The sequence below is a fragment of the Thermosporothrix sp. COM3 genome (assembly GCF_059696735.1).
Genome location: NZ_AP019376.1, coordinates 5,818,837 through 5,873,906, shown reverse-complemented (window position 1 = coordinate 5,873,906; position 55,070 = coordinate 5,818,837). Strand labels below are relative to the sequence as shown.

Genomic DNA, 55,070 nt, shown 5'->3' with positions numbered 1-55,070 from the left:
CAAATACTGCGCAATTTGAGCAGGCTCATCTTTGCGCAGCGCCTGCGCTTTGATGTCCGCCAACACCAGGCTCCATTGATCCTTTTCCGCTAAAAAGCGGTTATCTCGTGCCAGCAATTCGGCGAAGATGTGTTTTTCCAGCGCATGCCACAGAGAGCGATCGCGCCCATCAAACTCGCCCTCATCCGGCTCATAGTCCTGATCATTCGCCCGGTTATCAATGCGCACATGGAGCGGTCGAAATGCGTTCCGGATCATTTCTTCCATATGTGTCTGATCCAGTGCGCTCCGATCAAAGGCCAGGATCCCACTCAGGTGAAGCAATACCACAGGCGCAAGCGCCGCCTCCTGATACTCAGGACCATGCTGCCGACAGAACTCATCCAGTCGAGCATAAAGCGCCTGCGGGGACTCAAGCCCATCAACCCGTAGATCATAACGTAAGAATGGACGACGCGGGTTCTGCAAATGCTCAGCATGATGAAAGCGAGCCCGCGCTTCCGGCTCAAGCATGGGCTCCGCGGTATCGACCTGAACATAAAAATAGCCGCGATCGGTCCACTGTGTTTCCTCGGCGCTACATGTTTCGGGCGAACCCGGATTATAAATCCAGCCGCCAAAGGTATAGGGCTTGTGTACATGGCCAAGTGCCAGATAATCAACCTTGCCCTCAAGCACCTGAAACTGTCCAAGCGAGGGCAGGCCCTGAATACGTGGCACCAGACCATCAATACCAGTATGCATCAGCAAAACACGATACTCGACGCCTGCCGCCTCTTCCTCTGCCCGATGCTGGTCCAGCGCCTGCGCCATCCCTTTGATCGCGCTTTCAGTCGAGGCACCGAGCCACGAAAGCCCATAGACACGCAACCGTCCCCCCTGTAGATCAACATAGGAACCAAGCATTGTCCTGCTGTCCCACGGCTCGATGATCGGCACGGCGTTCTCATAGCGGGGAGTGAGAAGGATGATATATTGCTGATAACACAGGAATTGCAGCCATGAAAGGCCATCCCGATAATAGGTCCGATCGTGGTTGCCCTCAATCGCAATCACCGGAATACCTGCCGTCTTCAGCTTGCTCAGGCCATCGATGGCATGAAGCAGAGTACGCGCATCAATCGCTCGCTTATGAAACAGATCACCGGCAATCAACACAAAGTCAACCCTGCGTTCCAGCGCATCCTGAACGATCGCCTGGAACGCACGCGTGAAGTCATTGAAGCGCTCACGCACGCCATATTGTTCATAGCCAAGATGTGTATCAGCACAATGAATAAAAGAGGCTCGCATGCCTACCTGTTCATCCCTCTCTTTCCCGCTTCATCAGGCGACAGGACCCGTCATGAAGGCGCGAATCGCCGCCGCCAGCATAATCAACGCGACAATACAGTAGATCAGCACGTCACGCCGCGCATTCTTGCCACCAGAGGCATAGGTCAGAGCGACAGGGATCGCGAAAATGGTGATCGCACCATAGACGTAATGCAGATAGTAGAGTCCCTGTCCGCCTCCCGGCTTCAGGCCCATAAGCAGCATCACAACGCCAAGCAGGCCCTGCAAAGCACTTGCGCCAAAAGCGACCCAGAGCAGCGACATCCAGGGTTTAGCGGGCCCTTTCTTCATAAAGAAGAGAACTAGGCCCCAGATCAGACCAATGCCGCTCAAGGCAAAGATAACATAGGGTATATATTGATGAAGGAGCAAAATAATACTCAAAGTCCAACTCTCCCCCCATAACGCCTCGGCGCTATGGGCCAACGTACTACTCTTCTTTTTCGCGTGAAAAAGAGCGGTAATCTTCTTGCAATACTATAGCGCGAGAGGCAACAAGAAGACAAGCCTTGTTTTCAGGCTGTGTTTACCATGCAGAAAGCGTTTCACCAGCGGGAAGCAGCAGCTCTCAGACAAAAAGAAAGCGCCTCACCCCTCGGGGAAGAGGCGCAGCAGGATGCTACAAGCGTTCACATCGCTCCTTCATCTACCCTCGTGTTCAGCAAGTGCCTGCCGCATATACTCACGCAACGCCGGTGCGATATCGGGGCGTTTCAACGCGTAGGCGATAGACGTGGTCAACAGGCCCAGCGGTGTCCCTGTATCATAGCGGATGCCCTGAAAATTCAAGGCATAGCAGCGGCCAGCCTCCGCCTGAACTTGAATCGCATCGGTCAACTGAATTTCGCCGCCTTTGCCGGGAGGCGTCTTTTCCAGAATCGCGAAAATATCGGGAGTAAAGACATACCGGCCCGCAACCGCCAGATTAGAGGGAGCCTCTTCAATGGAGGGTTTCTCAACCAGATGTTTCACCTTAAAGGTATCCGCCGCACCCGCAACGTGTTCTACCGAAGCAATGCCGAGCGACGGAATATTTTCCTCTGGCACCTCAAAGAGACAGATAACTGAGCTCTGATAGTGCTCATATAGCTCGATCATGCGTTTAAGACAAGGGGTATCAGGGTCAACCAGATCATCGCCGAGTAAGACAATAAACGGTTCATCTCCGACCAGATGCCGCGCACACCAGACCGCATGCCCCAGACCAAGCGGAGCAGGCTGACGAACCGAGGCATAAGCTGCCAGATTCTGGATGCTCCGAACCGCTTCTAGCTCCTTCTGCTTGCCTTTTTTTTCCAGAGTACGTTCAAGTTCTGGAAATGAGTCGAAATGGTCCTCAATGCTGTGCTTGCTGGCACTGGTCACAAAAATAATCTCTTCAATGCCAGCCTCAACGGCCTCCTCAACGATGTACTGCAATGTTGGTTTATCTACAAGAGGAAGCATCTCTTTGGGGGTCACCTTACTTGCCGGAAGAACCCGGGTTCCTAAGCCAGCAACAGGCAAAACAGCTTTACGAATGCGCATCTGTCCTCCTAAAAAACATAGCGTATTTGTTTATCATAACAGATTTGCGCTCCCAATGGCGTATTTTATTGTATGCGATAGACAACGAAGCGGTCAAACCTATGTTGTATTCGCACCATCACGGCACTCATGATAAATATATTCTGCAAGGATACTGCTTGACACAGGAGTATCCACATATTAGGATACAGAATACATTTCCCATGATCATGAGCAGCAACATTATCGCCAGGCAGTAGGAGCTATGTATCATGCCAAATCGAACTATTTATGTTGCAGAAGCTGATCTCCCTCTGTTGGAAAAGGCCCAGACTCTGGCCGGAGGGAACCTTTCCGCCGCAATTGTTCAAGCCCTCAAGCACTTTGTCAAGCTGCGTGATGTCCAGAAAGAGAACTTTGAAGAAATCACCGTTGTGACAGGAAAAATCACAAAGGTGCAGAAACGCTTCTACGGGCGTCTTCTGGTTGAAGGACGTTTCACCACAACCGACAAAACGTGCTCCGTGCTGTACAAAATCTACCTCACACCCAAGCAAAACTTCGCCGTATATACTCAAAGCGCTCCTTACTATTCCTGTCACTCCGATCATCTCTCCTCATCACAGCGACCCTCTGATGCAATGCCGCACTGGTCGAACCTTGATCAGGAGGGAAAACTTGATGTCTTTGCCAGCCTGGAAGCTCTGGCTCCTCAGCTTCCCCGAGAATTGTATGAGGCGGTTGCCTCTCTTTTACACAGTACAGACAACCACATTGAAACCCTTGATATTTAAGTCAGCAGGACAGCCTGTGTAGCGAACGTCGCTGTTCGTACCTGATAACTCAGGACTCTCACCTCCTGAGCCATTTTTCTCAGTGTAGAGGAGTGAATCGTTATTCTTATACCCTTTCAGGCGTTTCAACAAACATGAAGCATCATGCGACGTAAGCGTGTACCCCTCTTACGTCTGCATGATGCCCGTCTTTTCTGCAACTCTGCGAGACGGGCAGTTCTCTCCCCCAAACTCAATACGGCTGTCCTTCATTTTTCGCTTCACCACACGTGGGCCTGCTGTGATACACATCGCTGTCACATCATTCAGTAGAATAGCGTGTAAGCTACTGAATTGGTTTTACAACAGAAGCATTCTACATGTATACCTCTGTATACATTACATGTAGAGCAAGAATATGCACGCAATTTAGAAAGGGGGGAATAGAGTATGTCGATCACGCGCTATGACCCATTCCGTGAAGCAATGAGCCTGCGCAATGCCATCGATCAGCTTTTCTCGCAGAGCTTTGTCAATCCTTCCTGGACCACCCAAACTCCGAACGCACCAATGGACGTCTACGAAGACGAACACGGCTATAAAGTATCAATCAGCCTGCCAGGTGTCAGACCGGAAGACATCGACGTGACGGTTCACCAGAATACCCTCAACATCAAAGGCGAGTACAAGCATGAGATAGAGCCCGAACAGCAACAGGCTCAAGAGAAACCGCGCGGGAACTGGCTGGTACGTGAGATCAGCAGTGGTTCATATCAGCGCTCCATCACCTTTGATCGCCCCATCGATCTGGAGCATATCGAAACAAACTACGAGCATGGTATGCTTACGATTAACCTGCCAGTAACAGAAAGCAGTCGTCCGAAACGCATCGAGGTCCGGAGCGGCGCGAAGTCACAACAGGTGCCTGTCGAAGCAGGAAAGCGCCAGAAATAAAAGAGAAGCAGTGGGGAAAAACTCCACTGCTTCTTTCTTTTTTGCGCTATCAGGCACGCGGTCTTATGACTCGCTTGCCTCGTCCAGCCGTTCAGGATTCGAAACTTGATTTAGCCGGTTCCAGAGGACGTAATCCGTGTCCTTTTTGGCTACATAGATATGCCCCGGCTCCGCGATCATATTGGCAGTTGCCACAAACTCGCCCCGCTCCAGATGCTTGAGGTCAATATACTTTGCCCCTTGCTCCAAGCGGCTCCCTTCTCCCACAGGAATGAGGCTTTTCAGTTCATCATCGGAGAGATCAGCCAGGATGGTATGCAGCTCCTTGATATCCATCGCTGTGCGTCCGTAGTCCAGAATGCTCGGGTCACGCATCCCATGATGCTCGCCAGCAAGATTATTGGCAAGCAGATCTTCCGAGTAATCGACCGAAACGCCCTTTCCTCTCGGCTCCTTGATCCCCTTATGTTCCCGGTGCACGCGCTCATCCTTGCGCGGAGTCGTCGCATTCGATTCGCTTCCACTGCGCGTCTCCCGATCCTCCATACGCTCCTGCGAATCGGCTTTGTGGGTAAGTCCCGGATGGGCCACACGTTCAGGATGCGGCTTCTCATGCTGGGCGATCACACCGGGGTCTTTATGCTCACGCGCTTCGCGCTCATATGTTTCCTGTTTCTTCGGGGTTCCGGTCGTAATTTCTGTGGTTTTCTTCGGGTTGTTATGGCCTACAAGTTTTTTTGCCGGTGCTTGCTGATGTCGTTTAGGCATATAGGCCTCCTTCTCAGCACTGCTCTATTTCTCTACTTCCTTGCTCAAGGCACGTTCTGTCAGGCGAAAATGTAACAGTAACCAGCAAGAGAGAAACGGTATGGGAGAGCAGTTCTCTTTTGAGGAGGAAACGTCTTTGATGTAGGTCAGCCAAAAACAGGAGAAAAAAAGAAAAGCCCGCTTTGAAAGCGGGTTTACAAAGAGCCGGTGAAGGGATTCGAACCCCCGGCCGGCGGTTTACAAAACCTGTTCCATTATAAAATGGCTTGTAGTGCGGTTTTACGGGCTAGTTTTTTGCAAAAGGTAACGGTTCATCCCTATTCTCCCTTGCAAGGGGGTGCGCATGCCTAAAATCAAAAAGCGTGAGGAGTCATCTCTACAAATTCCCGTTCAGGAAGCAGTATATGATTTCTTTGCTTCTCCTGAATTTAAAAGATTGCGGCCCTCCACCAAGCAAGAATACTCCCAGGAGCTTCCTGAGTTTGCAGCATGGTGTGCATCTCATACCATATTGCAGGATAAAAACAAGAAATCCTGGTATGCTCTGCCAGTAGGGAAAAAATATGAACCGATCATGTTGAATCAGATAAACCACCATGTAATTCAGTGCTTTGTGGAATACTTACAACAAACACACAAGCCATCAAGATCTGCTGCAAGTGAGATATCCACTTACACCCTGGCCAGCTATGTAAGAGTGGCTAAACGCTTCCTCAGTTGGTGTCTGGAGGATGAGCAGTATAGCGATATACTTGATGCTAAAAGCATAAACAAAATTAAGCTCCCAACAGTGGTAAAAACCATTATCGAGGTCTTCTCGCCTGAACAGCTAGAAGCTCTTTTTGATGCGTGCAGATATGAGGAGTCTGAACATCTGCAAATACGAGATCAGGCCATCCTTGCACTGCTTGTAGATACAGGTATCCGAGCTTCCGAACTCGTTTCTCTCACTATAGGGAATGTAAGCCTAGACACAAAAGATTCTTACGTTCGGGTACTTGGGAAAGGGGGAAAATGGGGTGAAGTTGGCATGGGAGAGAAAACACGCCGGCTCTTACAAAAATACATACGTATGTTCCGAGTGCCAACAATAGAGTTTGCAATTGAAAGCCAGCTTAAAAAACTGCCTACTCGTAGCGCACAACAATTTAAGGCACAGGCGATACAAAAAGCGAATCTCTTTATGAGCCGGTCAGGAGGAGGGTTAACAGTTAGAGGCTTAGAGAGGTTGATTGAAAGATTAGGTGAATGGGCAGAAATAGAGGGAGTAAGATGTACTCCCCATACTTTCAGGCACACCTTTGCAGCAATGTTTATACGCAACGGAGGGGACATATATACGCTTTCCAAACTGCTCCGCCATTCCTCTGTGAAAGTCACAGAAGAATACCTAAAGAGTTTGAAACAGTCAGAAGCACGGAGAGGGGCAAAGTCGGTACTCGATACCCTCTAGCTCTTTCCCTTGCAAGGGGAACTACAGAACATTTCCTCTGTAGCTTCTGATTGAACAGCCGGGCTGGTGTCGAAGGCACCTTCCCGGCCAGCAGTCCTGTTACTAGGTTCAGGACTAAGCGACATTATATCCTGAAAGGACGGAAAAATGAATTACTTTCGCACTCTTGGGGGAATTCTCATTCTCTTATCCGTCATCGCGCTTGAGGCTTTATTTGCCGCAGGCATCTGGTTCATGATTGGAGTCGGTTTGCAACCTGCTCTCGGCCTCTCCTGGTCGTATGTGCTGGCAACAATTGTGAGCCCAGTGGTCGCAATTATGGCAATCGTTTTGTTTACATACGGCCATCAGTTGAAGTCATACATTCTCGATTATGAAGCGGTTCACGGGACAAAGTACAGTAGCGAGTATAAAGTCCGTTTCAACAGCCCTTCATATACACTCATTGTGGATTGTATGAAATGGTTCGTGTTTCTCATGGACTCTGCTGGTATTATTTATAGGCTCATGCTGGAGCCGATCCCCTTGCCCGGCAAGTTCCTGCTTGGCATCGTATTAGAACTACTGGCCCTTTCTCCCTGGCTTATTGGCACGATTGTCTATATTTTGGCGAATCGTCCTGCCGAGGCAATTCGCCGTGATATAGACTATATAACAGAAGTAGAAAAAGCGTACGAAGATTTGCGATCATTAAACGAGAAAAAGCGGAAGGCCCCACCTACCGCCCGTCACCAGCTTGCACCTACACAGACTGCTTCTTTACCACCAGCTCAAGCGGCCTCACTGCCGCCAGCTCAGGCTACAGTACAACCAGCACCAAAAATTATTAAGCCAATCTCCGGAAATTTTATCTCCCCTCTGCTGAACAACCAGGCCAATCAGCAGGGGAATTAGCCCCCTCTCCCGAACCTACCGAGTCTGAAAATTCAGGAAAAAATTCGGTAGGTTCACCTGCTCACTCCGCTTCGCCAGCGGCTTTAGTCTGGCATAAAAAACGAGGCAGGCAGAGAAGCAATGAGCAGGTACGCGAACTGATTCTCTATAGAATCGTTCGGGGTCATTGGCCTGGTGGATTATCAGATGACATGAGAATCTATTACAACCAGCATTATCTTAGAAGGAGTGGCAAATTTCATGCCAAAACAGTCCAGTGGCGCGCTGAAGCCGAAGAACAATTCGGTAAAAAATTCAGACTCACCGAAAAAACAGCCGAAAAAATACACGCTCCTCGATCTGGCAGACCTGTGGTTCACCTTGCCCGATACCGACAAGCGAACCAACGTTGAATCTTGCTCTGATGCTGAATTCTATCAATTCATCTCGCAGTATGTTCGCGTGGAAGGAGATGCGCCGGAACGCTGGTCTCTGGAAGATCGGCGCGATGTCCTCAATTTTGCGCTAGAAAATTCGGTACAACTGAATTTTTTAGAGGCTTCAGACGGCTCTACAAGCCATGTAGGCAAGAAAGAAGATACAAACAATGAAGGCCCGCCAGCAGGCACATAGGGAGCTACCAGAATAGCTTTTGCCGGGATGACAGAAAGAGTGTCCCGGCTTTTTCACGCTCTGAAGAGAGTTTTGTCAGAATGTATTTACAAGTCCTGATACACGGGGTATAATAACTGTAGGTTATGAATTTTGGTGTTGTGATAACTATTCGTTATCATGATCACAACGCCGCCATCACCATTCTTGCACTCGGACAAACGTTCAAGCACGTACTTGAGAAGCCCACGGCTTGAGTCGTAGGGCGTCGTTATTCTCCTTCCAGTATGGTGGTTGTAAACCCATCAGGTTCCTCTCTTGGAGCCGGTAGAGAGTAGAGGGTAGAGGTAGAGAGTAGGGGGAAGCTCTACCTACCGGCTCTTTTTTCAATAGGTGATGTTGCATGAATGATAAGCCAAAGAAAGAAACAGCGAGAGCCTATCGGGCCTTTCTGGCTTATCGCGACATGCCACAGCCTCGGAGTCTACGCAGACTTGCGGAAGAAATGGTTCGGGAACGCCACAAACCTTCAACAGTTCATCAACAAACCTTCAAGAGCGAGGCTTACGCAGCTTCATTATTTCGTCAACTCGCTACATGGTCATCTACATTCAATTGGCAGGAACGATGTAAGCAGTATGATGAAGAGCAGGCCGCACTGAGACGAGTTCAATATAGCGAGCTTGCCATAACCGCCCTCTTGAGACATCTTCAAGCAGATGTCTCCCCTTCCGCTCATTCCCAGATCAAAGCGGCGCAGCTCGTCCTGGAGCATCTGGTTGTCTCTGAGGAGATCGCCACCCTCAAAGCACAACAGGAGAAGCTCAGTGAAGCACTTAAGAAACTGGGGGTAGCACTCGAATGAGACTGCTTCCACTTTTGAACAAGAACAAAGCTGCTCTATCGGCTCTCGAATCCATGTTGTTGGAAGATCAGCCACAGGATATACCTCGCTTCTATGATTTTGTCCGAGACGCCTGGCACATTTTGGAGCCGTCAACGCCGTTTGTGGATGGCTGGCATATCCATGCCATCAGCGAGCATCTTGAAGCAGTGAGTTCAGGACAGATACAGAGGCTCCTCGTCAACATGCCTCCTCGCCATGCAAAGAGCACCCTGATCAGTGTGATGTGGCCTGTCTGGTCATGGTTGCTTGATCCATCTTTGCGCTGGCTGTGCGCCTCTTATGCGCTCTCTTTATCAATCAGGGATAACCGACGCTCGCGGATACTTATCCAGTCACCCTGGTTCCAGTCCCGTTATGGGCATATTTTCAGGCTCGCAGGCGATCAAAACATGAAGAGTCGCTTTGAGAATGACAAGCGAGGATATCGACTGGCTACCAGTGTCGGAGCTGCTACGACAGGAGAGGGTGGAGATCGACTTCTCATAGATGATCCGCATCCAGCCAGTGACGCGACCAGCGATGTGCAGAGACTGAACGCGCTTCAGTGGTTCAACGAGACGTGGGTGAGCCGTCTCAATGACCAGAAAACAGGTGCGATGGTCGTGGTTGGTCAGCGTATCCACCAGCAGGATGTGAGTGGACACATTTTAGAGTTAGGGGGTTGGGAACACCTGAATCTGCCAACGGAATTCGAGGAAGCGACGCGCTGTCGTACCTCACTTGGTTGGACAGATCCGCGCAAGGAAGAGGGTGAGTTGCTCTGGCCTGAACGGTTCGATCACGAATCCCTTGCACGGCTCAAGAAACAGCTTGGCTCTCAGGCTTATGCAGCTCAGTATCAGCAGACGCCTGTCCCAAGTGGTGGCGGTCAATTCAGGCGGGAATGGTTCCGGTATTTTCGAGAGACAGCAGATGCTTATCTACTGGAGGGGCGTGCTGTCATCAAAGCGCACTGTGAGCGTGTCTTTATTACCGTAGACCTGGCGATCAGCAGTAAGCAGCATGCGGACTACACGGTCTTTGGAGTGTGGGCAATGACACCAGAGCATGACCTTCTGCTTTTGGATGTGATTCGTGGCCGCTTCAGTAACCCTGAACAGTTCAAGTTGATACAGCGTCTGCATCACCACTATCCTCACGCGTATTTCAAGATCGAGAAGGTGGGCTATCAGCTCGCCCTTGTGCAACAGGCCTTGTCTCAAGGTATCCCTTGCAAGGAGTACCAACCCGTCCGAGATAAGGTCACACGCGCCTCCACAGCCTCTATCTGGTTCGAGAATGGCAAGATCTACTTTCGACAGGGGGGCCCCTGGTTGCATGATCTGGAGACAGAGCTACTGTTATTCCCGAAGGGCGCACATGATGACCAGGTTGACGTGATCAGCATGGCGGCAGAAGAGGCCACGAACGGCCAGCGAGACATTGAACCGCTGGACATTGATACAGCACAAGCCCTCAGTGGCTTTCTAGGATATTGAGTATGGCACTATGGGGAAAGCTTATGGAAGCTGGAAAGGCGGCTATCGTTGCCGCTAAGCGTGTGTTTGAGGAACAGCCGGAGTACACGGAATACAAAAACCGGGCTGCTGAATATGCATTGTTATGGAGCTATTACAATAATAGCATGTTTGACCGTGTGTCGAACGCCTGGTCAGCGTACAAGGCTAAGTATAACCTCTACCGCAACATTCGAATGATCTACAATCCGACAAAGAGGCTTGTAGACTTTTATGCTGGTGTCGTCTATCCCGGCGCGCTCTCAGAAGACGGGCGAGCTCTTCCTGATGGCGCGCCTGTCGCCATCCCCTTCAGTTCCGATACCCCAACCGAACTGGTACAGGCCATTGCTCAATTTTGGGCATGGAACAACTGGCAGTCACGCAAAAGCGTGATTGTCAGGTATGGGGCCGCACTGGGAAGTGTCCTCATTGAGCTGATCGACGACATTGAGCGAGGGAAGATCACGTCAGAAATCGTCTGGCCGGGGTACGTCAAATCTTTGGAGCTGGATGCTGCAGGCAATATCAAAGGATACGTGATTGAGTACACGGCCAAAGACGAAGCCGGGTCATACCAATATAGAAAAGAAGTAGACAAGGGATCATTCCGGTATTTCAGAGATGACCGCCCCTATGATTATGGCTTTGGCGCTGAGATAGAGAACCCGTATGGCTTTGTGCCTGCCGTCTGGATTCGACACTGTGATACTGGTTCCGACCACGGCAGTCCTGCAATTGCCGGGAGCCTGGGCAAAATTGACGAATTGAACAATCTGGTAAGCCATATCCATGACCAAGTACATAAGGTCATCGGTGCGCCTCTGGTTTTGTGGACAGACGGCAATGTCAACAACTTGTTCGGGGCGAAAAAGCGAGGCTCTACGAACGATTTTGACGAGCCTGCCAGTGAGCAGGAAAGCTTGCTCATGCTGAAAGGGCCAAAGGATGGGAAGGTAGATAGTCTGGCCGGGAATTTGGATCTGTCAGCAGCAAATATCTACATAGACAAACTACTAGCCGAAATTGAGCAGGATCACCCGGAGCTGATCTTTTACCGCGAGCTTCGGTCAATGTCGCAGGTGACGGGGCCTGCTGCATCACGCCTGGTTGGAGATGTCGCAAGCCGGGTTCAGGAAGCGCAAGCCAACTATGACCAGGCTTGCATCTCCCTGTTTCGTATGGCCTGTGCTATGGGTGGTTTCAGAGCCAATAGTGGCGCGTGGGGGCGCTCTCTCACACGCCAACAACAGAAGTTCTTACCGTTCTCACTTGAGAGCTACCAGCGCGGAGAATTGGACATGTCGATTATGCCCAGGCCTCTGCTCACTCCAACGCGACTGGAGCAGGCGCAAGAGAAACAAGCGATTTGGCAGGGGGTCAATCTGGCCGTGCAAGCCGGTGCGCCTCTGGAATTCGTTTTGCGAGGTGAGGGCTGGACTGATGAGGAGCTTGCGCAATTGGGTCAGGATCGGGTAGAACAGATTAAACGTGATCAGCTCTTGGCACAAGAAGATATTGTGCCAGGGGTGGAGCAATGATTATCAAACATATGTTTCTTCTTCCCGCGTTAATCCAGGCCAGGCGTCATAATACATCTGTCCCATATATGCGGGATGTACTGTATATGCAATACAAGTGCAAGCAGGAGCAATGGAATGAAGAGCAGTATCAAACAGCATTGCTTACTCTTGCCTTCCAGTATCCAGCCGATGTGTACAAACATGTTTATAAAGGAGATCTGCATGCAGAGGAAGTCACCGAAGAAAAAGCCGGTTCCGCTAGGTGAGCCTATCGAATGGACAGATGACGATCTGGATGCTCTCGCTCTTGTCAGCGAGACCAACATTAAAGAGGCAGAAGCGCTTTGGCAAAACACTGCGCCTCCCCCTTGCAAGGGATTGATCGACGCAGAGATTGTTGAGCCAGAGCCCGATAAAAAATGAGTCAGTTCGCCTACAATTACAATCCACGTGCCAGACGCTATGTGGATCTGAAAACGGGCCGCTTTGTGCCAGAACGCATCGTCAGGCAGGCAGTTGATGCTGTGATCGACAAAGAGACTCAGCGCATTCGCGATCTGTCTCAGCAGCTCGCGGATCGCGCGATCTCGCTTGCTCAATGGCAAGTCGGGATGCTTTCTATCCTGAAGCCACTCCATGTGGCGATGGCGATGATCGGCAATGGTGGCGCAAAAAACATGTCGCCAGCCGACTATGGCTTTGTTGGGAACTTGCTCAAGGAACAGTATCTATTTCTCAGGGGCTTTGTGAAGGACATCAAGACCGGCAAGCAAGCATTAGATGGCACCCTCCTTGCAAGGAGTGCGCTCTACACGCAAGCGGCCAGAGGGAGCCATGAAGCGATGAGAGAGCGCGTCGCCCGTATCGGTGGCGCACGCTTGCAACGCTCTATTCTAGGTATCGCGGATCATTGTACGGGCTGTTTGCAAGAAGCCCGCAAAGGCTGGCAACCGATAGGTTCGCTGATTCCAATTGGTCAGCGACAATGCAAGAGCCACTGTCGCTGCACCATGCAATACAAATAACAGACAGGTACTGACAAACTCTATTCGAGTTGTCTTTACAAATTGAAAGGAATCTGGTACAGTATGAAGAACAACAATACCACGAATACTACTGATGGCGTCCAGGCGGCGACCAGTAGTCCCCAGGCCCAGGCGGCCAACTTGGAACCCCAGGCGGGTGAAAAGTCCTCAGAAAATCAACCATCTCTTGAAGCGTTACAGCGCGAGATTGCCGATTTGCGCAAAGAGAACGCATCCTATCGCAAACGTGCCAAAGAGCAAGAAGAAGCGGCTCGCCTTGCAGAAGATCAACGCCTGAAAGAGCAAGGCCAATATAAGCAGCTTGCAGAGCAGTATCAGGCGAGAGTGAATGAATTAGAGCCGATCTCTGAGCGTTACAATCAGCTTGCATCTCTCCTTGCAAGCCAGATTGAGAGCGAGACCAAGGACTGGCCTGACGAGATCAAGGTATTTGATCCCGGAGCTGATGCACCGATTGAAGAGCGCCTGGCATGGATAGAGAAATCAAAACCGCTGGTGGCAAAGCTTGAGCAGCAAGGACGTGCTGGTTTGCCGGGGAATGCACCAAACCCAAAACCGACAGGACAGTCACACAAGAGTGAAGCAATCACGACAAGTCTTATGCGCAGTGGTTTATACAACTTTTAAAGGAGCATACGGATACTATGGCCGCAATTACAAAGAGTGGCACCCCCTCACTTTCCAGTGCCACGCCGCCCCCAAATAACCGGTTATCTGGCCTCTACGCGGGTGAAGTTATCGCCGCAGGAGATGCCTGCGTTATCAAAAATGATGGCAAGATCTACCGCGCGAGTGGAGCAGCCAATGATGGCAATGCCGTTGTGGATGGCTTTGCCGCAACTTCTGCTGCACCTGGAGAGTCTCTTTCCCTGTACTGGGGAGTGAACTTCAATTACGGAAAGAATCTTACTCCTGGCACCTCGTTGTATCTCTCAGGGACTGTGCCGGGTGGATTGGATACCGCACCCTCTACAGGCGGTACGACGGTGATTGGCCGTGTCGTGGATAGCACCCGCATTTACGTTCAGAAAAGCTACTAAGTAGTGCCGATGCACTAGAAAGGAAAGTACAGGATGGCATACGGCACCCTCCAAATACTGGATACTTTAGCCGCAAATAGAACGCTGATTGCAGATTATGGCGAAGAGAATACCTACCGTGCTGTACAGCAATTTCTGGACGCGCATAACGAGATTGTAAATATGATGACTTCTGATCTCGTTGAGCAAACGACAGATAGATTACGTCGTTACGGTGGCGTAGATACCATGACGATGATTGAAGGGGATGAGCACAGCTCGCCAGATGTACAGAAAATAACCACTGGCGTCAACGTCGGCTTCCCTCTCCGCCTATTCCAGGTCGGATTGCAATGGACCCGTAAGTATCTCCAAACTCGCACGGTTGCGGAGATAGCTGCTCAGGTGAACGCGGCCATGACAGCCGATATCAGGAGACTGCAAACCGAGATAAAGAAAGCCATCTTTACCCCCACAAATAATCTCAACTATCTGGATAGATTGGTTGACAATTTGAATCTCCCCATTCGCGCCCTACTCAATGCAGACGGGACACCGCTTCCCCCCGATCCGTATGAGAATGCCTTTGATGGTAATACTCATACGCACTACTTGGCTGTTTCAGCGCTAGATGTGAATGCGCTCAATAGCTTGATTAACACAGTGCTGGAACACTACAACACCGGTACGATCAAGGTGTACATCAGCCAGGCACAAGAAGCAGCAGTCCGCAGCTTATCCGGCTTTACAGCGTATGTTGACGCTCGGGTGCTACCTCCGACTACAACGGCAGTTGGCCGGACGCCGCTTGATACCATGAACATCTACAATCGGGCTATCGGAGTCTTTGGGGCGGCAGAAATCTGGGTGAAGCCCTGGATTCCAAATAACTACTTGTTTGCGTACAACCCGGCGCAGACGAAACCGCTCGCGATGCGGGTGCGAGATGCTCAGTCAGGGTCGCTACGTATTGCCGCTGAGTTAGAGTCTTACCCCTTGCATGCCCAGTATATGGAACGCGAGTACGGGATTGCGGTGCAAGAGAGGTCTAACGGTGCCGTTTTGTACATCGGGGGGAGCACATATGTCACCCCGACCTTCTAAGCGAGGTGGATGGAATGCCAGAGAAGAAAACACAGCAAGAAGAGAAGCAGACAGAGCAGCAACCCCTTGCAAGGGTGGAGCCAGAGCGCAAGCTTGACGAGGCCCCTGAAGGCGGGAGATACGTCGTCAATGGCGTGCTCGTTGATGCTAACGGCCTGCCAATCAAGGACAACGCGTGATGGATCGAACAGCCGCCTTGAGCTTCCTTCAGCAAGAATATAGAGAGCTGGCGATAGAGGCCAAGTTTACACCAGAGCAGACAGCCGATGCTTACAGCACGGCTATTGATATGAGCTTGCGCCATCTTGGTGTTGCAGAGCAGGATCTTCCAACGGCCAATGTTGCGCAAGCCGATACGCTTAAGTTCATCGCGCTTTTGAACTATTACGCGCTCAAGCGGTTTTCACGCTTGCTCGCTATTCGCTTTGATGTGGAGTTGCCCGGCCCGGTCAAAGCGTCTCGCTCACAGGCCTTTGACCGCGTGCAAATGCTTTTGAAAGACGCTGAAGCGGAGCTGGCTGGACTTGATATTCAGGTAGGTGGGCAGACTACACAGGGGTTTCAGCTCGGGCGGTTGCAACTGGATTTTCTGGAGCCAGGTTTAGCAAGCGGGAGTGAGTTCTAAATGACGATTATTAGCGATGAGGACTTACAGGCATTTTCTGACCTGGCAACAGAACTGGCCCTCAAGGATATGTGTGATGTGTTGAGAGAGACACGCACGCCCGACGGGCAGGGCGGTACAGAGATTACATGGACTGTCGTTGCGACGGTGCCATGTGCGCTGATTGATTCAGGGCAATCTCCCCAGGAAGTGGTAATTGCGGAGCGTCTGCAAGGCAAAACGCTCAAACGGCTTCTGGTGCCGCGCCTGACCGACATCCGCGGCGCTGATAGGCTCAGAATCAACGGCATCACCTACAAGGTTATTGACCTCTATGACCCAACCTCGTATGAGGTCTTGCGCCGGGTTGCGGTAGAGCAGTTAGCATGACCCTTGCAAGGAGCTGAGATATGGGAGTTGAGATTGTTGGTCTGGACAAAGTACTTGCTGATCTGGATCAGGCGGTAGACGAGCTGGAAAATCGTACAGAGCAGGAGTTGCTGGCAACGGGCAAAGAATGCAAAAACGAAGCACAGAAGCGGGTGCCGGTGCGGACTGGTCGTCTGAAAAACTCGATAAGCTACGAACAAACAGACAGGTACGAGGTTCTAGTTGGAACGAATGTCGAGTATGCGCCCTATGTCGAGTTCGGGACGCGAAAGATGCAGGCGCAACCGTATCTCCTGCCTGCGTTTGAGATTTCTCGCAAAGGGCTTGTTGAAAGGCTCAAGAAGTTATGACCTCACTCGGAGAGATTCAGCGAGCCTTGTACCAGCGGCTTACAGGCGACACCACACTGATGAACCTGGTCAAAGGGATATTTGACGCAAGTTCTGTTCCTGATGTTCAGACTTATCCCTATGTAACCATTGGTGAGGCAACCGAAGTCCCGTTTCATAGCTTTCAGCGGCGCGGCTATGAAGCGACGGTAACACTCCACATCTGGAGTGCAGCAAAAGGATTCAAGGAAGCGCAAGCCATCCTTGCAAGGTTGAATCAGATCCTTGACCAGCAATCGCTTCAGCTTGCAACTATGACGCAGGTTGGTTGCTGGTATGAATTCTCGGAATCTCTCAACGACCCAGAAGAAGATGTACGGCACATGCCTGTTAGATACAGGATTGAGACACAGGAGTAAGAACTATGGCAAAAGCGGCTTATAGTGCAGTGATCAAAGTAGGCAGCACTATTGTGCACGACATTTCGAGCGTGGAACTTCCTTTCAAGACCGACTTAGAGGAAACTACTGCATTTAGCAGTAGTGCGCCCGGTACCAAAACGTTTATCCCAACCTTGCGAGGGATGGAAACAAAATTGTCGGGAAACTGGAATGTAGGTGATCCCGGCCAGCAAGCGTTAGAGGACGCCTATTTCGGGCGGCAGTTGGTACAGCTTGAGATATCTCCCGATGGGGTGAAGAAATATTCCTTCGATGCCTGGATCGGTGAATACTCGATCAAGGCCGATGTGTCAGGGAAAATCGAGGTTGAGTACTCCGTCACAATGAATGGTGACGTGACGCGAGCATAAGGAGCTTCCAAATGGCGATTGCCGCGTATAATTCACAATTCCTCGTTGCATCCAAGCCAAGTGTTCCTTTTGTCAATGAGATGCTCACCGATGTAGGAGATCACAAGACCTATGTGATCGCGAACTCGACAAAACGGTATCTTGATCGGGACGTGCCAGTTATCGTTGAAACCAGTTCAGATGGTACGACCTGGACTCCGGTCAGCACAGGCTTCACTCTCTATCGTGTCGCTGCTCGCGTCGTCTTTGACTCACCGCAAGATCCGACCTTGCAAGTGCGTCTGGCCTCTGGCGCGTTTTATCCGTTCAGCCAGATAGGCAATGCGAAAAGTGTCGAATTTACGAGCAAAACAAATCTGGAGGACAGCACAACCTTCAATCCTACCGGCGCGAAGTTCTACACCCCGACCTTGCTCGAGGGGGAGCTAAAGGTTGACAGGTTTTGGCTTAATCATGATCGGGTGAAGAATTTGCAAGAGCGAGACCTGCTCATTGTCTCTTATGTCTCTCCTACAGGCCGCAGGTATGAAGGGTACGCTTACGTATCCGAGTGCAATATCAAAGCCGAAGTCTCGGCACTCATTGAAGAGGGCTTGACGTTCCAACTCACTGATGAGTTTTTCAAAGCGTAAATTTACAACATCACAAAAGGACAATATGAGATGAAGCCTGCAGAAATCAGAGCAAAATTCTTTAATAGACGCTTAAAGGTGCAAGACCTTGAGGTTACTCTTCCCGGTCTGGAGGAGCTAGATGGACAGCTTGCTCTCAGAGAATTGACTGCGAAGGAGGTCGTCCAGGCTGAACGCCTGAGCAAAGATGAGACAGGGCGGAACGAGGCATTAGAAGCCGCTGCTTTTGTCACTTACTCTCTCATCACCCGAGAAGGGAAAGAACAAATCTTCTCTGAGCAGGACATTGATGGCGTGGCGGGATTTGGGATGTCAGTGCTCACCCCGATTGCTGAGAAGATTCGGGAACTCTCCGCAATTGACGCAGACGAAACCCAAAAAAACTTGAAGCAAACGACCTCGAATACTTCTCCTACTTCCTGACGGAAACCGTCGGGGCAGGCAACACCAGAGACGAGTTTCTTGAGCGAATGAGTGCCAGCGAGTTTGCTGGGTGGCAGGCCTACTTCTCGATCAAAGCCAAGAGAGAGAAGCAAGCTATCGAGAAAGCGAAGAAAGAAGCAGCAAAGAGGCGATAAATGGGGATTTTATCCGGACTGATTGTGAAATTGAGTGTAGACATGTCCGGCCTGAAAAGCGGAGTGGCACAGGCAAAAAGCCAGCTCTCAGTTGTGTCATCCTCTGCTTTCAGCACAGGCAAAGCTCTCCAGAGCATGGAGGGCAGTGGCAATATGTCCAAAGCTGTGACCAACGTCGAAGCTGCGAAAGCGCACCTTGTCTTGATTGAAAGCCAGGTGCGCAAAGCTCGTGAACAACTGCAAAAGCTTGAGCATGCCGCCAACGCTGGTGAGGCCGTCACCGGCGTGGAAGAGGCCCGCGCTAAGCTGGTCTTGCTTGAAAAGCAAGCTCAGGACGCCAGAGAAAAGATCAAGCGTCTTGAGGACTCTAACACAGGGCAGAAGCTTGCCGCGGAGTTCCATCAGGCGTCTACTGCCGCCAGCTCTTTCAGCTCGCGTATCAGTTCCATGTCCTCTCATTTTAAATCCCAGCTCGAGGGGATGAAGGTGGCGGCGATGGGACTGGGGACAGCCCTCACCGGAGCACTGTCCCTCGGGGTCGGTGCCGCGATCGGTCTGGGGACGGCTATCTTTCAGTCAAGCGGGAAGATGGAACAGACCGAAATCGCCTTCAAGACCTTGCTTGGCAATGGGAATGAGGCGAAAAACCTGCTTCAGCAGATCCAAAAACTTGCTGCAACGTCACCTTTCGAATTCCCAGAGCTAGCTCAAACAGCTCAGAAATTACTGGCAATTGGGGTCAACGCCAAAGATATTCTGCCCTGGCTGACAGATATCGGGAATGTGGTCAGCGGAAATGCACTTGATCCGAGCAATCTTCAGGATATAGCAACTATTTTCGGACAAATGCGCTCAAACGGGAAGGCTTCAGCCGAAGACCTCGGTCAGCTCGCGGACAGGAATATACGCGTATGGGAGATTCTTGCCAATCAACTCCATATGACACAAAGCGAGGTGCGTGACCTTGTATCCAAAGGATTACTGCCCGCAGATGATGCTATCGCCATGTTGCGTAAGGGCATTCAGGAATCAAACCTTGCGGGTGCTATGGAAGCGCAGGGGAAAAGCGGATTTGGTGCACTCTCGAATCTCATTGATTCCGCAGGAAATGCCTTGCGTGAATTTGGGAAAAGTACCTTTGATGCAATGAAGAGTGGTTTGCTGCAATTAGGAGATCTCTTCAACAGTCCCGCCTTTTTGGGATTTGTCACAGGGACAGGCAAGCTTTTAGGCAGTACCCTTCAAAACATTGGCTCCTTTATTTCCACAAATGTCGCGCCCGGCTTCTCCCGCCTGGTTGATCTCTTCGGCAAGGCTGGGGAGGTACTTAACAAAGGTGGTGGCTGGTCTAACTTTGTCCAGAGTTTACAGAATCTGGGCAATACCATAGCCTCCAATATCGCGCCACACCTGACCCCCCTTGCAGATGGGCTGAAAGGGCTTTTTAGCGATGCTAATGTCAAAGCCGGTGCAGGCCTCCTGAACCAAGCGTTCCAGGGGCTAGCAGACGGAATCAAGCTTTTGAGTCCCTACGTACCAGGAATTATTTCAGGGGTTAGTAATCTAGGCCAAACTCTGACGCAACTCGGCACCTTCCTGATCACCACTTTCAAGCCTGTCTGGGATCAGCTCGTTGCCACCTGGACGACACAACTCCTACCAGCCTTGCAAGGGCTATGGCAGGGGCTACAACCGCTATTGCCAGGATTCGCTCTACTAGGGGCTGTTGTCACTGCCCTTCTCGTTGGTACTCTCAGCGGGGCTCTATCCTTTTTGTCCACCTTCCTGCAAGGCGTGGTCTCCTTTGTTGGTGGATTCATCCAGTATTGGTCAGGAGTATTCCAGATCATTTCGGGCCTCATCATGTTTTTTGTTCACCTGTTCACAGGCCAATTTGACCAGCTCGGGGCGGACCTTTCCAATATCTGGAGCGGTATCGTCAACATGGCTAGCGGGTTCTGGGGGATGATCAAGGGGATTTGGCTTATGGGGGTGCAGTCAGTCATATCCTTCGTCTCAGGGTTCGTCTCTGGCGTGATCGGCTTTTTCCAGTGGCTCTTTGACGTGCTGGTCGGGCATTCCATCGTGCCAGATCTGGTCAATTCCATCGTGTCCTTCTTCCAGAACATGGGCAAGTGGGTTTCTGATACGGTGTCTCATTTTGTGTCCAATATCGTCGGCTTTTTCGGTAATCTCTACAATCAAGCGACCGGCAAAGCAAGTGAGATTGTGTCAGGTATTGGTAGCTTCTTCAGCGGGCTTCCTGGACAGGCCTGGCAGTGGATGAGCGACTTCGGTGCGAATTTGATCGGTGGTCTGGGCAATCTCGTTGGCTCTGTAGGCCAAAAGGCCAAAGAGATCGCTGACACCATCTGGTCATATCTCCACTTCTCAACGCCTGAGATCGGGCCGCTTGTTTCGGTGCGGGACTGGATGCCAGATTTTGGCGACATCCTGGTATCGGGCCTTGATCGGCAGATCGGGCGCGTAGAGCGTGCCAGCTCGCGGCTTGCCACCGCGATGACGCCACAAATTGACTATCCAGAGCCTGCCGGAGCAGCCGTCATGCAGGCGGTGCAGGTTGCCTTGCAAGGGGATGGACGCCCGATCGTGCTGGAGGTTGACGGCCGCGTCCTGGGTGAGATCAGCGGCAACTACATCGCCAACAGATCACGGACAAAGGTAGGTGTCAGGTAGATGAGCAGCAAAACGCTATCCGTTTATCTCAACGGTGTCAATGTCCTTGCCTCTGTTGAACTTGAAACAGAGGACACCATTGAGCAGAGGGCAACAGCACGCGTTAAGGTGCTTGACACGTTTGGCACGGCCGACTACTACCCCGGACTCAAACTGGAGATCAAGGCAGATGATGAGCTGATCTTTTCCGGCTATGTGGACAGGGTAAGCAAGCACAATCTCTTTCCCAATCCCCACACCAGCTTTGATATTGACGCCATCGGCAAGCACTACATTGCAGACAAACGGTTCTTCAGCGGCAAGGACTACCATAACCAGTTAGCAGGTGATATTTTTGTAGACTTGCTCAAAACCTCCTTGCAAGGGGAAGGGATCAGGCAGAACTTCACATCCTACCGCGAGTCCGATGTTGCCGCCTTTCAGCAAGGAACCCTCTCGAATACAGTTACCACAACCGATGAGAGCGGCCGGGATGTGCTCACACTCTCACCTGCTGGCACACCTCTTCTAAAGGAATACAAAGATTTTACAAGCTGGCTTGCGCCAAACACATACAGTAGCCTTGAGATAGGGCCGGATAAGTCATTGCGGCTGCGCTCTAGCGGGGCCGTGAGCTTTCGCGCCCGGTGTTCCAGTACGAGCGCTGGCAACACCTATCTCTACGTGAAGATCTACAATGGTGGGTACACGATCCAGGCAAATGATTTCCTGCAGTATGAAGTCTGGGTCAGTTCGACGTCGCCTGAGATCAAAGCGAGTGTTGACATCACGCTCACCGATGGGACATCGCTGCGAGATATTCACAATTTTTATTCAAATGATATAAATGACCTGGATCCTCATCCTTCAACCGATTTAAAAGGATGGGCTGATGATAAATGGTATGAGAGAAGATTTTGGATCTCAGTCCCCACTATAAATTGGGTAGGGAAGAAAATCGCCTATGTTTCTCTTGGCTTCGAGGGAGATCAAGCAGGCGTTTATCAGGCCTTTTTTCGAAACATCAGGATTTATAATTCTGCGTCCAATGCTACAAAATTGTGGATTTTCGATAGCTCTTCTTCCAGCCTCCCGTTTGTGCCTAAAATCGTGAGAACATATGGCTATACCGACTTGGCTGTATCCTACGTTCGATCCTACGACAAACGCGGCTCTGTGACCTTTGCAGAGCCGACCGCGCTTTCGACTGTGGGCATTTACAAAGGAAGTCATCTCTCATATGTTGCCGATCTCCCAGACAAGACCACCTCCCGTGTGCAGGTCAGCGGCGACAATGGCATTTCCTATCTGGACGCTCCTAATGTTACGGCCCTCCCTTGCTTTGTGCCAGGGCAAGACCTGACAAAGCCGGGGGTTGGTCTCAAGTGGAAGTTAGACCTTGAAAACGGTTCACCAGACCCGACCATTTCGCCTGCCTTGAGATTATTCAGCTATCAGATCAATCCGGCGGCAAATACAACCAAACAAGACGCGCTCATCCTCTACCAGAACAAGGCAAGTTGGCAAACTGGCACGTACAACAACGTGCGCTCTGATTCAGACGAGATCAAGCTGAATCAGTACACCAGAAACTGGGATGATGGGGATGAGACCGGACTAACCTTTTTCGCGTCAAATGGCTATGGCGGAGCCGGAATTCGGCAAGCCGCCTACTTCCTGAATATTGACCCTCAGCACGATCTGAGGGCGCGTCTCAATTTCGCCGGGGGCGGGATCTGGACAAACTTCACTGCTGAAATAGATATCCTGCTCGGCAACGACTACGCGGTTGCCGGGCTGGAATACAGGACGAGCAATTATCCCGCCACCCGGCAGGCCCCGTTAAATTCCTTTGCCTACTTCGCGGGTTTTAGCACCAGTCTGCTTCAATTCGGCAAAGGCAGTAACTCTGCAAGTTCGGGATCGTGGACACAGCTTGCAAGTACGGCTCTGACCTTTGAGAAAGGCAACTGGCACCGGCTCAAGGTGGTTGTCAATGGGGCAACGCATAAGATCAGCATTGACGATGTGGAATACATCTCTGTCACCGACTCGACCCATGCCGGGCCGGGATATATCGCCATGCGGATTTATAATTCTCAAGCGGTATCAGGCGGCATTATTCAGGAAGCCAGATTCGACAACTTTGGCATTGTGTCTTCTTTGCAGGGCTCCTGGACAAGTCCCGCTCTCAACCTGTCGGGTGTGGGAGCCAACATTGTCGGCTCACTCATCAATTTTCAATATGATGAGCCGGTGCCAAGTGATGTCTCTTATAAAGTGGAGTTCTCCCCGGACAACGGCGCGAGCTGGCAAACTGTCGGCAAAGGACAGCCAGTCCCGGCCTTGCAGAAGGGCGCAAACTGCACGAACATGACCCAGGCACGCTTAAGAGCGACACTCTCCACAGAGTCCGTCAGCGTCCCTGCACGGATAACAGGCCTCTCTTTGGCTGTTGTGAGCAACTATCACGCGACAGGCTCACGCGTGACGCCAGCAATCGCGTTAGAGCTTGCAGATCGCGTCGGGTCAACAAGTCTGTCCTGGGACGGAAGCCAGCCACAAAATACGAGTACGAGCATACAAAGCTCGTTTGATGGGGTGTCATGGTCAAATGTTGGAGCTGGCGCAAGCGGTGCTTCTGCTCTCCCTGGTATTGTTGGCGCACAAGAGCCAGTTATAGACCAGTTCGCTTCTGACACACAGCGCGACTACTTCTCTCAATTCCTTGCAGGGGGTGATGCCGCTGTATGGACGTGGGATACAGCCAATAGCCGCCTTTTTGTTTCCAATGGCCTCAATGCAGTGCTACGCCCGACACGGCTCACGCCCGGCATGGAAGCAGTGGTTGTGTTTGACAGTGATCGCTCAGAGAACGGGGGCGCGGCTCTCTGCTTGAACAATGGCAATGCCTATTCCTGTGTTGTGCGAGATTCAGCGGCAACAAGCCAGCCCAACACCGCACAAATCTACCGGGCAGAAAACGGGACAAGCTCTCTCGTTGCTGCTGCTTCCATTTCGTTTGTGAGAGGCACGCCACATCGGTTCCGCTTCCAGCGTGTAGGCAACACCGTTTCCTTCTGGATGGATGGCGAGCTGCTCTGTGAGTATCCCGATACTACCCCCTTGCAAGGGGGCTACTCTGGCTTGTATTCAGCGGGCGGGCAAAACACCTTCAACTTTGCCTCCTTCCAGGTTTTGAGTTCGCCATTATTCCAGACAAACCTGTATGTGAAGACTGTGCTGAGTACAGATGATCCCTTGATGTCGCCATCACTCAATGATCTTGCTGTGACTATCCGGCCTGAAAGCATTGCAGATGGCGCACTCATTGCCAGCACAGACTACTCAATAGCGAGTGGCAAGCCTACCAGCATCGCGGCCGTCTTTGATGACCTGGCAAAGCAGAGTGACGCCCTCTGGTTCTTTGACCATGACGGAACACCGTATTTCCGGCGGCGCGAGGCAGAACTTGCGCCCTGGATCGCGACTGCCAATCTCATGGAGATTCAGGGCTTTTCTCTGGAAAACACGCAGGAGAGCTACCGCAACTCGCAATGGATTACAGGGGCCATCGACATTGTACCAATGACCGAAACCAAGAAAGCCGATGGTGAAGCGTCATCCTGGACGCTCGGCTATCCGGTAGAGGCGATGAAATCAATCAGCGTCGATGGCGTTGCTGTGAGCTACGCAGCTAAAGGCGCAACTGGAGCCGTCTTCTACTTCGAGAGAGGGTCAAACTCACTCAGTAGCGATGACTCGAACAAGCTCCGAGACGGACAGATCATCGAAGTCCAGTATGATGCTCAGGTGCCCATTTCGGTCAACGTCAGGGATGAGCAAGAGATAGCTTCTCGTTCAGCTCAGGACGGGACAAGCGGTATTGTCGAAGTCAACGAGGAAGTTGACAAGATGCCCAAGCGGCAAGCTCTCGCCCTGGCTGTAAGCAGGTTGAAGCAGTACGCCCAGAAGGGTCATGTGCTTTCGTTTGTGACTCGCAAACCAGGCCTCAAAGCCGGTCAGCTCCTGCATGTCTACCACCCGGCTTATGGTCTCAAAGATGTGCCCTTCCTCATTCAAAGTGTCGCACGATCGTGGGTGCCAACAGTTGATGAACAAGGCGTGCCGGTCTGGCAAGAGAAATTCCAGATCAAGGCCGTGCAAGGGGCTGTCGTGTCGGACTGGACGGCCTTCTTTGCAGACTAGAAAGGATTCTTTGTATATGCCTGATTCGATACAGCAGCAACTTGCTGCTATCTATAAAAAGATCGATGAACTGCCAAGCTCTTATGTCAATCTCAAAACTCATGAAGTGCAAATCAGAATGCATGAACAAATGATCCAAGAAAATCAAAAAAGGATAGACAATCTAGAAAGCCAGCTTTCGGTGTTGCGCAAAGAGTGGGGGATAGATTTAAAGGAAGCCAATTCGCGGCTAGAGACCATGAAAGAGAAATTTGATAAGCAACTCGATGATATCCAATCATCTAGCCAAATTTTAGCCGAGAGATTCATCATCCTTTCCCGCACGCTCTACTGGTTGCTTGGTGTTCTATCGTCTATCCTCATTGCGGTTATTATTGCCTACTTAACCAGATTTATTCATTGAAGGAGCCATCTATGCAAAACATCTACATTTCTATCCCAGAATATCGCCAACCAGCACAGCCGACAAACTTTGATGATGCTGTGGCAAGCCTCAACCGTTCGGGCGGTTTCTGGCGCATTCAAACACTTGAGAAGGCCACTGGCAACGTGACTCAAGAACAATGGCTGGAAAACGCCTACACGGATAATGGCGTGTTGACCATGTTCAAGGCGTTGGCCGGTGCAAGCACTCCGAGTACACCCCCCGCCTCAATGATCGCCATTGATCAATCTCTGGGTATGGCCTCGCTCTCTGCCGCCATTCCCGCGGGGGGCAACGTGACAAGCATCCAGATCGGCTCTCTGATAGGCGCTTCTATTCCAAGCGGGACAAAGCTGGTCATCAATGCAGGGACTTCTAACACCTTGACAGTTGTCACGACAGCCGCCATCTCAGGAGCCGGAACCGTGGGTGTTCAGTCAACTCCCGGGCCAACATCAAGCATCCCTGCCGGCTCATGGGTCAGGTATGACTATGCCAGTGTCCCGACAGCCGATCCAGGCGCGCTTACGTCTCCTGTGTCCTATACGGCTCCTTTACCTGCTGCACAGTTTACGTATGCAGTCAGCGGGGGCAATTCTGGGTATGGGAATCGCAGTCTGACCGTCACGAACAACGGGGCTTACCTTTTTAGCACGACAGGCACACCGCCGGCCGTTGCCGCCTCATATACAACGGCCTGGCTGGTCAGTGCTAACCCGGTAACAGCAACGACACACACCTTTTTGCGTGTGCCGTTCGACGCCCCTTTGATCATCTCTGACTCGTCAAATGGCCTCATCACTATCACTGAGAAGCTGTAATGGCTGTTTTAGCGCAAGACAATTTCAATAGAGCAGCAGTTTCAAACGGGTGGGGCATGGCGACTGATGGCAAAATCTGGGGAGCCGCTACCAATGACCCGCCTGAGGGTGGGTACTTGGATATGCTCTCAACCAACGGGACGCAAGGGCAAATACGCAACAGCCCGAGTAATCCCGGCTCCCGTTTGCACTACCGACTCGGTTCGGCAAGCACTGGAAATATGGAGCTGCTTGCTACCTTTATTCCTGCCTCGACATCTGATGAGTTCGGGCTTGATGCACGACTCAGTGGGAATGCAGGAACAAGCAACCTGACAGGCTACAGATTCAACTTAAGTTCTGGCTCTCTGCTCATTGCGCGGTTCGTCAACAACAGCACAACGCAGACCTGGTCAGGCCCGGCAAAGTCGATTACTGCCAACACCGCATACAAGATGCGGTTTCGCGTTACAGGAAGCAACCCAACCCGGTTACAAGGGAGGCTTTGGCTCGCGAGCAGTCAAGAGCCGAGCACGTGGGATATGGATGTATCTGACTCCAGCCCGGTTCTGACTGGTGGTTACGGTGTCACCGCTCTTCCGAGTTCAGCATCATGGCTCCGTGTAGATGACCTGACCGTTACCGACAGCGGTGCACCAACGGTGACAGGAAGCGTGACCGAAACCTTGCAGACCCCCTTGCAAGGGAGAGAGCGCGTCACGCTCACGGGCTGGCGACTGGTCAACGAGTTTTCTCGCGGCTCTGAAATGGTCATGAGTGGGCCTGTTTCGGTGGCGCGAGTTGTAGAGACGGTGCAACAGGTTGAGCAGGTTCTTGCAAAAGCTCTCCCCTTCACACGCAGAGATATCACCGAAAGCTCGCGGCAGTTTGAGAGCGTTCAGATTGCGATGCTACGTGCCAGCGATCCTGATGCGCTGATGCAGGTATCAGACCTGGTGCAGCAGTATGAGCGTGTCATGCATTCTCTTCTTGCGCCTTCCATCGAATATTGCGCAAAAATCTATTATGGCGGTGGGCAATATGGGGAGTTAGATGTGCAGCTCAAGGGGAGCCCCGATCTGTACGAGCTGCGCACCGTTCGACAAGTCAGCAATTTCCTGCAAGCGCATCTCTATCCCGAAGTTATCAAGCAAGATGCCCCGGTCTTTTATGATAGGTGCAACCAGGATACTGCGCTCTCCTTGCAAGGGGGGGTTACCACGAACGAGCCGGGAGTGATCGCTTCTGATCCGTCCATCCGCTTTGACGGCTCTACCGGCTATGGCGTCGTAGCAAACATGACGCTGAAGGACTGGAATCAGTACAGCCTTGAGCTGTGGATCAAGTTCGCTGATCTGTCGCGCAATGGCTACTGTAGCCTGGTCGCAACTGACAATCCAGTTTCTACCAATCACGGGATGAGGTTGGATGTCAGTACAGGATCGTACCACGCTCTCTATGTAGCCAATGGCTATGAGGATTTTTTCAACTCCATTGATGTTCCGACCACGTGGCAGTTCAACCAGTGGTATCACGTCGTTGCCACGTATGACAACACGAGATTAAAGCTCTATCTCAACGGCACAAAGGTCGGAGATATCGCTTCATCAGGCAATCTCTCCAATCCTGCTTATGCGCTTACCCTTGCAAGGAATCCCGTCCTGAGCACGTTTTTTGCCGGGTGGATTGATGAGTTTGCACTGTATTCTTATGCGCTTTCACAGACTCAAATAACCGCTCATTATCAGGCTCGCAATAGTTTGTAGACAAGGAGATTCTCTATGGCAAATCTCAATATCCAGTGGCTAGAGGCCGCGCATCATTGGGAAGGTCGCGAGGGCCAGCAACCGCGCTGGCTCATCCTGCATGGGACGGCGGGATTTCACCGTGCATACGATTGCGCGGCCTTTTTCGCAGATCCCGCTACTCAGGCCAGCGCGCACTACATCATAGGACTTGATGGCGAGATCTATCAGTGTGTCAGTGAAGATGATGCTGCCTGGGCCAATGGAGCGGTTACAGGCCCGGCAGGGACCGGCGGCGACAGTGTGCATCATGACGCCTGGTGGTCAGATCTAGGCCTCAATCCGAATCTCGTCACCATCGCCATTGAGCATATCAAGCCAAGCACTGATAATTCAGATGAGCTGACAGAGGCGCAGAAGCGTGCCAGTTTCCAGCTCATCAAGGACATCTGCCAGCGGTGGGGAATCCCGAAGCGTTATGCTGATGCCCGGGGCGGCATTACAGGCCATTTCTCAATGGATCCAGTCAACCGCACCGGCTGCCCCGGGCCCTATCCCTGGGATGAATTATGGAGTTTTTTGAATAAAAATGAAGGAGACCAAAAAATGGGAATACCAAACGGTTGGAAAGATGATGGCAAGACGCTGATCGCACCGAACGGGGTCAAAGTGGTGCAGGGCTTTCGCGACTACGTGCTTGCTCACGCATGGCACCCCGGGAACTGGCCGCTTGAGAGTGAGCATGGAGCAACCCCGCTTGAGATCAGTAATCCGAGCCTGGGTGGCGGCACGCAACAACGCTTCCGCTGGACAACCCTTGAATGGACACCGGCAAAGGGCGTTTTTGAGGCCTGGAGCGGGCAAGAATGGATCAAACTCCGTAGCGAGTACGACCGCCTCACAGGCCAGGTGAAACAGCTCCAGGATCAGCTTGCAGCCGAAAAAGGAAAGAATCATGCTATCGAAGTCGAGAAGCTGAAGCAGCAGCTTGCTCAGTACCAACAGGTAGCAAAGCAGGCTCTTACAGCCCTTCAATCAATCAAATAGAAAGGATTCATAATAGTGACACTTGAACAGCTTATTATGCTCATCAACCTGGTTGTCCCTTTTATTGTGCTGCTTTCTGCTCTGCTTTTGCCGCGGCTCTACGCCCGGTTGCCAGAGCAGGTACAACGGACCGTGCAAGAGGTTGCTCACACAGCAGTACTGGCAGTTGAGCAGCAATTTGACGGGTTGCCTGGAGAGCAGAAACGACAAAAGGCCGTTGACCTGATTATTGCCATGCTCCAGGCCGTTGGGCTAAAAAGCATGAACCCGACGCTGATTAATGCAGCTCTCGAGGCTGCTGTCAGGGCGATGAATCAGGTTGAGAAGCCTAAATCATAAGCGAAAAGAGGTTGACTCGTCAAAAAGTCAACCTCTTGTTTCTCTACAATAATTTCTTCAAATTTCACAACGATAATAAACTATCAATATCGCTGAGAAGCTGTGTCAGTTCGTCTTGAGGTGCCTCCTGCGCTATTATGGTCGCGTCAAAGTGAAGCCCCATCACGGTTATGCCCCCCGGTGCAAAGGCCAGGAGAGCAACAGCCTCAACCAGCTCATCGAGATAGGGCTGTTCACGTCCTGTCCCGTCAGGGTACAGGATCAGGTCGCCAGCTCTGGCGATATCTCGCGTGACCCCCCGAACCTGTTCGATATCTTCAGGCGTTGGCCCACCTTTCCTAAGGTAGTCCCGAATCCGCGGGGGGACACACCTTTGAAGATGTGTCCGCAAGCGGCGCGCGTTTGGATCGTCTCTCCAGTTATGTTCCAATTCATCTCTCCTTGCAAGGAACAGCGCATTCAGCCTTGCCTGTGATCTTCTCCCAGGCCTGCCGGAGATTCCGACAGGATATGCGCCAGCATTCGTAATATAAATTTTCCTTTTTCTCTTCAATAGCAGGATGATTATGCCAGCGCCCTGCTTCCCAGTATTCGGCGAACTTCGTCGCCATGAGTTGAGCATAATTACCATCCACACTCGTAACTGTTGCGAAGATGGAAATATACCTATACAGCTCCATCTGTCGCTTGGGGCTGCCACCAAGCAGATGGACGCGTCGCCCGGCCAATTCCCACGGGAGGAACTGGGCCGCGCCGTAACTGCTCGGCACCGAGAAGCCAATGGCGACGTCTGGTGGGAGCAACTGAAGCTGTTCGGACAGCTTAGGGACTACCAGGGGGACCTCGCAATATTCCGCGAGCTGCTCGTATTGCTTCATTGCCCGTTTGATCTCGCTGAGATCTGTCTGCTTAGCAGACAGATCTGGTACAGTTGCATATTTGGGGCGAAAAAGGCGGACTATCTCAAGGTGACGCTCGAAATCTGCCTTTTTGTAGTTAATATCTATAAATGTCATATTGAATGGAGAGGGTGTCGCATCAGAACGCTGTCCGAGCTGCCAGCCCTCTTCTAGCGCGATTCTTTGCAAGCCAATATTTCCGCCCGCACAGTAAATCAAGTCCATCTCTTCCCCCCTTGCAAGGGCTACTCGTCGTCGTCGGGATCCTCTTCCGGATCGTCATCGTCGTCAACCTTCACACCCGTTATTTGCTCGGCAAGCTGCCGGGCTCGCTGCCTGATGTCTCTGAGCATATTGCTACAGTGAGGGGATGCCCCCTCGCGATAGGTATAGAGCGGGGTAGCCAATGTCTTTGTGGGCAACGCGATAACGTCGACTGCTACCCAGGATTGTTGAATCAATTCTTGCTTTCTCGATTCAGGATCGACGACCGTTAGCTTGATCGCCTTCATTAGTGTTTCCAGACGCACAACTTTCCAGGGGGGAATTTCCCTTGTTGTATAATCACAGATATATATTTTTGAGGGGACGCTGTCGCCAACTTTCAGCCGAGCAAGCTCCCGATAGATTTCTTCTGCCCTTGCAAGGGGCGGGATTTTGGCTCGTTTCGGCCTGCTCTGGCTCTCCGCCTCTTCAACCCAAAGGGATTGTTGATCTAAAGAACTCATTGCTCTTGCCTCCGCTCAATCTCAACAATACTTTGAAAAATTGGAAGTATTTGTTGAGGGACAATGGCATTGCCAAGAGCTTTTAGCCGTTTTGCTCGGTTGGGATCCCGTTGGGTTGTAGTTCTGGGAGGTTCCCAGAGGTATTGTGACTCTCCTGGTTGGGCTGGGCTTTGATATCGGTCCATCCCGGTGGGAAGCCCATAAGGCATTCTACCCACTCGGGGTTGAGCCACTGAGCATCCTGTACTTGTGCGGTGTTGTGCCATCGCACTGCTATGCTCAGTGGCATGCCAAATCCGTTCCCATTGCGGGCCTTTTTCCGGACTGCTTCTCTTCTTTGCTTCCAACTCTCCAATGCTTCCCCGTCGTTGGGATTGCTCGCGGCCGGAGTAGGCCACAATGAAGAGACGATCGCGTCGGTGGGAGGCTCCAACCTCGTGAGCCCCATAGACTGCCCACGCCACATCATACCCCAACGCGTCCAGGTCGGCGATGATACCACCGAAAACCTGTCCAGCGTCAACTGAGAGTAGCCCCGGGACGTTTTCTCCCACAAACCAGCGTGGGTGCATTTTGCCAAGAATCCTGAGAATTTCAGGCCAGAGATTGCGTTCGTCGCTCCTCCCTTTTCGTTTCCCTGCCTGAGAGAAGGGTTGGCAAGGGAATCCACCAACCAGAAGATCGATTTCCCCAAATTCATCGCCTCGTACCTCACGAATATCGCGCATCCGCGCTACTTGCGGCCAAAGCTGCTGTAAGACACGCGTGCAAAATGTATCAATTTCAACTTGACCAACAACCTGTATTCCTGCCCATTCGGCTGCCAGATCGGCACCACCGATCCCAGAGCACAGCGACAGCATTTTCATGGGTGCCCCTCCAAATGCTGAAGCAGATGTTGAAGTAATTTTGAATAATATTGGTCGCGCTTCATTTCTGTCTTGCGCTGCCTTCATACGCATCAAGCGAACGCGCAAGACCAACATACTTAAAAGCATCATTTCAAATCCTCTCTCGAATCATGAAGTATAGTAGCGGTAATAATTTCAAAGACACGGCGCTCGCGCTCCACACTATCAGGAATATATGGAAGCTGCTCTATTTTTTTAGCCGCTTCAGGAAAGAATGTCTGCAAAATGCGATTCTGGTTGCGCGCCTGTTGCTGCCAGCGGAACAGACATTCCCGTTCCTGGCGCAAACGAGCTTGCAGGCGTGCTCGTTCCAAAAACAACACAAACAAATTGATGATCAGCACCACAAAGATCACGATAAAAATGATTGTTTGCATGCCCTATTCCCCTTCTTGCGGGAACGCGTACGCGCTTCCCTCCTCAAACAAACTGAGCTGACGCCGCACAGCTTTTCGATTCAGCCAGAGCACCTCTGTACGCACTTGCCCCTTTTCTGCCAGTGCTGGCATGCTCACACGCTGCCAGTGGGCTAATCGTTGATCATAGAGCGGATGAGCATAACCAGAGAGGACAACTGGGCCGCTATGCCGATCCAGGGCCTCAAGCAGACGAATATGATCTTTTTCATCATTTTGGCTCGTTTCGTCCTGTTCTCTGATTCCGCCTCACCTCTCTTGCCTCCTATCCTCAAATGGCTCCAAGAGGGCCCGAAGCATCCCTTCATAATCCACCTCTTCAGGCTCGTCTTGTTGCACCTTGTGTTGTTGCGCCTCTTGCTGAAGCACGTGGACTCGCTCCAGGCATTGCTGAAGCGAATGGCGCAACTCCGCGCATTCAGCGTCCTGAATGTGGCGCTCTCTTTTCAGCATGAGCAAGAGGACGGCGATAATGCCGCCCTCCACTGCAACTATTCCCATCAAAATATGCATATGTATCTCCTTTTATGAGCAGGTGTGTGGCTCAGGCTTACTTTGATACCAATGCCCACACAGAATACAAAACTCTCTATCCAGACCAAGTGCTTCTTTTAGCTTCTGGGTCTGTTCCAGAACATACGCTTCACGCTCGTCTTCCCCCCAACCTGCTTCCTGGGCGACAAAGTTGACCTCGATCAGGCCTTAAACGCATCGCGCGCGTTTTTGAGACGCGTGAGTGCGTCTGCCTCTAATTTTCCTTCCATCATTCCTCTCTCCTTGAAAATCTCTCACCTGCACAACACGTCATAGCCAGCTCCCGCCGGATCATACCGGTAGGGGATCGCAAGTCCCCTAACTTCTAGCGGGTAGTAGTATTTCAGCGAAAAGCCAATCTCCAAGAATCTAATTGCAGACAACAATATGACCGAAGGGAATGTTTTCCGTGCTTTCACGTATTGATCAACGGCTTGCTCAACGAGCTTCAAGGTATCCCGCTCCTGAGACTCAATCCGCACATATGGCCGGCCCTGCGAATCTACAGGCAAAAGAGGCTCGGTTTCAAAAGGCCTGACTATGCTGGTGATCTGAGTCGGCATATCAGCGAGCTGCTCTCGCCTCAGCGCGGCCCGTTGACGGGCGGATAGGATCGGTTTTCTAAGCATGATTTTCTCCCTTCCCTTGCAAGGTTTCAGCCCAAGCATCTAAGCATTCTTTTTCTTTTTCCCAACTTTCCTTATCATCCGGCGGCGGCAATGACTTGCTCACAAAAGCCTGGAGCTTACGCACCAACCCCTGCAAGGCTGCAATTTCTTGCTCTTGTTCCTTGTACACTTGCACTATCTTTTGCAATAGTTGCACTATCTTTTGCAATAGTTGCTCTTCTGTCATATCTCAGCTCCATTCTTTAGAGAGAAACAGAGCTCACGCACTGGGCATTTTTGTGCTCGCGGCTCATCAGGAGCAGTACATTTCCTTGCAGGGAGACGCCCGCTTTTCTGGGCTTTGATCACTCCGCCTACCACCTCATACATCCTCCTGGTATAGGGCTGGGCCAATTCTTTATCATGTTCAATTGCCCACATTTTCACCTTCTGCGTATTTTTATTCTCAACCAGCACCAGACCATAGGGAATATTCAACAGGTGACAATAAAGATTACATTGATGCCAGGCTGCTTCAGGCGGATTTCCACGCTCGTCAAGCGCCTGCCAGGTTTCCTGCTTATACCCCTTTATTTCCACGATCAGTTTGTAAGAACCAAATTGGATGATTGCATCAGGAGTGAAGTGCAAGAAACGGGTTTCATCGAAGTGGCTCTTCTCGACTTCAATCACACGGGCAAAGTCAGAGAAGAGCTTTTGATATTTCTCATGCAGGTGCCAGCCATGCAAGAAGACTGCATTCTGCAAGGCGTCCCAGGGCTTTGCTTCAGGACGCCTTGCTTGCTCAGGATGAAGAGCCAGAAGCACATGGCGCCGTGGACACCATTCCGACTCAGGCACCAGAATGGCAGAGGCATGAGGTGCACCTGTCCTGAGAGGTTTGGAAGCCTCCCAGGAATTGAACATATCATCAAGCTCCAGCCGCAGTAAAGCGGCCAGAGCTTTCAAGTTGGGCTTATTAGAATTCTGGAATGTCATCATCCACCTCAGGAACAGGCGCGACAGGCGTGGAACGTGACTCAACAACAGCAGGCGACAACGCTTCTAGAATGCGCTCTCGCACAAGGTCAGGGCCTGGAATAGCAGCCTGAATCTGGGAGGCTAGAGCTGTTGGCGTTTTAGGCATAACCACAAAGGCCTTGCTTTGCCCAGAGCCGACCTGCTCAATGGTAAAATCACAGCCAGTAATAGAGCCGCCACTATCAGGATCGCGCATATAGCTTCGGAACGCTTTCAGAATCATGCCCGCGGTTCCAAAACTCGTCAGTTCTAGCACACGGTAACCAGCTATCTGCTTTTCCACCTCTGATCCATCCTCTACCGTTTTGTACGTCATCGTCTGCCCGGTATGGGTGTCGATGACTTTGTACACATAGATAGGCAAGTAGAAAACCGTATGAGCATTCAGCTTCTTGTCATCTACGGCGCGCTGGCAGTATGCACATTGTTTGCCAATTTCAGCGGCGCAAACTGCGTTCACGCGATTCTCAGCATCTGGAGCAAACTTGTTATGTTTTTGCAGAACAATCACTTGATCCAGATTGTATAGAGGACGAACCAGTGCTTTCTGTCCCTCTTTCAAAAAGAGAAAAACCGGGCGTTTTGAGGCTGGTTTTGGAGCTGCTGCTTTTGCAAGTTCATTGTCGATCAGATCAAGAGGATTTACTTTCGTTGCCATGTGTTCATCTACCTTTCTTCTCTTCAAAACTTTTCAAAACTTCTGAGATGTCTGGTTCGAGGGGAACAGACAGAATGTAAGAACCAAACACCTCACACTGCTAAGTTTAACTAAGTTTTATTAACTTGTCAATACTATAGCATACTTTAGTAAAATGTGGTATTATTTTTACAACTTAATCAAAGTACAAGAAAGGAAAGACAATGGAGCATCTACTTACCACCAAAGATGTTGCAAGACGCTTGAACTTGCATGTGCAAACAGTACTCGAGCTGATACACAAAGGAGAGCTGAGAGCGGCGAATATTGGAAATCGATACCGAGTCGAAGCTTCAGACGTAGAGGCCTATCTTGAACAGGCTCGCCAGCGCGCTACAAAAACTCCTCAGGAGACACAGGAGGAGACACGAAATGATTGAACTTCGTCCCGATCAGCAAGAGGCTCTGCAAGCTGTCCTTACAGCCTACAAGCAACGACCAGAGGACGGCAAGGCATTAATAGTCGCCGCTACTGGCTGGGGGAAAACCGTGTTCTTCAGTTCCCTTGCAAGGGAGCTGAAGAGCATCAACATCCTCATCCTGGCGCATCGTGACGAACTCCTTGACCAGGCGCGTGAAAAGCTGCAAATGGTTGACAGCTCTGCAATAGTAGGGAAGGTAGGCGGGGGTTCTTACGAGTGGGGCGCACCGATTACTGTCGCGGGAGTCGACACTATTTCCCGCGACAAGCACCTGAAGAACCTTCATAAGTTCAACTACAAGCTCATCATCGTGGATGAGTGCCACCATGCGCCTGCACCAAAGTATCAGAAGGTTCTCAATGCTCTTCCTAATGCGTTCCGACTCGGTGTCACCGCGACACCTGAGCGACTGGACGGCAAATCTCTAGAACCAATCTTCGGAAAACCGCTTTTCCGAATGGACATTAAAGATGCTATCCAGCAGGGCTTGCTCTCTGATATCCGCAGCATCGCCATTAGAACGGAGACAAGTCTAGACAACATTAAATCTTCCAGAAATGCCGATGGCGAAATTGACTTCAACCAGAAGGAACTTGAAAACGCTATTGACACACCTGCGAGGAATCAGCGAATAGTCGAGGCATACCAGGAACATGCCGTAGGACGTAGAACTATTTGCTTCTGCGTTTCCGTAGAACATGCTCACAATGTTGCAGAAGCGTTCAATCAGGCCGGTATTCCTGCCGCTGTCGTCTCTGGCACAACCTCCCTCACGGAGCGTGCCAGACTCTATAGTCAGCTTAGAGATGGATCTTTGAAGGTACTCACAAATGTCTTAGTTTTAACTGAGGGCTTTGACTTGCCAGCAGTAGACTGCGTCATTATGGCGCGGCCTACGCAAAGTAACAGTCTCTACATTCAGTGCATTGGGAGAGGAGCGAGACGCGCCCCGAACAAAATATACTGCCTCATATTGGACATCACAGACAATTGCTACAGGCTCCGCTTGTCACCGCAAAATATTAGCAAGGCTCTGGGATTAAAGATCAATGGTGGCGAGCTGCTCACAGAAGCAATAGAGCGAGAGGAGAAAGAAAAAGCAGAACAAGAGGCACGCGAGAAACGCGCTCTCATTCGCAAACTCAACGAGAGACGGCATGAAGATAAGGAGATTGATCTGTTCGCTCTGCCTGAATGGCAGGAGAAGCCTGGAGGCTTGTATGTGTTAGAAGTGGGACCTCGCAAACACCGCATAGCTCTAGTTCCATGCTCTTCTTCTGGATGGACTCAGCTCTATGATGTTTGCGCTCGTCTCGCACCTGATTTCCAGGGACAGCGCTGGCTCAAGGCACAGCCGCTTGATTACGCACTTCAATACGCTGAGAAGCGAGCACATCAGCTTCTGGAAGATCCAGGCTCAGTCAAACTGCTAGATAGAAACGCAGCCTGGAGAAGCCAGCCGCTTGATCCCGCAGGCAAACAAGCAAAGATGCTTCGCTGGTACCGCATTCCAATACGAGACGGAATGACCAAAGGCGAAGCATCTGATCTCATCAGTGAGCATAAGGCCAAACTTGAACAAAAGAAAGCCCGAAAAGCAGCAAAACAACGCGAAGAAACCGCCTGAGAATGGCGGTCTTTTTATGCTTCTTGCTCCTCATCAATATACTGAGGAGTTAAAAGATCGAGCACATCATCTTCCCAGACAAAAATTTCTTTCCCAAATTTTAGTCTGAACCTTCTCACGTTATTCCTTTTGAGGATAGGGAGCAGTGCTGTGTAAGATATGCCCAATTTTCTTTGGGCCTGCTGTAGAGTCAAAGCACGCCGCTCCTCACCACGCTCCGGATCATATACTATACGTACCTCGGACTGCTCTTCTTGTTCAGATCGTTCTTCCTTCTTATCAGTCATTTCTGGTCGGTCCTCTCTTTGGATATGGTAGCAGGGGAATCGGGGTAGGGAATTGCATACGTATACAATTCCTTGTAAAACTATACCATCAGAGAACCAAGATTACAACAGTAAGGTTAACTTTCATAAAGTTAACCTTACAAAGCTTCAAAATGTCTCAATTTGCGCAGGTTCTAACATGAGATCCTTGCAAGGGTAGAGCCGCGTAGCTCCATGAGGCGGCGGCGCACCTTTCAAATGATCCAGCGTAACCCTGATCTTATCTCTTTCTATATGTTGCCGGAGCTGGCTCATATCCCATATACGGCCAGGGCCATCGGGCGTCATGACGTGTTCTGAGCCAATCAAGCGCTCGTACTCAGATTGGATATCAAGAGCGCGCTGGATTTCCGGTCGGCCTATCGGAGTCTCAGCTTTCCGTTCCGATATCACCGGCGGCGCATCGGGCGGCGGCAACTGTGCAGCCCAGATGCCGTCCTGCACCCATTGCCGAACGCTGTAGCCATCACGTTCCGTGTTCAGTTTCTGAAGCATCTCATTGACATCTTTATAGCCGAATGGTGGAAAACGTATTGCATTAGGCAAGACGCGGAGCCAGTAATCAGCTCCCTGATAGCCCGCTTCATCCGCATCGAACGCCTGCAGCACATGAGAGGCAAGCGATAGCTCTGCAATCCAACGCATCAAGCGCCCTCGCGTAGCACTCCCGGTGGCGACACAACCGGTAATGTCGCCTGCCTCTTGCAGCACTGACAAGCAGTCAAACTCTCCCTCTACCATCACGACAGGCGCGTTTGGCCTAATCGTATGTACTCCATACAGTCCTTCAGCACTGCCCATAACCTGACCATAGTCCATTTTTTCACCCGGCCTCTTGATAGCTATTTTCCAAAGCCGATCCCCTTCGAACCAGGGGATAATGATCCCATTGGGGACGCGTACCCCACCCTTTTTCTTTTGCTCTTCTGTCGGCTCTATGCCCCAGTTTTCAAAGCTGTCCATATACCATCTTCCATCTTTCTTGAGCGGCATATAGCCCAGGTGATATTTCTTTATGGTTTCCTCAGTCAACCCTCTCCCTATCAAATAATGAAGGGACTCTCGACCTTGCAAGGAATGCCACAGATAATGAGTGGCCATCTGTACAATTTCCTTCCCGGCTTTCTGCCAGGCCTGGTGAGGTGGTCTGTTATTGTTCACCAATTGAGCGAGAGAAGGGGCAGTATAGGTAGACATATCATCATCCTCAATTCCTAATTCCTCACATGCTTCACCGAAAGACATGTTGCAATATTCAACCAAAAACCAGGGTGCAGACCCCTCCTTACCACAAATGCGGCACCAATAATGCGGCCTGGATCCCTCTGGCCATACATGAAAGCGATTATCTCCGCGTTTGCAGAACGGGCATGACCCCCAGTATTCAGGCCCGAATTCATAGTGATTGGCTTCAAGGGTTAGCGTTATTCCCGCTTTTTGCTCAATCAATGTTACCAGGTCAATCTTTGCAGATGTATACGCCACATGCTTCCTCCTATCGTCTATCCAGCTTTCTTATGATTTTCAAAAGCTCATTCTTGATTCGCTCCTGATCTAAGGCATTGAAGCCACTCAGATAGTCTTGCGTCTCTTTCGATCCCACCGCTTGTCGAATCAGCAAGGCTGCAAGCTGGTTCGCATAGATCTCGACATCAAGTGACGAAAGTCGGTAATAGTCAGTTGTCATCTGTCCCATCTTCTTCAGGCTCCTCTTCCTTCAATCTGTATTTCTCACTGTGAGATGTCGCATATTTCTCGACAATACCGGCTCGTATCATCGCCTTCAAAGCATCCTCTAGCTGCTTAGAAGAATATTTCTTGAGATATGAGGTTCGCAATGTGTTTAACGTTAGCGCTCCCTGTCGCTTGAAGATCCGCATGATAGCGTCTTCAAGCTTGGCTCCTTCAGTCTCTGTCGAGGCGGGTAAGTTCACCTGCGCATACAGTTCATGGAGACTCAGGCGCAAAATTTCCGCCAGCTCCTGCGCTTTTGCCCAGTGGCGCAGCTCAATATGGTTGTTGTTTTCCAGACTTGCCATGAGTAAAGACATCCGCAATGCCGTTTCTGGCAAGCGGGTATAGCTGGCATTAAAATCCTCATGTGGGAAGCTCCAGAACAGCTTTTTGAGAGCCGTGCGATAGCGTTTATAGGCCTCGTATGCCTCTGATGACATGGTTGCCTGGGTCTCTGGCAACTCTTCACGAACGATATTGTATCTGCCGGTCGGACTCCCATTCTTGTCTGTCACAGGCTCCAGTTCGCAAGCTGGCACGCCTAAACGCTCATGCCAGCGTTGCAAGGGCCGGACCAGTTCTTCTGGGATGAGCAACTCGCCAAGCTCCAGAGTTGCATCTTTTGGTGTGACAGGAGGTGCCGCAACAAACGAAAATCGTGCCCAGAAACCGTCTGTCCAGAAATCAGCTCCAGATCCTGCATTTTCGCGAATGTTAGGCGGTGTCATACAACCCAACAGAGAGAGATAAGGCCGTTTGATGACCTCAGATCCACGTGAAATGGTGCTTGAATCAAATTCTGATGGACAGCCATCCAGCTCCAGGAATAACGAGACAAATTCAGCATTTGTGCTGTTCCGTCTCAAAACAGACTGCACGAATTTTCCAAACTCATCAAAGTACAATCCACGCTGGCCCGCCATCGACAACCGTTTTCTGATCCGTTCCTGCGCCTGTGCATCCAGATCCTCATATTGTGCTGGAATATGCACGCCTGCCATATCTGAAAGCAATTTCGCGGGCGACACTCGCTTCGGGGCCAGCAAATGCCCCAGACCGGCGTTGAACAAAACGTCCACTGCAACCTGTGCGGTTGTACTTTTGGCAAATACACTGGACTTGCCGTAGAGCGCAATCATGAGGTTTCCATAAATGCGCTTCGTTTGCAGAGGCAGGTAGACCCGCCGCGATGCTACAGTTGAAAGCAACCACATACCACAAAATACATGGTATGCTTCATAGCCCTCTGGCGAGGCCTGCTTACTGAAAGCTTCATATACTTCCAGGTATTGGCAGGCCCCCCGACTCAGTTCTTCTGGTAAGTGTGCCTGTTCAGGCAATTCTGGAAAGCCGATCTCTTGTGCCCTTGCAAGGGGAGCTGATGGTGTGGAAAGGAGATCAGCGAGAGCCGGATGCGTTTTAGCAAGGGCTGTAAAGACCCTCTCTATCGCCTCTGGATCGCCTTTAGCTCTCTCATATGGGGCTTCTAGCATGTCTGCCACATCTTCCCAATCAGGCCCCAGATCGGGCCTGTTTTGAGGCTTTTTACCGGCCTTGAGGTTGGTAAAATAGTCTCGGGCGCGCTGGTCGTACATGGCCGCCTGCTTTGCGGTAAGAGATGAGGGTGCGGCAACCATACGTATTCTCCTTTTTATTCGCAGAACTTTATTTACAGGACACTTCAATTTCTGTTCGCGGGCGCTCTTTGTCCACAGCTTTAGCCGCGCGGAGATCGACAACCAGGTTGTCATTGAGGCCAAGAAAATTGAACACAGCATCCTGGGAGATTTTGATACCGCCATCAATATCTCTCATCCATAGTGATGGCAGGTAGAACTTTAAAGTCATTTGAAGTGGAGTTTTCTGCTTATTTTCACGGATTACCCGAACAGCCTCCCAGTTCACTTGAGCATTCGCCTGCAACATCCATGCGGCCTCTTCCTTGAATTGTTTTGCTTTCGGAGATGAGGCCAGGCGACGTGTGCCAGAAACTACCTGGTAGGATCGATTGATTGAGGGAGGTAAAGGGAGTGTTCCTTGACAAATAATGAGATTATTTATCTGTTCAATAGTTGTCATAACTTTGACCTTCTTTTCATTTATTTCTCTTCCTTCTCAAGAAAAGGGGTTTGAACCTTTATCCTACTGCAACCTTTCCTTAGGTCACAGCCCTTCTCATCAGGATAAAGCAGGCTTTTATTGAAGTCAAGTATACCAAAGTTTAATTAACTTGTCAAAACTTTAATTAAATTGTCAAAAGCTAAGTTATAAAAAAAAGAAACTACAAACAAAATTCTGTAGTTTCTCCTCTTTACCTATAGCTTGCACTGGCTTGTAGAGCCAAACGAGCAAAACTACAGAAACTACAGACTGCAGAAACCAAAGAAACACCCAAAAATCGTCTGTAGTTTTTACCGTGCAAGGGGTTGCCTCTCTTCCCTGGAAGATTCCTCATGTTGTCCGTACAAATACTCTCTCCAATAAGATATCTTGTTATGACAAGACTGTTGTACTTACGACATAATTATATTCATAATAATATTATTATGATAATAATATTATTATGAATATAATAACTATTTTAGAATAGATAGCGTTGTATGGACATCCTGCACTGTACCCCTTGCACGGCACAAGAAACTACAGACCATTTTCGGGACTTCTTTGATTTCTGTAGTTCTGTACTTTGCGACTTCATTGGCTTGTAAAGCCAATGGAAACTACAGACAGGTGCAGAAAAAAAAGAAAGCTACAGAAACCCGTCTGTAGTTTCCTCCTTGCAAGGGGATAGGCTACCGAGAGCGAAGAGGAAGGCTGCTGAGTTTGGTTCAGCAGCCTTCCTCTTGAAGGCTTTTTAGGAAATGAGTAAATCCTGTAATTCTATGATATCATTATCACCCGACCAGATCCCTTCCATGATCTGATAGCCCAAGTTCGCTTCAGACAGTTCTGCTAAACCGTTCAAAAAAGAGGGGCGCCATAGTGCTCTTCTTTTTTTGTCATAGTTTTCTCTTGTGCGCTCTATTCCGTGCAAATGCCTGGTATGCTGGTTGCAGTCCTTCAGAGGTCAGAAAGGCGAAGGTGAGCGGTACCGTTGCAACGCAATGGGATGTTTGGGATATGGCTGTTGAAGCAGTGCAGGATCTGAAAGTGCTGGCCTGCTCCACGAATCAGGGGCAGGTTGCTGTGAGCGAAGAGGGAGGCTGCTGAGTTTGGTTCAGCAGCCTTCTTCTTGAAGGCTTTTTAGGAAATGAGTAAATCCTGTAATTCTATGATATCATTATCACCCGACCAGATCCCTTCCATGATCTGATAGCCCAAGTTTGCTTCGTTCAGATAGGTTTCGCTTTGAAGTCGTTGCGCAAAAAGCACAACAGCTTTCCAGAGAGCGATGGAGAGTTCTTTGTCCTTTTTGGCTCGTGGAAGTTTGAGAGATGCAAACATGGCTTCGCTCAGAATGCCCAGATGAGTGCGGGCTGCGACGGGCAATTTCGCATTGAAGTTTCCACTTTCGATATCAATGATCTGCCCAAAAGTCTCCAACGCGATATCTTGCCGACCAAGATAGGCAAATGCAATTCCTCGATGCCTTATTAATCTGGCATGGCTATGATTAATGTAAGGGGGAATATGTTCTGTATTTGCCTCCCTCGCAAAAAAGGTTTCTTCGGCTTTCGCCAGGGATGCAAAGGTTTCCGGCTTCCGATGGAGCGCCTGGTATTTCGCCAGACCGGTGTAAACCCATGACTCGATTACGGGGGAAACTTTCGTGTGTCGCTTTTGTTCTATCAGATAGGCTGCTTCTTCTGCATACTGAAGAGCATTCATCTTCTGATACCCCGAAGTCCATTCATAAGCGCCGGTTAATTCTCGGAGAGCCAGGACAAGGGACGCTCTGTTCTGACTTTGTCTCGCATAGGAAACTCCTTGTTCCGCATACAGCAAGGCTTTTTTTGTTCCTTCGAGATGGTAGCTGATCCTAGACTTGAGTTGGAACGTCTGAGAAAGAAGTGCAAGTGCTACATGCTCATACTTTCCTTGTGCTGCTGCTTGTAAGAGAGGCACGTAACTTCCCAGAACGGAGTATGCACACTCCATTTCTTTTCGCTCGCCTGCCGCCAGATAACCACAAGCAGTGAGGCCCGCCGCGCACTCATGAATTACTTCTTCTGCTGTACGTTTGTCAGATCTCCCTTTTAACAGTAAGGGGAGTAATGCGACCCGTTGTAATGCTTCTGTTCGCATAGGTTCTGTTGCCTCATCGATAATACGTGAAAGCTCCTGCTGTAGCATCCAGCAGGATTCAGAGGGAGTGAATGTTATTGCCATGAGTTGAGTTGTAAGATCGGCTTGGATGTAGGTTTGAAGATTATGTGTTTCCTGTGTGGTGTTTACAGGCATTGGTATGTTCTCGTCATCCAGACCTAGTTCTTCTTTTGACGATCCATACACCTTGCATAATTTGGCTCGATAATAGGCTGATGGGGTGGCTCCTAATTCCCAACGGTTCAGCGTATTAGGAGCACAGCCTATGTGGCTTGAAGCTGTTTCTAGCGTCCAATCCCTGCTTGTCCTTGCTTCTATTAATTTTAATCTTTTAGACCGTTTTGTCATAATCCTACATCCCTTCTTACAATAAACCACAAAACTGTATATCTGGTATTTAGCATAGCATGATTAGAAATACTTGTCGAGTGGAAAAACGGCATCTTGTTGAGGAGATGTTGAAATCTGTAGAAAGAAGAAAAATTGGAGAAAAGAAAGCTTGTTCATACATTCAAAATTGCATTTTCAGCTTGTATTCTCATTATAGATAGTTATACTTCTTTAGGGATACAACGATTGAGAGATGAGAAACAGGAGATATTTGATGGTAGAGAAAGATTACACAGTCAAAGCAGGCGATTATACCCTGTACAGTGGATCTGATCCTCAGGAAGCGCGTCGCGTATTTTTGGAGGCGGCAAATGATCCTGCCTATTTTGAGTGCAGAATCCAGCTTCTGAAAGGCGACCAGCTTCTTGGGGAGTTTCTCGAACGGATCGGACACCGACAACAGGACAAAGAGCTACTGAAATCGATCGAGAAGGAAGGAGAGAAAAATGAAGCAGACGACCTTGAGCAATGACGCCATTTTTGCACTGGTTGACCAGCACATCTTTGGCTTTGAGCCGACGTGTCACGGGCCGTGCCAGTACTGGTTCTTACGGGGGCATCTGGACATCTACAAGTGCCGGGAGTGTGGCGCGGAGGTCGTGAGCGACGATTTTCGACGTGTGCCGTCACACCATCCCCGACGCATTCCAGAATACCGCCTGGAACAGCTTCTGCAAGCGGTCAAACACCTCTCGCCAGAGCAACAGAAACGGGTTGTCATCGAGCTGCTTGCTGATGTCTCCTCAGAGAACTGGTCCATCACAACGGTGCTCATACATCTGCTTGTCACTATGAATGCTCGTCAGCTTGCCATTGCGATGCTTTGGGCACTTGGCGTTCTCTCTGAGCAGGAGCAAACCCATGAGTAAAGCGTTGTTTCGTCAAGACTGCTGGTATCGCACCATGCAAGGGGAGCTGGTCCATGTGATTGGCTATGAGGCCGATGAGCCTGACACACCCTATACGATCGCTTCGTTTGACGGGAAACAGTATTTCTGTAACCCTCTGGGGAGGGAGGAATCTGGGCTTTTCTCCCTGGCAGACGCTGAGATTGTGGAGCCACCACCGGGCAAGGAAATCTTTCTGTTTCGGGCGGAGCTGATCCTCGATATCAAAGTGCTCGCAATCGATCAAGAAACGGCCCGCATGCTTGCCGCGGAAATGTTGTCCCCGCGATCAGGGGACGATCATGTAATCATCATGTGCCATCAAAAGACACACATACAGGACAGGGAGGGTCCAGAACATGCTTCAATGGATGAGAAAGAAAATCGCTGACTGGTTGCAGGCGTTGTATGAGGCAAACCGGGTTCCTGAGACATGGGGGAGCCCGTCCGTTTCGCGTGAGACGTTTGAGCAGCTCCGTGAACGGGGCTTTTTCGCGGCTGGTCGGTATCTCTTCGGGCGGCTTCGTGAGGTTGGCCGTCCTGAGTGGTCACCAGCTCGCAAATTTGTCGCGCTTATCGTTGGTATCGGCCTGGTCGTGTGCGTGAACGCGTTCCTGCATACCTTCACGAAAGAGCGAAGGCCAGAAGTGACGACGGCTGGTCGTCGCCAGTTTTCGCCTCAGGTGCCAGCAGGGGCTGTACTGCTCTATGCCATCGGTGCAAGCTTATTGGTGGCGCAGAATGGCGAGGAGATCTCCGGCGGAGGTAGCGGAGGTGGATATGAAGGCACAGGGTGGGATGATTCAGAGGCGACGGAATACCGGCCCTACAAGCGGCGCGATGAAGAAGATGGAGGAGTCGGGAACGAAGACCTGTCGATATATGAACATTTTGATCCAAACGAGAACTATTAAAACGAGTATACTGAGAGAGAGGAGTATGACATCCTCCTCTCTTGCTATAAAGGAGGTAGCAAACATGCCACCACAGTTTATACGAATCGATCATGATAGGCCCTTTCTCGATATTATCAAGGAGAGCGCGAAACAATTTCACCCGTATCCCGAGAAGCTTGTAAAGCTGTTTGAAGAGATTGACAGAGCGCATTTCGTGCCAGAAGAGCTGAGCGACTTCTTGCCGTATGTTTACACAGATAGAGGTCGGGCGGGCTTGCTCAGTCAACCCTGGGTGATTTTCCGCATGTGTGCCTTGTTATTTCTTACAGGGAAGGAAACTGTCTTTGAAGGCGGCACCGGGACGGGGTATCAAACAGCCATCATGGCCCGCTTATGCAAGCACGTTTACTCGGTAGAGCGCGATCCCAAACGCGTCGAGTTTGCGAAGGATCGTCTGGCAAAACTCGGCATAGAGAATGTGACCATCATGCAGGGCGACGCCGCTGAAGGTCTGCCCCACTCTGCCCCCTTCGATCGGATGATTTTTGGTTGCGCCTTTTCTCAGGATCATGTGGAACAAGATCTTCTCGATCAGATGGCGGAGCAACAGTCTCGGCTCATCGCGCCTACTGGCCAGTATAGAGATGGGCGTGTATATGGGGATATTCTCAGGGTCGAGAAGAGGCGAGGAGAAGTCAAGCAGGAAGTGATCAACGCCTTTGCCAATACCCTTTACTTCGTACCGCTGGTTTCACCGCGCCCGGTCGGTTGGACCTGGCAGAAGGATCGCTATGTGCCCTCTAGCCAGGTGCACCAGCGCAAATGGTGGCAGTTCTGGCGCGTGTCGTAGAGCAACAAAAAAGAAAAGAGAGGGCTGCTCTGCCCTCTCCCCTTTTAATTTTTACAGCGCTCATTTAAAAATTGACGAAGATTTTCCACTTCGCTGGATGATAGCACGAATGTACATACTTTCTTAATATCTACAATCCCAACACTTCCATCAGAAAAATAAATAAATTCATATTCTTCGTCAGAATGATCAACGGTCTCATAAATGACGTCATTCATCTTGCACACCTGGCCTTCTAGAGGTTCATCCTCAATCAATGATGTACGCCTTCCAGTTAAACAAGCGAAAGAATTGTTATTTTAGTATAAGATTTAAAAAAGTCGTTCGCTTGTTCTGTTGTAAGCATTATAAGAGAGCGAACAGATGTTTGCAAGGTGTTCAAATGTTTCTTTCATATTCCCTACAAATCTTTATACAATTTTAACACATTAACAGTAGTTTGTTAGAAAGAACTACAATATACTAGTAATAAGAGAGCAAAGGGAAGCCAGAGCCAGACTCTGGAACTGCCCTGCTCCTTGCAAGGGGGGAGATGCAGCATCGCACTCCCCTCTTCCCACCTAGCACAATGATGCGAAATAGGCCATCTCGCAGGCTTCACACTGGTACTGAACCTCTTTTGTCAGACGGTAGATTTCCCGGCCATTTTCATCGTAGCGGCCAGTTTGTTCACAGATACCATACTCAGACGCCTGCTCCGCTGGAACAGTCTGCTTGCAAGTCATACACTGAACAAAATGAGACGAGCAGATTGCAAGTGTCATAATATGTCCTTCTTTCTTTGATCTGTAGGGACGGAGCTGGTTTGTCCAGCTCTTACCGCATGAACGAAAAGCCAGAGCTGGAAGAGAGTGGTGCACAACGTTGCCAATCGTTTGCAGGCGCTGACGGCGTATTTCCTATCTTCACGCCGTATGGGATTCTCGGAGAGACTCTTTCAGCCTGAGAGGATGGCGATAAAGGATCGGTGGTCTGCAGCAACGCTTTCAACTGAGAAATCTCGTCCTGAAGACGAGATACCTCCTCTTCAGAAAGTCCGCCTTCAATCAGAGAGCCCAACGCTAAATCATCTTCTATCTGCTGAATGCGCGTTTTGATTTGCGCTCTCTCATCCTGCTCGGAAGGTGCCGGTGCAGGAGTGGCTTGCGCTCTCTCATCTTGCTCAGTGACGACAGGCTGCATCGGGGGTTTGCAACCAGGGCGACCAAGCTTCACACGAAGCTCGCACATCTCTTTGACGGCGCGAATGTGCACGCATTCGCACGTCGCCGGGCAGGTGCAATGCCAGCGGCCATGTTCGTCGCATGTCACCTGATAGTATTTGGAGTTGTCGCGAGAGGGGGCAAGGTAGCCCAGGACTGCCCCTGTCGCCTTGTCATACACACGAATCAGTACGACAGGATGATAGGGCTTGCGGACGGCCTGCTTGCGAGATGTGCGGGTTGCGAGTGCTGTAGTCATCTGATAGAATCTCCTTTGTACAATTTTGTACCGCGTCGATCTGCTGTCCGGTTTGGCGATTGGGAGCAGGCGACGCGCTTTTTTATTTTCTGTGAGGTTATATCCTCGTTGAGAGTAGTATATAACACCTCTCTACACTTGTCAATAAAAATCCACAATAATTTATTTTCATCAAAATTATTTGACAGTTTTATAGATGGTATTATAAAATGTTAATGGACCTTCAATGAGGTTCCAATGACATTTCAAAGACGAACCAAGAAAAAAAGGGGAGAGATGGCAGCACAAAATTATATTCCTCTTGAAGAGGTTGCAAATCAGCTTCAGGTAACACGTGCGACCGTATACTACTACATAAAAGTGCTTAAACTGGAAAAACGTAGGTTTCCGTTAGACAGACGAGCTTATCTAGCAGCACAAGATGTTGAGCGCATTAAGAAGCTGAAAGAAGATGCAGCAAGGCGAAGTAGCAACTGAGTAGAGAAAAAAAATCAGAAGAAGAAGAGGCCGCTTAGCCCAGGTGTCCAGTGCTCCGCAAGCCTGAGAAACTAGCTCCACTGGACACCCAAGAAAGTACAGATTCAGTATACCACAATCTGTACTTTCTGCGATTCTTCAATTCTGTCGTTTGTACGCAAGTTCGTATGTTAACTCAACAAGATGAAAGGAAGAGTACAGGTGCATTCTACACCATCTATACACACATCGTCATCACCCTTCGATCAGATTCGCCGTGTTGAGAACGAGCACGAATATTGGAGTGCTCGCGATCTTCAGGGACTTCTGGGATATACAGCATGGCACAATTTTGAAGATGCCATTGAACGGGCGAAGCTCGCTTGTCAGAACAGTGGTCACAAAACTGAAGAACATTTTAACGGCGTCGTTAAAACATCCCCTATGCCCAATGGCGGCTTTAAAACAATACAAGACTACCATCTATCTCGCTACGCCTGCTATCTGGTAGCCGTGAACGGCGATCCTCGCAAAAAAGAGATTGCAGCAGCTCAAACCTACTTCGCCATGAAGCCCAGAGAAGCGAAAATGAGTCAGGCACAGAAAATCGACCAACCGCAGACCCGGACCCCCTTGCAAGGGCTACGCGACCTCTTGCCAGTTCCCTACATTGAGGCTCTCAAGCAGGTGCTACGCGCCGCTGAACACTACAAGCGAACCGTTGAAAGCGTGCTCACTCCGCAGAGCCAGCGGGAAAAACAGCCGCCAGCTCCGACACTGCTCCTGGAAGAGCCGAATCCTGAGCACATTCAGCGTGAAAACCTGCGCCACCTGGAGCGCGTGGAGACTCTGACAGTCAACACTCTTCGTACTTCCTGCATGAAGCACTACGACACTGCAGCGCTCCAGGCACAGCTTGAAGTGCTACTCAAGCACGGCAAAATCTCATAGTTCCAGACCAGCCACAGCACAAAGTATCAGCGCATATAAACAGCAAGGAAGATGAAAGATGAATCGCAAGGACATTGAAAAGCTGCTCAAGGAACTCGACAAAGAGCTATGCAAACAGCAACTTACGTCACGCGTTCAAATCATGATCGTTGGCGGTGCGTACATGCTGACCCAGATCCGCAACCGCGAAGCGACCAACGATGTCGATGTTGTCTTTCTGCATATTGAGGATCGCCAGATATTTAAGCAGTCCGTTGTTTCCATTGCCAGGAAACAGCAGCTCCCTGTTACCTGGCTTAACGATCTGGTTGATGATTTCCTCACCGAGCTTGGCCTTCCCGGGAAGTATGTCCCCTGGAAAAGGTTCAAATGCCTGGAAGTCTATGTGCCACCAAAGGAGTACATACTTGCACTGAAGCTGCTAGCAGGAAGACAAAAAGATCTACCAGACATTGACGCCCTGGCAAAGCAACTCAAAATACGAACACGCAAGCAAGCGCAACAGCTTCTGGATCGCCACTTCTCGCGACGAGTACAGCAGATCTACGAAGTCAGAAATACGCTGGAATTCTGCTTCCCGCAGTAAGTTTTCCCCTTCCTCCTCATATCGTATAATGGGTATAAGGAGGGAACGTCTATGAACTATCAGAAGCAAACCATGAAACGAGCCTTTGCAGAGATTTGTCAGGGCGTTGATCCCTGGATCGCTCTCGGAAACTTCATGAACGAATGGTTCGTCTACTCCGTTGATGATCGCTCTCAGCTTGTCTCTGAACCAATTCACCTGCCAGAGCAGGCGACCCCTTCACAGCTCCAGTGGGCCGCCTTTTGCGCCGCATCGGTTGAGTACCTCTGCCAGAAATACAACGTTCCCTGCCCGTCCTGGCCGCAAACTCTCAACTTCAAGCTCCCTATTCCCTGGTATTACCCTGCCAAAACTCAGTATCTGATAGAACGAACGCCAGAGCCGTTCCGACGCCGCAATATCTATTGCGGAGATAAAATGTTCAACAATAAGACCGAGATTCGTAGCCCTCTGGGCATTTGAGAAGATGCTTGATACCTACGGAGAATTTTGGTGGGTTGCCGCTGATGTGTGTCGAATTCTTGAGCTGGTGATCGAGCTCAAATAGTGTCAAGCCCCTGCGACGGTCAGCAGGGGCTTCTTTTTTGTTGCCAGAGCAGAGGGAAAAGTGTTGACGCTTCGGTTTTGTGTTGAATGGTGTTGAGGTTCCTCTTCAACGATTAAACTGGCTCTAGCAGGGAATTGAAGCCCTTTTGTTGACATGTTGACGTTGTTGACAATTAACTTTAAAAAAAGACTTCTCTATAATATAAAATAAACTAATTTGTACTAACAACATAACGTAATAATAATATTATGTTATGTATTATTATTATTATTATTTGTACAGACAAGATAATGATTTAGAGAATTTTTTCTTGCGAAAAGAAAAGGAGAATTTTCTTTTCCACTATCAACAGTGTCAACATGTCAACAAATTCGGTTCAGGCTGCTTGTAGCGCTGGTTTACGTGTGGAAGGAGAGCTTCAACATCTCTTCAACATTCCCTGCTCTGTCAACATTTTCTTTCGCTCCCCTTTTTTAATCGCCTATTGTCAACAATGTCAACATGTCAACAACTGGCCTCTAGCAGGCTCCACAAGCCAGATGACGTGTTGCCCTCTCCTTCAACAGCGTGAATATGCCCGTCAACAATTCATCGGCAGTGAACTTCCTGCTGACGACTCAACATCTTAAGCTAATGAATGCTCTACGGCCCAAAATTTTGAAATTTTGGGGCATACAGAAGCTGAAAGCTCAATCTGGTAGTCTGGGGGGAAAAACAGGCAATTTTGGGGAAATTCCCTTTGAGGGATTGCACCAAAAAACAAGAAAACCCGCTGGCCTGACCACCCGCAGGTTTCTTGTTCTGTTTGTGGTTGTGTTCACTAACAACGAAAATCCTGCCCCGTTGAACGTAACGGGATAATCCTATTATATCATACTTACGTATGTTCGTACAGATGACAGTACTTCCTGCTTTCTACCAGCATCCTGCACAGCTTTCGCCATGCAGGGAATGCTTATTCGGCTGGCTCATCTGCCTCATCTGGCACATCTTCCAGAAGGTCACGCGTCTCCACGCCTAATGCCCTGGCAAGTTTTGTCAGGGTGTATGTGGTGACACCCTGGAAAGGATTCTTAAATATATTTCTTATGGTTGAATAAGGGACTTCACTTTCTATGTGCAGCCTCGTCATAGACATGTTTTTCTTCTTGGCAATTTCTTTCACTCGTAGTCGGGTTTTCATCATTTAGCTCCTTCATCCACACAACCTACAGAACTACAGAACTACAGAAACCAAAGAAACCCCCGAAAATTGTCTGTAGTTGTTGCTCCTGCACCCGATGATCTCGGTATTTTCAAGGTCATCAGCAAGGAAAGCAGACAATACAAAATCATCTGCTGACATACGCTCTACCGTCCCAAATTGGCCAAAATTCGGGCATACATTTGCAGGGGTGCACAGATTTATGCATCCCCGCAAAATATCGATGTTACGACGCCTTCAGGGGGCTCTTATACTCCCTCGCCATTCTTCTCGTCACCTGACACGCTCTCAACCAGCTCAGATATGTCCGTCTCCAGCACTTTCGCTATTCTCGCGAGCGTCTCCAGAGTGATATTGGTGTGCGGATTGTGGAAAATTCGCCTGATAATCGTGATATCGACCCCTGACTGTAGAAAAAGCTGCCTCTGACTCAGTCCCTTTTGCTGAGCGATTTCTTTGACTTTTAAACGAAATAGCATGCTGACTCCCCTGGTTCAACTATAGAGGAGTCTACCAAGCCACCTTGATTTAGAATAGCATGGTATTTTTCACGATGTTTGACAACATGATGTGGGTAATCGTATGTTTATAACCAGGATGATTAAAACCATTATGGTTCATAGGGTTGGAGGGAGCAATGACACAAAACAGCGAAGTTACACGTTTACTGGCTCAGATCAGCGAGGAATATGAAGCAGCTCAACGTGGACTGTCTGGCCTGGCGCAAGGCACATCTCAACACACATTCATTACAAAGCGAATGGAACAGATAGCAAATCTCCACAACCGTTTGAGGGAGCTGGTAGGAGAGAAGGCGATGGCTCTTATAGTGAAGCAGCTAGAAGGCCAGCATGAACAACGAAAAAATACACGTTGAGAGAGGAAACAAAAAAGCAAGGGAGCAAAGAAATCAACACAGGTAAACGATGTTATTTTTGCCTCATCATTACGTTTAAGTGAAAAGACGATATTCATTTGAATGTACATATTCATTGGAGGAACCTATGTATCAACATCCCTCATCACAAGAGCATTTTTCTCATGACTATCAAGCAGGATATACTTCACAACCGACATTCGCGCCACCGCAGCCAACCTATCCACAGCCATCCCAACAGCCCTACGCGCCACAACAACCGCTTCAACACCCCTATCCAGCGCCACAGCCATCTTATCCGCAACAGCCGTCCTATCCGATGCAGCAGCAGCCTCTGTATCCACAACAACAGGTGATGATGCCGCCTCAGCACATAGTGGTTCAGCCCCAGGTGCAAAACGTGGTAAACGTCGTCAATGTACAAAAAAAGAAGCTGCCTCTCCTCATCAGGCTTCTCTATTTCTGTGTCATTGGTTCATGGCTCGGAACGTCCTGGCTTCTCATTGCACTTATGGTCTGCGCTACCGTTGTGGGTTTTCCCGTTGGCGTCGTCATGCTGGCTCTGACACCAAAGATATACTTTCTGTAGCACCCCACGCGTGAAAGCGGAGCCTACCCCTTGCAAGGGAGAAACTACAGACGGGTTTCTGTAGTTTCTTCTTTTTTTCTGCACCTGTCTGTAGCTTCCATTGGCTTATAAAGCCAATGAAGTTGCAAAGTACAGAACTACAGAAATCAAAGAAGTCCCGAAAATGGTCTGTAGTTTCTCTTCCGTGCAAGGGGCACAGTACAGGATGTCCATACAACGCTATCTATTCTAAAATAGTTATTATTTTAAATAATAATATTATTATCATAATAATATTATTATGAATATAATTATGTCGTAAGTACAACAGTCTTGTTATGACAAGATATCCTATTAGAGAGGGCATTTGTACGGACAACATGAGGAATCTTCCAGGGAAGAGGGGCAACCCCTTGCACGGAGTAAAAACTACAGACGATTTTCAGGGGTTTCTTTAGTTTCTGTAGTCTGTAGTTTCTGTAGTTTTGTTCGTTTGGCTCTACAAGCCAGTGCAAGCTGCAGGTAAAGAGGAGAAACTACAGAATTTTGTTTGTAGGACCCCCTTGCACGGAAGAGAAACTACAGACAATTTTTGGGGGTTTCTTTGGTTTCTGTAGTTCTGCAGTTTCTGTAGATTGTGTGGATGACGTTGCTTGAGAAGCTTCATCAGAAAAGCCAAACCTCCATTTTTTTAGAATACTCTGGCAAAAAGTGCAGATTCTTTAAAGGCCCCCGCCAGGTATCGAAAACTGAGCCCAAATAACTTAAAGCGAAAAGTGCAGACTTTTTAAGGGAATAGTCTGTAGTATCTGTAGTCTTCAGTTTCTGCACATCTCTTCATCGGCTTTCCACCCTGCCTGGAGCAAATTTGTGGAACGCAAACTACAGACTCTGATCTACTCCTTGCCTTGCACGGCCTAAAATAGTATTGCAAAAGGGCACAATCAGTGCTCAATTAGAAAGATTGTGAGGTATTGCTTAAATGGCTAAAAATAAAAGAAACTTGCGTCAAATTTGATAAAACATGGTATACTTCCTTTTAGAAAACCAAGCCGGTGTAGCTCAGGGGTAGAGCAGCGGTTTTGTTTACGCTAAGACAACGGTTTTCAAAGAAGGAGCAACGGTTATGTTGACATTTTCAACACACCAAAAAAAGAAAAAGTGGCTTATCAAGCCACCTGGAATCAAAGAGCCGGTGAAGGGATTCGAACCCCCGGCCGGCGGTTTACAAAACC

The 55,070-nt window shown here is 49.9% G+C and carries 68 protein-coding genes (1 of these 68 running past the window's edge); 43 read left to right on the top strand and 25 right to left on the bottom strand.

Translation table 11 applies throughout. The annotated features are described in order from the left end of the window. The 3 genes from KTH_RS25220 to galU all read right to left on the bottom strand — a co-directional run. A protein-coding gene (locus tag KTH_RS25220; protein WP_111324921.1) for a metallophosphoesterase family protein crosses the window boundary here: on the bottom strand, positions 1-1,293 show its 5' portion. 42 nt of this gene lie to the left of the window's left edge; the window shows 1,293 of its 1,335 coding nt (coding positions 1-1,293); the start codon lies at positions 1,291-1,293; the stop codon falls past the left edge of the window. Between the two features lie 33 nt (positions 1,294-1,326). After that, complete coding sequence (locus tag KTH_RS25215; protein WP_111324922.1) at positions 1,327-1,719, bottom strand: hypothetical protein; 393 nt, start codon at positions 1,717-1,719, stop codon at positions 1,327-1,329. Positions 1,720-1,977: 258 nt separating this feature from the next. Then, positions 1,978-2,862, bottom strand: coding sequence for a UTP--glucose-1-phosphate uridylyltransferase GalU (gene galU / locus KTH_RS25210; RefSeq protein ID WP_111324923.1), 885 nt, complete (start codon positions 2,860-2,862; stop codon positions 1,978-1,980). A 251-nt stretch (positions 2,863-3,113) separates the two neighbouring features. Here galU and KTH_RS25205 point away from each other — a divergent pair, with 251 nt between their 5' ends. After that, a complete protein-coding gene (locus KTH_RS25205; RefSeq protein ID WP_497621600.1) occupies positions 3,114-3,635 on the top strand; it encodes an EXLDI protein in 522 nt (173 codons plus the stop codon). 429 nt (positions 3,636-4,064) lie between these two features. Continuing rightward, on the top strand, positions 4,065-4,568 hold the full coding sequence (locus KTH_RS25200) for an Hsp20/alpha crystallin family protein (RefSeq protein WP_111324925.1): 504 nt from the start codon (positions 4,065-4,067) through the stop codon (positions 4,566-4,568). Positions 4,569-4,631: 63 nt separating this feature from the next. On the opposite strand, the gene KTH_RS25195 is transcribed toward KTH_RS25200, so the two are convergent. Beyond that, a complete protein-coding gene (locus KTH_RS25195; RefSeq protein WP_111324926.1) occupies positions 4,632-5,336 on the bottom strand; it encodes a hypothetical protein in 705 nt (234 codons plus the stop codon). 343 nt (positions 5,337-5,679) lie between these two features. Between KTH_RS25195 and KTH_RS25190 the strand changes: the two genes are divergently transcribed. The 26 genes from KTH_RS25190 (at position 5,680) to KTH_RS25065 (ending at position 29,953) form a co-directional block, all read left to right on the top strand. Next, a complete protein-coding gene (locus KTH_RS25190; protein ID WP_497621594.1) occupies positions 5,680-6,789 on the top strand; it encodes a tyrosine-type recombinase/integrase in 1,110 nt (369 codons plus the stop codon). 147 nt (positions 6,790-6,936) lie between these two features. Further along, positions 6,937-7,683 (top strand): hypothetical protein, encoded by a 747-nt coding sequence (locus KTH_RS25185; protein ID WP_497621592.1) that lies wholly within the window; start codon positions 6,937-6,939, stop codon positions 7,681-7,683. Positions 7,684-7,923: 240 nt separating this feature from the next. Next, the gene (locus KTH_RS25180) at positions 7,924-8,295 is read left to right on the top strand and encodes a hypothetical protein (RefSeq protein WP_497621590.1); all 372 of its coding nucleotides are present in this window, start codon (positions 7,924-7,926) and stop codon (positions 8,293-8,295) included. 382 nt (positions 8,296-8,677) lie between these two features. Next, positions 8,678-9,139 carry a hypothetical protein gene (locus KTH_RS25175; RefSeq protein WP_111326230.1) on the top strand — a complete coding sequence of 154 codons (462 nt, stop codon included), beginning with the start codon at positions 8,678-8,680 and terminating at the stop codon, positions 9,137-9,139. Positions 9,140-9,192: 53 nt separating this feature from the next. Next, on the top strand, positions 9,193-10,659 hold the full coding sequence (gene terL, locus KTH_RS25170) for a phage terminase large subunit (protein ID WP_497621588.1): 1,467 nt from the start codon (positions 9,193-9,195) through the stop codon (positions 10,657-10,659). 2 nt (positions 10,660-10,661) lie between these two features. Beyond that, positions 10,662-12,218: a phage portal protein gene (locus KTH_RS25165; protein WP_497621585.1), complete on the top strand. Its 1,557-nt coding sequence runs from the start codon at positions 10,662-10,664 to the stop codon at positions 12,216-12,218. A gap of 204 nt (positions 12,219-12,422) precedes the next feature. Then, positions 12,423-12,623, top strand: coding sequence for a hypothetical protein (locus KTH_RS25160; protein ID WP_497621583.1), 201 nt, complete (start codon positions 12,423-12,425; stop codon positions 12,621-12,623). Beyond that, complete coding sequence (locus KTH_RS25155; RefSeq protein ID WP_497621581.1) at positions 12,620-13,225, top strand: hypothetical protein; 606 nt, start codon at positions 12,620-12,622, stop codon at positions 13,223-13,225. Before KTH_RS25160 ends, KTH_RS25155 begins: the two co-directional genes overlap by 4 nt. 63 nt (positions 13,226-13,288) lie before the next feature. Then, on the top strand, positions 13,289-13,873 hold the full coding sequence (locus KTH_RS25150; protein ID WP_497621579.1) for a hypothetical protein: 585 nt from the start codon (positions 13,289-13,291) through the stop codon (positions 13,871-13,873). Positions 13,874-13,890: 17 nt separating this feature from the next. Further along, positions 13,891-14,286 carry a hypothetical protein gene (locus tag KTH_RS25145; RefSeq protein ID WP_111326224.1) on the top strand — a complete coding sequence of 132 codons (396 nt, stop codon included), beginning with the start codon at positions 13,891-13,893 and terminating at the stop codon, positions 14,284-14,286. Between the two features lie 33 nt (positions 14,287-14,319). Further along, positions 14,320-15,369, top strand: a complete 1,050-nt coding sequence (locus KTH_RS25140; protein ID WP_497621577.1) for a hypothetical protein — start codon at positions 14,320-14,322, stop codon at positions 15,367-15,369. A 14-nt stretch (positions 15,370-15,383) separates the two neighbouring features. After that, entirely contained in the window at positions 15,384-15,548 is a 165-nt protein-coding gene (locus tag KTH_RS25135) for a hypothetical protein (protein ID WP_497621575.1), read from the top strand. Then, positions 15,545-15,994 (top strand): hypothetical protein, encoded by a 450-nt coding sequence (locus KTH_RS25130; protein WP_497621573.1) that lies wholly within the window; start codon positions 15,545-15,547, stop codon positions 15,992-15,994. Before KTH_RS25135 ends, KTH_RS25130 begins: the two co-directional genes overlap by 4 nt. Then, complete coding sequence (locus KTH_RS25125) at positions 15,995-16,363, top strand: phage head completion protein (protein ID WP_497621571.1); 369 nt, start codon at positions 15,995-15,997, stop codon at positions 16,361-16,363. Between the two features lie 20 nt (positions 16,364-16,383). Further along, a complete protein-coding gene (locus KTH_RS25120) occupies positions 16,384-16,713 on the top strand; it encodes an HK97-gp10 family putative phage morphogenesis protein (protein WP_111326220.1) in 330 nt (109 codons plus the stop codon). Continuing rightward, the gene (locus tag KTH_RS25115; RefSeq protein WP_497621569.1) at positions 16,710-17,111 is read left to right on the top strand and encodes a DUF3168 domain-containing protein; all 402 of its coding nucleotides are present in this window, start codon (positions 16,710-16,712) and stop codon (positions 17,109-17,111) included. Before KTH_RS25120 ends, KTH_RS25115 begins: the two co-directional genes overlap by 4 nt. Positions 17,112-17,116: 5 nt before the next feature. Next, entirely contained in the window at positions 17,117-17,503 is a 387-nt protein-coding gene (locus KTH_RS25110; protein WP_497621567.1) for a phage tail tube protein, read from the top strand. An 11-nt stretch (positions 17,504-17,514) separates the two neighbouring features. Then, positions 17,515-18,135 (top strand): hypothetical protein, encoded by a 621-nt coding sequence (locus tag KTH_RS25105; RefSeq protein WP_497621565.1) that lies wholly within the window; start codon positions 17,515-17,517, stop codon positions 18,133-18,135. Between the two features lie 30 nt (positions 18,136-18,165). Further along, a complete protein-coding gene (locus tag KTH_RS25100; protein ID WP_497621563.1) occupies positions 18,166-18,558 on the top strand; it encodes a hypothetical protein in 393 nt (130 codons plus the stop codon). Positions 18,559-18,713: 155 nt separating this feature from the next. Continuing rightward, complete coding sequence (locus KTH_RS25095) at positions 18,714-21,410, top strand: tape measure protein (protein WP_497621561.1); 2,697 nt, start codon at positions 18,714-18,716, stop codon at positions 21,408-21,410. After that, positions 21,411-25,598, top strand: coding sequence for a hypothetical protein (locus tag KTH_RS25090; protein ID WP_497621560.1), 4,188 nt, complete (start codon positions 21,411-21,413; stop codon positions 25,596-25,598). Between the two features lie 16 nt (positions 25,599-25,614). Next, a complete protein-coding gene (locus KTH_RS25085; RefSeq protein WP_111326213.1) occupies positions 25,615-26,001 on the top strand; it encodes a hypothetical protein in 387 nt (128 codons plus the stop codon). An 11-nt stretch (positions 26,002-26,012) separates the two neighbouring features. Beyond that, the gene (locus KTH_RS25080; protein ID WP_111326212.1) at positions 26,013-26,843 is read left to right on the top strand and encodes a hypothetical protein; all 831 of its coding nucleotides are present in this window, start codon (positions 26,013-26,015) and stop codon (positions 26,841-26,843) included. After that, positions 26,843-28,588, top strand: a complete 1,746-nt coding sequence (locus KTH_RS25075) for a LamG domain-containing protein (protein ID WP_497621557.1) — start codon at positions 26,843-26,845, stop codon at positions 28,586-28,588. The genes KTH_RS25080 and KTH_RS25075 overlap by 1 nt, the downstream gene beginning before the upstream one ends. Positions 28,589-28,603: 15 nt before the next feature. Next, positions 28,604-29,614 (top strand): N-acetylmuramoyl-L-alanine amidase, encoded by a 1,011-nt coding sequence (locus KTH_RS25070; protein WP_497621555.1) that lies wholly within the window; start codon positions 28,604-28,606, stop codon positions 29,612-29,614. A gap of 15 nt (positions 29,615-29,629) precedes the next feature. Continuing rightward, complete coding sequence (locus KTH_RS25065) at positions 29,630-29,953, top strand: phage holin (protein ID WP_497621553.1); 324 nt, start codon at positions 29,630-29,632, stop codon at positions 29,951-29,953. Positions 29,954-30,017: 64 nt separating this feature from the next. Here KTH_RS25065 and KTH_RS25060 read toward each other — a convergent pair whose 3' ends face one another. From KTH_RS25060 to KTH_RS25015, 10 genes are all read right to left on the bottom strand, one after another. Then, entirely contained in the window at positions 30,018-30,383 is a 366-nt protein-coding gene (locus KTH_RS25060; RefSeq protein WP_497621551.1) for a hypothetical protein, read from the bottom strand. A gap of 1 nt (position 30,384) precedes the next feature. Then, positions 30,385-31,077: a DUF6610 family protein gene (locus KTH_RS25055; protein ID WP_497621549.1), complete on the bottom strand. Its 693-nt coding sequence runs from the start codon at positions 31,075-31,077 to the stop codon at positions 30,385-30,387. A gap of 20 nt (positions 31,078-31,097) precedes the next feature. Beyond that, positions 31,098-31,580 (bottom strand): hypothetical protein, encoded by a 483-nt coding sequence (locus tag KTH_RS25050; protein ID WP_497621547.1) that lies wholly within the window; start codon positions 31,578-31,580, stop codon positions 31,098-31,100. Beyond that, positions 31,577-32,449: a DNA cytosine methyltransferase gene (locus tag KTH_RS25045; RefSeq protein ID WP_497621545.1), complete on the bottom strand. Its 873-nt coding sequence runs from the start codon at positions 32,447-32,449 to the stop codon at positions 31,577-31,579. The genes KTH_RS25050 and KTH_RS25045 overlap by 4 nt, the downstream gene beginning before the upstream one ends. Positions 32,450-32,577: 128 nt before the next feature. Continuing rightward, complete coding sequence (locus KTH_RS25040; protein WP_497621543.1) at positions 32,578-32,868, bottom strand: hypothetical protein; 291 nt, start codon at positions 32,866-32,868, stop codon at positions 32,578-32,580. A gap of 288 nt (positions 32,869-33,156) precedes the next feature. Next, on the bottom strand, positions 33,157-33,420 hold the full coding sequence (locus tag KTH_RS25035) for a hypothetical protein (protein WP_497621541.1): 264 nt from the start codon (positions 33,418-33,420) through the stop codon (positions 33,157-33,159). A 275-nt stretch (positions 33,421-33,695) separates the two neighbouring features. Continuing rightward, complete coding sequence (locus KTH_RS25030) at positions 33,696-34,070, bottom strand: hypothetical protein (RefSeq protein WP_497621539.1); 375 nt, start codon at positions 34,068-34,070, stop codon at positions 33,696-33,698. Next, positions 34,063-34,296: a hypothetical protein gene (locus KTH_RS25025; protein WP_497621538.1), complete on the bottom strand. Its 234-nt coding sequence runs from the start codon at positions 34,294-34,296 to the stop codon at positions 34,063-34,065. The genes KTH_RS25030 and KTH_RS25025 overlap by 8 nt, the downstream gene beginning before the upstream one ends. Further along, positions 34,293-35,051, bottom strand: coding sequence for a PD-(D/E)XK nuclease family protein (locus KTH_RS25020; RefSeq protein WP_497621536.1), 759 nt, complete (start codon positions 35,049-35,051; stop codon positions 34,293-34,295). The genes KTH_RS25025 and KTH_RS25020 overlap by 4 nt, the downstream gene beginning before the upstream one ends. Further along, positions 35,029-35,748, bottom strand: coding sequence for a hypothetical protein (locus KTH_RS25015; protein ID WP_497621535.1), 720 nt, complete (start codon positions 35,746-35,748; stop codon positions 35,029-35,031). The genes KTH_RS25020 and KTH_RS25015 overlap by 23 nt, the downstream gene beginning before the upstream one ends. A gap of 203 nt (positions 35,749-35,951) precedes the next feature. On the opposite strand from KTH_RS25015, the gene KTH_RS25010 reads away from it, so the two are divergent. Both KTH_RS25010 and KTH_RS25005 read left to right on the top strand, forming a co-directional pair. Further along, complete coding sequence (locus KTH_RS25010; RefSeq protein ID WP_497621533.1) at positions 35,952-36,167, top strand: helix-turn-helix domain-containing protein; 216 nt, start codon at positions 35,952-35,954, stop codon at positions 36,165-36,167. Then, positions 36,160-37,836 (top strand): DEAD/DEAH box helicase, encoded by a 1,677-nt coding sequence (locus KTH_RS25005; RefSeq protein WP_497621531.1) that lies wholly within the window; start codon positions 36,160-36,162, stop codon positions 37,834-37,836. The genes KTH_RS25010 and KTH_RS25005 overlap by 8 nt, the downstream gene beginning before the upstream one ends. 14 nt (positions 37,837-37,850) lie before the next feature. Here the strand turns inward: KTH_RS25005 and KTH_RS25000 are convergent, their stop codons facing one another. From KTH_RS25000 to KTH_RS24980, 5 genes are all read right to left on the bottom strand, one after another. Then, positions 37,851-38,123 (bottom strand): hypothetical protein, encoded by a 273-nt coding sequence (locus tag KTH_RS25000; RefSeq protein WP_497621529.1) that lies wholly within the window; start codon positions 38,121-38,123, stop codon positions 37,851-37,853. Between the two features lie 147 nt (positions 38,124-38,270). Next, positions 38,271-39,647 carry a CHC2 zinc finger domain-containing protein gene (locus tag KTH_RS24995; RefSeq protein ID WP_497621527.1) on the bottom strand — a complete coding sequence of 459 codons (1,377 nt, stop codon included), beginning with the start codon at positions 39,645-39,647 and terminating at the stop codon, positions 38,271-38,273. Positions 39,648-39,657: 10 nt separating this feature from the next. Next, positions 39,658-39,858: a hypothetical protein gene (locus KTH_RS24990; protein WP_497621525.1), complete on the bottom strand. Its 201-nt coding sequence runs from the start codon at positions 39,856-39,858 to the stop codon at positions 39,658-39,660. Continuing rightward, positions 39,839-41,533 carry a DUF3987 domain-containing protein gene (locus tag KTH_RS24985; protein ID WP_497621523.1) on the bottom strand — a complete coding sequence of 565 codons (1,695 nt, stop codon included), beginning with the start codon at positions 41,531-41,533 and terminating at the stop codon, positions 39,839-39,841. Before KTH_RS24985 ends, KTH_RS24990 begins: the two co-directional genes overlap by 20 nt. Positions 41,534-41,561: 28 nt before the next feature. Further along, positions 41,562-41,975, bottom strand: coding sequence for a RusA family crossover junction endodeoxyribonuclease (locus KTH_RS24980; RefSeq protein WP_497621521.1), 414 nt, complete (start codon positions 41,973-41,975; stop codon positions 41,562-41,564). A 1,002-nt stretch (positions 41,976-42,977) separates the two neighbouring features. On the opposite strand from KTH_RS24980, the gene KTH_RS24975 reads away from it, so the two are divergent. Further along, complete coding sequence (locus KTH_RS24975) at positions 42,978-43,106, top strand: hypothetical protein (protein WP_497621519.1); 129 nt, start codon at positions 42,978-42,980, stop codon at positions 43,104-43,106. A 33-nt stretch (positions 43,107-43,139) separates the two neighbouring features. Here the strand turns inward: KTH_RS24975 and KTH_RS24970 are convergent, their stop codons facing one another. Further along, positions 43,140-44,510 carry a helix-turn-helix transcriptional regulator gene (locus KTH_RS24970; protein ID WP_497621517.1) on the bottom strand — a complete coding sequence of 457 codons (1,371 nt, stop codon included), beginning with the start codon at positions 44,508-44,510 and terminating at the stop codon, positions 43,140-43,142. A 256-nt stretch (positions 44,511-44,766) separates the two neighbouring features. Between KTH_RS24970 and KTH_RS24965 the strand changes: the two genes are divergently transcribed. From KTH_RS24965 to KTH_RS24945, 5 genes are all read left to right on the top strand, one after another. After that, a complete protein-coding gene (locus KTH_RS24965) occupies positions 44,767-45,024 on the top strand; it encodes a hypothetical protein (RefSeq protein WP_497621515.1) in 258 nt (85 codons plus the stop codon). Beyond that, positions 44,999-45,421, top strand: coding sequence for a hypothetical protein (locus KTH_RS24960; RefSeq protein WP_497621513.1), 423 nt, complete (start codon positions 44,999-45,001; stop codon positions 45,419-45,421). The genes KTH_RS24965 and KTH_RS24960 overlap by 26 nt, the downstream gene beginning before the upstream one ends. Further along, positions 45,414-45,830, top strand: a complete 417-nt coding sequence (locus KTH_RS24955; RefSeq protein ID WP_497621511.1) for a hypothetical protein — start codon at positions 45,414-45,416, stop codon at positions 45,828-45,830. The genes KTH_RS24960 and KTH_RS24955 overlap by 8 nt, the downstream gene beginning before the upstream one ends. Then, entirely contained in the window at positions 45,799-46,353 is a 555-nt protein-coding gene (locus KTH_RS24950) for a hypothetical protein (protein WP_497621509.1), read from the top strand. Before KTH_RS24955 ends, KTH_RS24950 begins: the two co-directional genes overlap by 32 nt. Positions 46,354-46,417: 64 nt before the next feature. After that, positions 46,418-47,185: a protein-L-isoaspartate O-methyltransferase family protein gene (locus KTH_RS24945; protein WP_497621508.1), complete on the top strand. Its 768-nt coding sequence runs from the start codon at positions 46,418-46,420 to the stop codon at positions 47,183-47,185. A 44-nt stretch (positions 47,186-47,229) separates the two neighbouring features. Here KTH_RS24945 and KTH_RS24940 read toward each other — a convergent pair whose 3' ends face one another. From KTH_RS24940 to KTH_RS24930, 3 genes are all read right to left on the bottom strand, one after another. After that, the gene (locus tag KTH_RS24940; protein ID WP_497621506.1) at positions 47,230-47,403 is read right to left on the bottom strand and encodes a hypothetical protein; all 174 of its coding nucleotides are present in this window, start codon (positions 47,401-47,403) and stop codon (positions 47,230-47,232) included. Between the two features lie 342 nt (positions 47,404-47,745). Next, positions 47,746-47,949, bottom strand: coding sequence for a hypothetical protein (locus KTH_RS24935; protein ID WP_497621504.1), 204 nt, complete (start codon positions 47,947-47,949; stop codon positions 47,746-47,748). Positions 47,950-48,001: 52 nt separating this feature from the next. Beyond that, positions 48,002-48,646, bottom strand: coding sequence for a hypothetical protein (locus tag KTH_RS24930; RefSeq protein WP_497621502.1), 645 nt, complete (start codon positions 48,644-48,646; stop codon positions 48,002-48,004). A gap of 276 nt (positions 48,647-48,922) precedes the next feature. Here KTH_RS24930 and KTH_RS24925 point away from each other — a divergent pair, with 276 nt between their 5' ends. From KTH_RS24925 to KTH_RS24905, 5 genes are all read left to right on the top strand, one after another. Beyond that, positions 48,923-49,123 (top strand): MerR family transcriptional regulator, encoded by a 201-nt coding sequence (locus tag KTH_RS24925; protein WP_497621500.1) that lies wholly within the window; start codon positions 48,923-48,925, stop codon positions 49,121-49,123. Between the two features lie 201 nt (positions 49,124-49,324). Beyond that, positions 49,325-50,053 (top strand): BRO family protein, encoded by a 729-nt coding sequence (locus tag KTH_RS24920; protein ID WP_497621499.1) that lies wholly within the window; start codon positions 49,325-49,327, stop codon positions 50,051-50,053. A 58-nt stretch (positions 50,054-50,111) separates the two neighbouring features. Next, positions 50,112-50,639, top strand: coding sequence for a hypothetical protein (locus KTH_RS24915; protein ID WP_497621498.1), 528 nt, complete (start codon positions 50,112-50,114; stop codon positions 50,637-50,639). Positions 50,640-50,690: 51 nt separating this feature from the next. Next, positions 50,691-51,101: a hypothetical protein gene (locus tag KTH_RS24910; protein ID WP_497621496.1), complete on the top strand. Its 411-nt coding sequence runs from the start codon at positions 50,691-50,693 to the stop codon at positions 51,099-51,101. 444 nt (positions 51,102-51,545) lie between these two features. Then, complete coding sequence (locus KTH_RS24905; protein ID WP_497621495.1) at positions 51,546-51,815, top strand: hypothetical protein; 270 nt, start codon at positions 51,546-51,548, stop codon at positions 51,813-51,815. 326 nt (positions 51,816-52,141) lie between these two features. Here KTH_RS24905 and KTH_RS24900 read toward each other — a convergent pair whose 3' ends face one another. Together KTH_RS24900 and KTH_RS24895 are read right to left on the bottom strand one after the other, a co-directional pair. Further along, a complete protein-coding gene (locus KTH_RS24900) occupies positions 52,142-52,372 on the bottom strand; it encodes a helix-turn-helix domain-containing protein (protein ID WP_497621494.1) in 231 nt (76 codons plus the stop codon). Between the two features lie 266 nt (positions 52,373-52,638). Further along, the gene (locus KTH_RS24895) at positions 52,639-52,869 is read right to left on the bottom strand and encodes a helix-turn-helix domain-containing protein (RefSeq protein WP_111325496.1); all 231 of its coding nucleotides are present in this window, start codon (positions 52,867-52,869) and stop codon (positions 52,639-52,641) included. A gap of 158 nt (positions 52,870-53,027) precedes the next feature. On the opposite strand from KTH_RS24895, the gene KTH_RS24890 reads away from it, so the two are divergent. Next, on the top strand, positions 53,028-53,267 hold the full coding sequence (locus tag KTH_RS24890; RefSeq protein ID WP_497621493.1) for a hypothetical protein: 240 nt from the start codon (positions 53,028-53,030) through the stop codon (positions 53,265-53,267). A 127-nt stretch (positions 53,268-53,394) separates the two neighbouring features. Beyond that, positions 53,395-53,856: a hypothetical protein gene (locus KTH_RS24885; protein WP_497621492.1), complete on the top strand. Its 462-nt coding sequence runs from the start codon at positions 53,395-53,397 to the stop codon at positions 53,854-53,856. The last annotated feature ends 1,214 nt before the right edge of the window (positions 53,857-55,070 follow it).

Coding starts and splice junctions, on each gene's coding strand:
- galU (WP_111324923.1), bottom strand. CDS start 2,862: ATGCGCATTCGTAAAGCTGTTTTGCCTGTTGCTGGCTTAGGAACCCGG.
- KTH_RS25205 (WP_497621600.1), top strand. CDS start 3,114: ATGCCAAATCGAACTATTTATGTTGCAGAAGCTGATCTCCCTCTGTTG.
- KTH_RS25200 (WP_111324925.1), top strand. CDS start 4,065: ATGTCGATCACGCGCTATGACCCATTCCGTGAAGCAATGAGCCTGCGC.
- KTH_RS25195 (WP_111324926.1), bottom strand. CDS start 5,336: ATGCCTAAACGACATCAGCAAGCACCGGCAAAAAAACTTGTAGGCCAT.
- KTH_RS25190 (WP_497621594.1), top strand. CDS start 5,680: ATGCCTAAAATCAAAAAGCGTGAGGAGTCATCTCTACAAATTCCCGTT.
- KTH_RS25185 (WP_497621592.1), top strand. CDS start 6,937: ATGAATTACTTTCGCACTCTTGGGGGAATTCTCATTCTCTTATCCGTC.
- KTH_RS25180 (WP_497621590.1), top strand. CDS start 7,924: ATGCCAAAACAGTCCAGTGGCGCGCTGAAGCCGAAGAACAATTCGGTA.
- KTH_RS25175 (WP_111326230.1), top strand. CDS start 8,678: ATGAATGATAAGCCAAAGAAAGAAACAGCGAGAGCCTATCGGGCCTTT.
- terL (WP_497621588.1), top strand. CDS start 9,193: ATGTTGTTGGAAGATCAGCCACAGGATATACCTCGCTTCTATGATTTT.
- KTH_RS25165 (WP_497621585.1), top strand. CDS start 10,662: ATGGCACTATGGGGAAAGCTTATGGAAGCTGGAAAGGCGGCTATCGTT.
- KTH_RS25160 (WP_497621583.1), top strand. CDS start 12,423: ATGCAGAGGAAGTCACCGAAGAAAAAGCCGGTTCCGCTAGGTGAGCCT.
- KTH_RS25155 (WP_497621581.1), top strand. CDS start 12,620: ATGAGTCAGTTCGCCTACAATTACAATCCACGTGCCAGACGCTATGTG.
- KTH_RS25150 (WP_497621579.1), top strand. CDS start 13,289: ATGAAGAACAACAATACCACGAATACTACTGATGGCGTCCAGGCGGCG.
- KTH_RS25145 (WP_111326224.1), top strand. CDS start 13,891: ATGGCCGCAATTACAAAGAGTGGCACCCCCTCACTTTCCAGTGCCACG.
- KTH_RS25140 (WP_497621577.1), top strand. CDS start 14,320: ATGGCATACGGCACCCTCCAAATACTGGATACTTTAGCCGCAAATAGA.
- KTH_RS25135 (WP_497621575.1), top strand. CDS start 15,384: ATGCCAGAGAAGAAAACACAGCAAGAAGAGAAGCAGACAGAGCAGCAA.
- KTH_RS25125 (WP_497621571.1), top strand. CDS start 15,995: ATGACGATTATTAGCGATGAGGACTTACAGGCATTTTCTGACCTGGCA.
- KTH_RS25120 (WP_111326220.1), top strand. CDS start 16,384: ATGGGAGTTGAGATTGTTGGTCTGGACAAAGTACTTGCTGATCTGGAT.
- KTH_RS25115 (WP_497621569.1), top strand. CDS start 16,710: ATGACCTCACTCGGAGAGATTCAGCGAGCCTTGTACCAGCGGCTTACA.
- KTH_RS25110 (WP_497621567.1), top strand. CDS start 17,117: ATGGCAAAAGCGGCTTATAGTGCAGTGATCAAAGTAGGCAGCACTATT.
- KTH_RS25105 (WP_497621565.1), top strand. CDS start 17,515: ATGGCGATTGCCGCGTATAATTCACAATTCCTCGTTGCATCCAAGCCA.
- KTH_RS25100 (WP_497621563.1), top strand. CDS start 18,166: ATGAAGCCTGCAGAAATCAGAGCAAAATTCTTTAATAGACGCTTAAAG.
- KTH_RS25095 (WP_497621561.1), top strand. CDS start 18,714: ATGGGGATTTTATCCGGACTGATTGTGAAATTGAGTGTAGACATGTCC.
- KTH_RS25090 (WP_497621560.1), top strand. CDS start 21,411: ATGAGCAGCAAAACGCTATCCGTTTATCTCAACGGTGTCAATGTCCTT.
- KTH_RS25085 (WP_111326213.1), top strand. CDS start 25,615: ATGCCTGATTCGATACAGCAGCAACTTGCTGCTATCTATAAAAAGATC.
- KTH_RS25080 (WP_111326212.1), top strand. CDS start 26,013: ATGCAAAACATCTACATTTCTATCCCAGAATATCGCCAACCAGCACAG.
- KTH_RS25075 (WP_497621557.1), top strand. CDS start 26,843: ATGGCTGTTTTAGCGCAAGACAATTTCAATAGAGCAGCAGTTTCAAAC.
- KTH_RS25070 (WP_497621555.1), top strand. CDS start 28,604: ATGGCAAATCTCAATATCCAGTGGCTAGAGGCCGCGCATCATTGGGAA.
- KTH_RS25055 (WP_497621549.1), bottom strand. CDS start 31,077: ATGGACTTGATTTACTGTGCGGGCGGAAATATTGGCTTGCAAAGAATC.
- KTH_RS25050 (WP_497621547.1), bottom strand. CDS start 31,580: ATGAGTTCTTTAGATCAACAATCCCTTTGGGTTGAAGAGGCGGAGAGC.
- KTH_RS25045 (WP_497621545.1), bottom strand. CDS start 32,449: ATGAAAATGCTGTCGCTGTGCTCTGGGATCGGTGGTGCCGATCTGGCA.
- KTH_RS25040 (WP_497621543.1), bottom strand. CDS start 32,868: ATGCAAACAATCATTTTTATCGTGATCTTTGTGGTGCTGATCATCAAT.
- KTH_RS25035 (WP_497621541.1), bottom strand. CDS start 33,420: ATGCATATTTTGATGGGAATAGTTGCAGTGGAGGGCGGCATTATCGCC.
- KTH_RS25030 (WP_497621539.1), bottom strand. CDS start 34,070: ATGCTTAGAAAACCGATCCTATCCGCCCGTCAACGGGCCGCGCTGAGG.
- KTH_RS25025 (WP_497621538.1), bottom strand. CDS start 34,296: ATGACAGAAGAGCAACTATTGCAAAAGATAGTGCAACTATTGCAAAAG.
- KTH_RS25020 (WP_497621536.1), bottom strand. CDS start 35,051: ATGATGACATTCCAGAATTCTAATAAGCCCAACTTGAAAGCTCTGGCC.
- KTH_RS25015 (WP_497621535.1), bottom strand. CDS start 35,748: ATGGCAACGAAAGTAAATCCTCTTGATCTGATCGACAATGAACTTGCA.
- KTH_RS25010 (WP_497621533.1), top strand. CDS start 35,952: ATGGAGCATCTACTTACCACCAAAGATGTTGCAAGACGCTTGAACTTG.
- KTH_RS25005 (WP_497621531.1), top strand. CDS start 36,160: ATGATTGAACTTCGTCCCGATCAGCAAGAGGCTCTGCAAGCTGTCCTT.
- KTH_RS25000 (WP_497621529.1), bottom strand. CDS start 38,123: ATGACTGATAAGAAGGAAGAACGATCTGAACAAGAAGAGCAGTCCGAG.
- KTH_RS24990 (WP_497621525.1), bottom strand. CDS start 39,858: ATGGGACAGATGACAACTGACTATTACCGACTTTCGTCACTTGATGTC.
- KTH_RS24985 (WP_497621523.1), bottom strand. CDS start 41,533: ATGGTTGCCGCACCCTCATCTCTTACCGCAAAGCAGGCGGCCATGTAC.
- KTH_RS24980 (WP_497621521.1), bottom strand. CDS start 41,975: ATGACAACTATTGAACAGATAAATAATCTCATTATTTGTCAAGGAACA.
- KTH_RS24970 (WP_497621517.1), bottom strand. CDS start 44,510: ATGACAAAACGGTCTAAAAGATTAAAATTAATAGAAGCAAGGACAAGC.
- KTH_RS24965 (WP_497621515.1), top strand. CDS start 44,767: ATGGTAGAGAAAGATTACACAGTCAAAGCAGGCGATTATACCCTGTAC.
- KTH_RS24960 (WP_497621513.1), top strand. CDS start 44,999: ATGAAGCAGACGACCTTGAGCAATGACGCCATTTTTGCACTGGTTGAC.
- KTH_RS24955 (WP_497621511.1), top strand. CDS start 45,414: ATGAGTAAAGCGTTGTTTCGTCAAGACTGCTGGTATCGCACCATGCAA.
- KTH_RS24950 (WP_497621509.1), top strand. CDS start 45,799: ATGCTTCAATGGATGAGAAAGAAAATCGCTGACTGGTTGCAGGCGTTG.
- KTH_RS24945 (WP_497621508.1), top strand. CDS start 46,418: ATGCCACCACAGTTTATACGAATCGATCATGATAGGCCCTTTCTCGAT.
- KTH_RS24940 (WP_497621506.1), bottom strand. CDS start 47,403: ATGAATGACGTCATTTATGAGACCGTTGATCATTCTGACGAAGAATAT.
- KTH_RS24935 (WP_497621504.1), bottom strand. CDS start 47,949: ATGACACTTGCAATCTGCTCGTCTCATTTTGTTCAGTGTATGACTTGC.
- KTH_RS24930 (WP_497621502.1), bottom strand. CDS start 48,646: ATGACTACAGCACTCGCAACCCGCACATCTCGCAAGCAGGCCGTCCGC.
- KTH_RS24925 (WP_497621500.1), top strand. CDS start 48,923: ATGGCAGCACAAAATTATATTCCTCTTGAAGAGGTTGCAAATCAGCTT.
- KTH_RS24915 (WP_497621498.1), top strand. CDS start 50,112: ATGAATCGCAAGGACATTGAAAAGCTGCTCAAGGAACTCGACAAAGAG.
- KTH_RS24910 (WP_497621496.1), top strand. CDS start 50,691: ATGAACTATCAGAAGCAAACCATGAAACGAGCCTTTGCAGAGATTTGT.
- KTH_RS24905 (WP_497621495.1), top strand. CDS start 51,546: ATGTCAACAAATTCGGTTCAGGCTGCTTGTAGCGCTGGTTTACGTGTG.
- KTH_RS24900 (WP_497621494.1), bottom strand. CDS start 52,372: ATGATGAAAACCCGACTACGAGTGAAAGAAATTGCCAAGAAGAAAAAC.
- KTH_RS24895 (WP_111325496.1), bottom strand. CDS start 52,869: ATGCTATTTCGTTTAAAAGTCAAAGAAATCGCTCAGCAAAAGGGACTG.
- KTH_RS24890 (WP_497621493.1), top strand. CDS start 53,028: ATGACACAAAACAGCGAAGTTACACGTTTACTGGCTCAGATCAGCGAG.
- KTH_RS24885 (WP_497621492.1), top strand. CDS start 53,395: ATGTATCAACATCCCTCATCACAAGAGCATTTTTCTCATGACTATCAA.